Raw genomic sequence first — 55844 nt, forward strand, 5'->3', positions numbered from 1 at the left:
CTTCGTGCCGGCGATATCGACCAGTTCGAGCGAGCCGCCGCCGAGATCGCCGACGATGCCGTCTGGGTCGTGATAACCGCTGACGATGCCCATGGCGGAGAAATAGGCTTCCTCTTCGCCGGTCAGCACGCGGACCTTCTGGGCGAGAATGATCTCGGCACGCCGGATGAAGTCCGGCCCGTTCGAGGCGTCACGGGCGGCGGCGGTCGCCAGCACGAAAACCGTCGAGGCGCGCGCCTGCGTCGACAAGGCCCGGAACCGGTGCAGCGCCTTCAGCGCCCGCTCGACACTTTCAGCATCCATGCGGCCGGTCGCGTCGATGCCCTTGCCAAGGCCGCACATGACCTTTTCGTTGAACAGGATGGCCGGGGAGCGGCTTAGCCCTTCATAGATGACCAGTCGAATCGAGTTCGACCCGATATCCACAACCGAGACCGGGGCAATTCCAGGCAAACGCCCCTGGGCTTCAGATTCTACCATGCCATTCCGTTTTATCTTCCGCGGCCGCTGTTCCAGCCGGCAATTACCTTGGGCGTGCTGGATTTCAAGGCCTCGCCCCGCCCGGACAGGCTGGGATTGGTCATGAAGTAGACCTGCGCATTGAACGGTTCGGAATCCCGCGCCACTTCCATACGCCGCGACGTTCCGTCCGGCAGGATTTCGTAGCTCTGCTGGTTGTCGATAAGATTTCCCAGCATGATCTGCGACAAGACCTGTTCATGCACGGTCCGGTTGATGAGAGGCACCAGGGTCTCCACCCGCCGATCCAGATTGCGCGGCATCATGTCCGCGGAGCCGATATATACGAGCGCATGCTCGGATGGAAGCCCATGGCCGTTGCCGAAGCAGAAGATGCGCGAATGCTCGAGAAAGCGGCCGACGATCGACTTGACGCGGATATGATCAGACAACCCGGCCACCTGCGGCCGCAGGCAGCAGATGCCGCGCACCACCAGATCGATTTCCACGCCGGCCCGGCTGGCTCGGTAGAGCGCGTCGATGATTTCCGGATCGACCAGCGAATTCATCTTCATCCAGATAGAAGCCGGACGGCCGGCCTGCGCGTGGACGATTTCCTCGCCTATATGCTGGAGGATGCGTGGTCGCAGCGTGTGCGGTGATATGGCCAGCTTCATGCCCGCTTCCGGTTCGCCGTAGCCGGTGATGAAATTGAAGATATTGGCCATGTCATGGGCAATCTTCGGATTGCAGGTGAAGAACGACAGGTCGGTATAGATTTTCGCCGTCACCGGGTGATAGTTGCCGGTGCCGAGATGGCAGTAGGTCCGCAGCTTGCCCTCTTCGCGGCGCACGACCATCGACATTTTTGCGTGCGTCTTCAGTTCGATGAAGCCGAACACCACCTGCACGCCGGCGCGCTCGAGGTCGCGGGCCCAGCGGATATTGGCCTCTTCGTCGAAACGCGCCTTCAGCTCCACCAGCGCCGTCACCGACTTGCCGGCCTCGGCGGCATCGATCAGGGCGCGCACGATCGGGCTATCGTTCGAGGTTCGGTACAACGTCTGCTTTATCGCCAGGACGTCAGGATCGCGTGCAGCCTGCAGCAGGAACTGGACCACCACGTCGAAACTCTCATACGGATGGTGGACGACCATGTCCTTTTCGCGGATGGCGGCGAGGCAGTCGCCGGCATGTTCGCGGACACGTTCAGGAAATCGCGCATTGTAGGGCTCGAAGCGCAGATCGTCGCGCGGCGCCTTGGTGATCTCGGAGAGCGTGTTGAGAGCGAGAAGCCCGGGAAGGACTGCCACGCGGTTTTCCGGGACGTTGAGCTCCGAAACGACGAAATGGCGCAGTTCCAGCGGCATTTCCGAATCGATCTCGATGCGGATGACCGAACCGCGGCGGCGGCGCTTCAGGGCGGTTTCATAGAAGCGGACGAGATCTTCGGCCTCTTCCTCGACTTCGATATCACTGTCGCGGATGATGCGGAACGTACCAGAACCCTTGACCTCGTAACCGGGGAAGAGCCGCTCGATGAACAGGCTGACGGCGTCTTCCAGCGTGATGTAGCGGATTACCGACTTGGCGTCCGGCAGGCGGATGAAGCGGTCGAGCGCCACAGGCAGGCGCAACAGAGCCGTCATCGGCTCACGACCATGCTTGCTGACCAACTGCAGCCCCATGCTGAAGCCGAGATTGGGGATGAACGGGAACGGATGCGCTGGGTCGATCGACAGCGGCGTCAGGACCGGGAAGATCGCCTGATCGAATTCATTGGCGAGCCATGTCCGGTCCTGCGGCGATAGCGACACCGGGCGGACGATCAAAATATCTTCCTTGGCGAGATATTGCTGCAGGACGGCAAGCGAGGCCTGTTGCTCCATCTGCAGGTTGTCGATTTCTTTCAGGATGTCTTCCAGCTGTTCGGCCGGCGTCTTGCCATCCGGGCTGCGGACCACCACACCCTGGCGCACCTGGCCTTCGAGGCCAGCAACGCGCACCATGAAGAATTCGTCGAGATTGGCAGCCGAAATCGACAGGAAACGCACGCGCTCGAGCAGCGGGTGGGCCGTGTTCAGCGTTTCTTCCAGAACGCGCCGGTTGAACTGCAGCCAGGAAAATTCGCGATTGATGAAGCGTTCCGGGCTGGTCAGCAGGTCAATTTCGTCGGCCACCGGCATATTGGTGTTCGTTGCTGATGTGGCTGTATCCATTGTCCCCGACCCGCATTTCCTGCTTTTCTTGAAGCAGCTATCCCAGTTTGACGACGGAACTGTGACAGTCAATCGATTTCGCGTGTCTTTCCAATGCTGTTGAGCACTTCAAGGGCCAGTGCACGGTTGATGCGCGTGCCGCGTGCGAGCGCCAGGTGATCAAGGCGCTCGATGATCGTCTGGGCACTGTCGAGCGAACGCTCCATCCGCGCGACGATGTAGGCGATCAGGCGATCGTCCACCGCGAGTTGGCGGTCGGCGAGGAGCTTGACCAGAACCTGGGCCAGCAGTTCGTCATCCGGCTCGCCGATCTCGACGACCGTCGCCGCCTTGAGGCGGGAGCGCAGGTCCGGCAGCTCGACCGACCAGGACATCGGCCACAGCCGGCTGGTGATCAACAGGCTCTGGCCATTTTCGCGCACGCTGTTGATGACGTGAAAAAGCGCCCGGTCGTCGAACCCTTGGCGATCGGCATCCTCGAACAGGACCGGATGGGCCGCGGCGATCTCGGCGGCATTGCTGCCTGTGGTCGGATGAATGGCAACGGCGCCGCTGTGTTCCCGCCAGATCGAGGCCAGATGCGACTTTCCGGATCCGACCGGCCCGGCCAGAATAACGACGGGTGACGGCCAGCGCGGCCAGCTGTCGATGATGGACACGGCCGCCTTCAGCCGCTCCGACACGAGCAGGTCGTCACGCCCCGTCTGGGGCTCGTGCTCGAAAACGAGCGGCAGCTGTTCGAACTTGCGGACCATACGCTGTTACTCAGGATGCTTTTCCGGATATTTATGCTCCGGCTCGATCGTCAGGATGTGGCGGTGACCATGATAAAGCGTGCTGTCAAGGTAACGCCCGATACCGAAGCGGACAAGCACGCCGATCGCGGCGGCGGCCGGCACGGCGACCAGCAGCCCGACGAAACCGAACAGCGCGCCGAACGCCAGGAGGGCGAACATCAGCCAGACGGGATGCAGACCGACACTTTTGCCGACCAGCCGCGGCTGCAGAATATTGCCCTCGAGGAATTGTCCGGCAAAGAAGATCGCCGCCACGATGCCGATGTTGAGATAATCCGGCCAGAACTGGACAAGCGCCACGCCGACGGCAAGAACAAGGCCGACCATCGAACCGACATAGGGGACGAAACTGATCATGCCGGCGAACAGGCCGATCAGCAGGCCGAAGTTGAGACCAGCGAGCGTCAGGGAAATGCCGTAGAACAGGCCGAGGATGATGCAGAGCGAGCCCTGCCCGCGCACGAATCCGGCAATCGTCGTGTTCATGTCGCGAGATATCTGGCGGACAGTCGCAACGTGATCGCGCGGCACCCAGCTATCGACCCGGTCGACCATCCGGTCCCAATCGAGCAGCAAATAGAAGGCGACGACCGGCGTGACGATGAACAGCGAGAGGATGTCGAGCAGCGCCATGCCGGAATTCCACAATTGCTGGAACAGCGTGCCGAGGAACCCCGCGCCTTGCTCCAGGAGTTTGGCGGAGTTCTGCTTGATCGTGTCCATCTGGCCGGAAACCCAGTCGGGCAGCCAGGCGGTATCGGGGCTCGTCAGGAATGCCTGGAGCATGGAAACATAGCCCGGCATTTTCGCGATGAATTCCGACGCCTGGGTGAAGACGATCGGGATGATGACGACCAGCGACAGCGCGAAGACGACGACGAAGCCGATCAGGATGACCACCGTGGCCATCAGCCGGCTCAGACCCCGCCGCTCCAGCCAGTCGGCGACCGGATCGAGGAAATAGGCGAGCGCCATGCCGGCGATGAACGGCAGCAGGATGGTCGAGAAGACCATCAGGAAGGCGATGAAGCCGGCGAAGAAAAGCAGCCAGAAGATGATCTGGCGCTGCAACCCGCTGCCGCTCAGTTTGTTGACCATGCCGCCGTTCCGATATCCTGTCGCTTGCGCCGTGCCACGCAGCTTCCACCGCTGGAGATAGGATGTGCCACCGACCATGGTCAAGCCTGCGGCGGAAAAGGTCACGTGCAACAGGGCAAAACGGTGAAAAAGCGGGACTTATGGCGGCAATCGGCTTGCACTCGCCGCACCGCCATGCCAATCGCAATCCGAATATGACGAGCAGCGGAGAGCGAGCCATGAGCGAGCCTGGAAAGAATGGTCTGACCTACAGCGATGCGGGTGTGGATATCGATGCCGGAAACCTCATGGTCGAAAAGATCAAGCCGCATGTGCGCTCGACCCGGCGTCCCGGCGCCGACGGCGAGATCGGCGGTTTCGGTGGCCTGTTCGACCTGAAGGCCGCGGGTTTCACCGATCCGGTCCTGGTGGCCGCCAATGACGGTGTCGGCACCAAGCTCAAGATCGCCATCGACGCCGACAAGCATGACACGGTCGGCATCGACCTCGTCGCCATGTGCGTCAACGACCTCGTCGTGCAGGGCGCCGAGCCGCTGTTCTTCCTCGACTATTTTGCCACCGGCAAGCTCGATCCGGACCAGGGTGCGTCGATCGTCGCCGGCATTGCCGCCGGTTGCCGCGATGCCGGCTGCGCGCTCATCGGCGGCGAAACCGCCGAAATGCCGGGCATGTACGCGGGCGGGGATTACGACCTCGCGGGCTTCGCGGTCGGTGCTGCCGAACGCGGCCAGTTGCTGCCGGCGGGCGATATCGCCGAAGGCGACGTCATTCTTGGCCTTGCCTCTTCCGGCGTTCATTCAAACGGTTATTCGCTGGTCCGCAAGATCGTCGCCCTGTCGGGCCTGTCCTGGGATGCGCCCGCACCCTTCGGCGATGGCACGCTGGCCGATGTCCTGATGACGCCGACCAAGATATACGTGAAGCCGTTGCTGAAGGCGATCCGCGAAACGGGCAAGATCAAGGCGCTGGCCCATATTACCGGCGGCGGATTCCCGGAAAACATCCCGCGCGTCCTGCCGAAGCATCTCGCCGCCGAGATCGATCTCGACGCGATCAAGACGCCCGCCGTCTTCTCCTGGCTCGCCAAGACAGGCGGTGTCGCCGCCAACGAAATGCTGCGCACCTTCAACTGCGGCGTCGGCATGATCGCCGTCGTCAAAGCGGAAGACGCCGAAAAGGTCGCCGCCATCCTGACCGCCGAAGGCGAAACCGTCTTTACGCTCGGCCGCATGGTCGCGCGGGAAGAAGGTGCCGCCGGCACCATCTACAAGGGCGCGCTCGCCCTATGACCGCGACGGAAAATGCGGCTCGCAAGCGGGTCGTGGTGTTCATTTCCGGCGGCGGCTCCAACATGCTGGCGCTGGCGAAAGCCGCAGCCGAACCCGATTTTCCGGCCGAAATCGTCGCCGTCATGTCCGACAAGCCCGATGCCGGCGGCCTCGCCAAGGCGAAGGCGCTGGGGATCGAGACCTTCTCCTTTTTCCGCAAGGACTATGACAGCAAGGACGCCCATGAAGCGGCCATCCTGTCACAACTCGCCGAGCTTGCACCCGACCTGATCTGCCTTGCCGGCTACATGCGCCTGCTGAGCGCCACCTTCATCAATGCCTATGAAGGCCGGATCATCAACATCCACCCGTCCCTGTTGCCGCTGTTTCCGGGTCTGCACACCCACCAGCGCGCCATCGACGCCGGCGTGAAGTCTGCCGGATGCACGATCCATTTCGTTACAGAAGGCATGGACGAAGGTCCGGTCATCCTGCAGACGGAAGTGCCGGTGCTGGAGGGCGATACCGCCGAGACGCTGGCCGCGCGCGTCCTTATCGAGGAACACAAGTCCTATCCGGCCGCCCTGCGGCTGGTTGCCGAAGGCAAGGTGCGGATGGTGGATGGCCGGGCGGTTCACGGGGATAGCAGTTCTCGATAATTTCAGCGGTGGCCTACTACAATCGATCACTTGGCCAACCGGTTGACCAAGGTTTGGATCATGCATATCCTGCATAGAGGTCCAAGTCCCTTCTGCAGACGTGGAGGCACCCATGACAATAGAAGTAAAAGTAGCGCAAGCGAAGACCCACCTTTCCCAACTTCTCTCCAAGGTCGAGGCAGGCGAAGATGTCATTATCTCCCGTGGGAACGAGCCCATCGCCCGCCTCGTTCGCATTGATGGTCGCAGCGAACGAATTGCCGCAATCGAGGCACTCAGAATGGAAAGAAAGCGGCATAAGCCCGTAACGAGCGAGGAAATATTAGAGTTCCGCGACGAAGGCCGCCGCTGGAAATGAACTTCGTCGTTGACGCTTCGATCGTTGCTGCCTGGCTGCTCCCCGACGAAGAAAATGACCTGGCGGAAAAAGCACGATCTGCCATGATCGACAAAGATGCTCTTGCCCCGGATCTGCTCTGGCATGAGATACGCAATATTCTTGTCATTGCCGAAAGACGAAATCGGGTGGCGGAGGACGGTATTGCAAACCTGATCGTCAATCTCCGGCGAGTCCCATTGCGGATCGTCGACATGAATGACGATCTCAGGATCGTACAACTTGCAAGGGATCATCGGCTTTCCGGCTACGACGCCACTTATCTGGCACTTGCCATTACCGAAAATCTTCCGCTGGTAACCCTCGACAAAAAGCTCGTTAACGCAGCCCGTGCGGTCGGACTACCGCTTTTGGCTGAGGATCAAGTTATCGAGCCAGCTTTTCCCTGTTCAGCATCGCCCATTGCAGCAGCATGAGGGTCTTGCCGTCGCAGATCTCGCCGCGGCTGATCATTTCCATGGCTTCCTTGAGCGGCACCTCGATCACCTCGATATCCTCGTCCTCGTGCGCGGCACCGCCACCATCCTCGGCGCGCACCGTCACGTCAATGATTGCCGCAAAGAAATGGATTGTCTCGGTCACCGCACCCGGCGACATGAAGGCCTGGAACACCGGCTGGACGTCGGTCACCAGATAACCTGTCTCCTCCATCACCTCGCGCCGGATCGCCTCCGTCGGATGATCGCCATCCAGCAGGCCGGCCGGCGTTTCCAGCAACCAGCCGGAATGGCCGTTGAGATGCGCCGGCATGCGGAACTGCCGCACGAGAATGACGCTGTCGCGCCTGGCATCATAAAGCAGGATCGTTGCGCCATTGCCGCGATCATAGACCTCGCGCTTCAGCTTCTTCGTCACCCCATTCGAGCCGGTATAGTTGAAGGTGACGTTGCGCAGATGGTACCAGTTTTTCGAAAGCGTCTCGTCCTTCAGGACTTCGATTTTTGCATTCTCGAATTTCGTCATGCGTCTTTCAGTCCTTGCGCATCCATATGTGATTGTCGTGGAAGGCCGCGCCGCCATAGGGGGCAGCAGCGTCGGCGCCGGTGAGCACGTTGATGCCCTCGCCGTCCAGATGCGTGTCGTTCGGCCAGAGACCTTCGCAGATCACTACGCCGCGCCGCGCGCCGCCGCCGATCTTCGCATGCAGCCGGATTTCGCCGCGCTCATTGCCGATCCGGACGATATCGCCATCGGCAATGCCGGATACGGCCGCGTCATCGGCGTGGATCATCGCTTCGGGGCGGACTTCCTTCTGGATCGACGACGGGGTCTCGGCGAAGGTCGAGTTGAGGAACGACCGCGCCGGCGATGTCGCCAGACGGAACGGGTGCTTTTCGTCGGCGATCTCGATCAGATCGACATGATCGGGAAATTCGGGCAACTGTTCGTGCGGTCCGAAGACGCCAAGGGCTTTCGGCGGTTTGTTCGGGGCCGCCTGCCCGGTCCAGTCTGCCTTGAAATGGAATTTGCCGTCGGGATGGGCAAAGCCCTTGATAAAATGCGCGGTCTCGAAATCCGGCTGGATGTCCATCCACTTGTCGCGCTTCAGACCTTCGAAATCCGTGCCATGATTGACGAGGATGCGGTCGATATGCTCGCGTTCGCTGCGGCCGAAACCCGGCCGGTCGGCGACGCCGAGGCGCTTGGCCAGTTCCTCGATGACGAAGAGATTGGTGCGCACCGTCGATGGCGGCTCGACGACTTTGGGCCCAAGCAGGATATGCTGGTGGCCGCCACCGCGATAAAGATCGTCATGCTCGAGGAACATGGTGGCCGGCAGGACGATATCGGCGAGCTTGGCCGTATCGGTCATGAACTGCTCATGCACGGCGACAAAGAGATCGTCGCGCAGGAAGCCGCGCGTCACCAGCCGCTGTTCCGGCGCGACATTGACGGGATTGGTATTCTGGATGAGCATCGCCGTCACCGGCCCGCGGTAGCGCAGCGCCTCGGCATCGCCGGTCAATACGCGGCCGATCTGCGACTGGTCGAGCATGCGGATATCCGGATCGAGCATGGCCGTGCCCATCAGGTCACGCTTGTCGAACTTGAAGATATCGTTGTTCGAATGAAACGCCCCGCCTCCCTCATGCTTCCAGGAGCCGAGCACGGTCGAGACAGAAGCGGCCGCATGGATAGCGACGGCGCCGTTGCGCTGGCGGGTGAAGCCGTAGCCGAGGCGAAAATAGGTTTTCGGCGTCGTGCCGATCAGCTTGCCAAAGGCCTCGATCTCCTCGACCGGCAGGCCGGTGATGGCGGAGGCCCATTCCGGCGTGCGGGTCTTCAGGTGATTTTCCAAACCCTCCGGATCATCGGCGTATTGGGCCAGATAGGCGCGGTCGGCATAGCCGTCGCGAAAGGCGATATGCATGGCCGCGCAGGCCAGCGCCGCATCGGTGCCGGGCTTCAGCACCAGCCCCATATCAGCCTGCTTGACCGTCGCATTGTCGTAGATATCGATGACGACGATTTTCGCACCACGGTCCTTGCGGGCCTTCACAGCATGCGTCATCACATTGACCTGGGTGGCCACCGCATTGGTGCCCCAGATGACGACGCAATCGGACTTCGCCATTTCGCGCGGGTCCGGCCCCCGCAGACCGCCCGCTCCCATCGACATGCCGGTCCAGGCCAGGCTGGTACAGATCGAGCCGAGGAAACCGGAATAGCGCTTGGCATGCCGCAGCCGCTCGATGGAATCGCGCTGCACCTGTCCCATCGTACCGGCGTAGAAATAGGGCCAGACGGCTTCCGAGCCAAGTTGCTGCTCGGCCTTGACGAAGGCGTCGGCGATCTCGTCGAGTGCGTCCTCCCAAGTCACATCCTGCCAGCCGCCCTCGCCCTTGGCGCCCTTTCGGCGCTGTGGCACCATCAGCCGGCCGGGATGATAGATGCGCTCGGAGTAGCGAGCCACCTTGGCACAGATGACGCCGGACGTGTAGGTATTGGCGCTGGCCCCGCGCACCCGACCGATCCGGCCCTCCTGCGTCAGATCGATCTCGAGCGCGCAGGCGGAGGGACAGTCGTGCGGACAGACCGAATGGCCGACGGACTTTTCTGGCTTGATGGGGGTCGCAACGTTCATGGCTTTTCTATATTGCATCGCGGCAGGGTCTCAAAGTCCCCTCCATCATGCATTTCAAACTTTCATCGGGCCGATAAGGGACGCGAATGAATTACCGTCACATCTACCACGCCGGTAATTTTGCCGACGTCCTGAAGCACGCGGTGCTCGCCCGGCTGGTCGTTTACATGGCGCAGAAGGACAAGGCTTTTCGCGTCCTCGACACCCATGCCGGTATCGGCCTCTACGACCTGTCAAGCGAGGAAGCCCAGAAGACCGGCGAATGGCGCGACGGTATCGGTCGCATTCTCGGCACAGACATTCCGGCGAAGGCCAAGGCGATCCTGGAGCCTTATCTCACCGCCGTGCGCGATCTCAATCCGGACGGCGGCCTGACGCTCTATCCCGGCTCGCCGAAACTCACCCGCATGCTGATGCGGCCGCAGGATCGCCTCTCGGCGATGGAACTGCATCCGGACGATTACGAGACGCTGCACCGCCTGTTCGACGGCGATTTCCAAAGCCGGATCACCGAGCTGGACGGCTGGCTGGCGCTCGGCGCGCATTTGCCGCCAAAGGAGAAGCGCGGCATCGTCCTGGTCGATCCACCCTTCGAAATTGCAGGCGAATATGAGCGGCTGGTGGACGGGCTTGCCAAGGCCTGGCGCCGCTTTTCCGGCGGCACCTTCTGCCTGTGGTATCCACTGAAGCAGGGAGCGCCGATCAAGGAATTCCACGAGGCGCTGAAGGCGCTGGAAATTCCCAAAATGCTCTGCGCCGAACTGTCGGTGCGCAGCGAGCGCGATACGACAGGGCTTTCCGGAACGGGGCTGATCATCGTCAACCCGCCCTTCACGCTGAAGGAAGAGCTCGACGTCGTCCTGCCCTTCCTGAAGGACCGGCTGAAACAGGACCGCCACGCGTCGGCCCGCACCTTCTGGCTGCGCGGCGAGGAAACGATCGAGCGCGACTGACGGGGCTTGACGGTCCGCCTTCGTCAGACGCAATCTGCTGACGGTTCGGCCAAGGCACATTCGGGGAGACGATCATGACAGGAAGGCTCACACGATCGGCGCTTCTCTCCATCGCCCTCCTTGCATCCCCAATGGTGCCGACCACGGCCGCCGAGCAAGTCAGCGCGACAGGCGCCTATAGCGGCAGCGGTTGCGGCCATGCCGACGTGCTTGGGTTCATTCGCTCCAACTTCCAGTACAAGGCCGAAAATTACCTGAGGAGCGACATCACCATCGCCGATGTCTTCGACATCAGGCAGAAGCGGCTGGAGCTGCGCGACGAGACGCGGCCGGTCGAACGTGAATATTGCCGCGCGACAGTGCTCACCAGCGATGGGCGCAAACGCCCGCTCTGGTATCTGATCGAGCGTGGCTGGGGTTTTGCCGGTTTCGGCTCCAATATAGAATATTGCCTGAGCGGCCTCGATCCCTGGTACGTTCATGGCGCGCAATGCGCATCGGTTCGGTGATCCGCTTGCTGTTTCCCGCCATCCGCCGTCTCGTTCCGGTCCTCATCGGCCTTCTTGCTCTTGCGGCCTGCAGTGGCGAACAATCCGAAGAGAAGCCAACGCAGAAGAAGGCCGATACGCCTCTCACCACGACGCCGATCGCCGGCAATCCGACGGCGAAGACGTCGTCCAAGGCCAAACCGGTACCCATGGGCAACGGGTTCGATTTCTACGTTCTGTCGCTGTCCTGGTCGCCAACCTGGTGCCTGGAAAACGATCCCAAGGGGCGTTCGCAGCAATGTGCAGCCGAAAACAGCCACGGCTTCATCGTCCATGGGCTCTGGCCACAGAACGAGCGCGGCTATCCGGAATTCTGCCGCACCCGCGAACCGGACCGCGTGCCGGAAGCCTTGGGGCGCGGCCTGTTCGATATCATGCCGTCGATGGGACTGATCGGCCATCAATGGCGCAAGCACGGATCATGCTCGGGGCTGAGCCAGAAGGACTATTTCGCCGTTCTCAGGGCGGCGCGTGAACGAATCGATATCCCTGCATCGCTGCAAACCGTTCAGCAGCAACAACGCACAACACCTGCCGATATAGAAACCCGGCTGACCACCGCCAATCGCGGCTTGCAGACGAACGCGATCGCTGTCGAATGCGCGGGCGGGCGGGTCGAGGAAGTCCGGATCTGCTTCAACAAGGACCTGACCTTCCGCGCCTGCGGCGAGATTGACCGAGGCGGCTGCAAGATGAAAAACCTCAGCCTGCCCGCCACACCTTGAGCCCCTCGATTATCCAGAAAGAACAGCCAATGAAAATCCTCTACTCCCCCTCCTCGCCCTATTCCAACAAGGCGCGCATGGCCGCCCACCATGCCGGCCTGACGGTCGAGAGCGTACTGACCGACACCAATGCCAATCCGCCGGACCTGATCGGCAACAATCCGCTCGGCAAGATTCCGACGCTGATCACGGCGGATGGCAAGGCAATCTTCGATAGTCGCGTCATCATGCAGTTCATCGACCGCGAGACGAAGGGGAAGCTCTATCCACGCAATGCGCAGAAGCGTACCGAAGTGGAGATGCTGGAAGCGCTGTGCGACGGCATCTGTGATTCTCTGCTGGCGATCGTTTACGAGAAGCGCTTCCATCCGCCGGAAAAGATCCATCAGCCCTGGATCGACCGGCAGTGGGAAAAGGTTACCCGGGCGCTCGATCATCTCAACGCCAATATGCCGAAAACCGCCGCCAAACTGCATGCCGGCCATTTCGCCATGGCCGCGATGCTGCGCTATATCGAACTGCGCTTTACCGGCGAATGGCAGAAGGGCCGACCGAAGCTGAAGAACTGGATGCAGAAATTCGAGAAATTCTTCCCCGATCACGCCCAGTTCAAGCTCTGAGCGCCTGCCGAAGACCAGACAGCAAAAAGGCCGGATCGCGCCGGCCTTTTTGTCATTCGCGGGTCTGACGGGTCAGAACTTGACGCCCATGCCGACGCGGACGCTGTGTTCGTCATAACCCGACGAAACCTTGCCGCCATTCAGGCTGAAGTCCTTCGAACCGTAGTCCGAATAGCGGTATTCGACGCGCGCCGTGACATTGTCGGTCACGAAGGCTTCGGCACCGGCACCGGCCGTCCAGCCGAGCAGCGTCTTGGAGTCAGAGCTGCCGCCCTGTGCGGCCTTGACGTTAGAGGCGGCGACACCGGCCGTACCGTAGACGAGAACCGGGTTCAGATCGACGCCGACGCGACCGCGGACCGAACCGTTGGCGCGCTGGCTAAGGCCGACATTGCCGTTGCTGCTGTCGTTGTCGCCGTAGTTCACATCAGCTTCGGCACCGTAAACGATCTGGCCGCTCTGCATGTTGTAGCCGCCGTAGAGACCACCGCCAAAGCCAGCAGCCGAACGATCGCCGTTGGCGTCGAAATTGCCGTGCGCCCAGTTCGCTGTACCACCGACATAAGCGCCGGACCAGTTCTTGGCGGCCGGCTCGGTATATTCAGCAGCCGGAGCTGCCGGAACTTCGTCGATCGCGTCAGCGGCATGAACCGCCGAGAAAGCGATGAGGGATACAGCCGATGCCATGAGAGTGGTGGTGAGAATACGCATTAAAGTCTCCTTTCGAACCGATGTCCCGGACCCTTGCGGTCCCTGTTTGATACATCGGGCAAATTTCAATTAACCTCGCCCGGTTGACGGAGAAATTGGCGACCAAATGCGGATTCACAAGAGCCAAATTGTGAAATTTTAGTGGCGGCGACGCGGCCAAAATGCGATGTTGCTTTGTAGCCACAGGGTAATTATTAACCAAAAAATCAGATTAACTTAATATATACTATAACACTCGAAAACAATTCAATTTAGCGCGTTTCCATTAATTTTTCCGAAACGAATGCGTGTAGCCCGTTTCGCAATATAGGCCCTGCTCCTATATCCTTGCCGGACACACGAATTTCGAATCGCGGCAGGACACACATTTGCTGACCTCACTGAAAACAGCGCTGGTAACCGGTGGCGCCAAGCGCATCGGCAGGGCGATCGTCGAGGATCTGGCCGATCATGGTTTTGCCGTCGCCATTCACGCCGATACCTCGCGCGAGGAAGCCGAGGCGTTGGCCTCCGGCATTCGCTCCCAAGGCGGCAGGGCGGCTGTGGTCGTTGCCGATCTCACACAGACAGCCGCCATCTCGACAGTCGTGGACCAGGCAGTCGCCGCACTCGGGCCGATCGGCCTGCTCGTCAACAATGCCTCGCTGTTCAAGAAGGACAGCCTTGAGGACTTCGACGAAACGATCTGGGACCGGCACTTCGCGCTCCATGTCAAAGCGCCCTCCCTGCTTGCCCACGATTTTGCCGCGCAGTTGCCAGCCGAACATTCCGGTCTGATCGTCAACATCATCGATCAGCGCGTCTGGGCTCCCAATCCGAGATTTTATTCCTATATGTTGTCGAAGTCTGCTCTGCTGACCGCGACGAAGACGATGGCGCAGGCTTTGGCGCCGGCCATTCGCGTCAACGGTATCGGACCCGGCCCAACCCTGCCGAACGAACGGCAGAACAGGCATGACTTCGAAAAACAGGTGGATGCATTGATCTTGAATCAAGGACCGAAGCTCGACGAATTCGGGCGGACGATCCGTTTCCTGTTCGAGACGCCATCCGTCACCGGCCAGATGATCGCGCTTGATGGCGGCCAGCATCTTGCCTGGGAGACGCCTGATATTTTGGAGATTGTGGAATGAACGGGCGCGTGCCCAATGATGGCGGCATTCTCTACGACGAAAATGCTGGCGATGATGACGACCTGGTCGAGGTGCAGGATGCTGCAACGCCGGCACCCATCCTCGACTGGGCGGAAACCAGCGCCGTTCCCGACGGCGTGCGTGGTGCCGACCTGATCCAGGCCTTCGTCAAGCGCCTGCCCAACAGCCCCGGCGTCTACCGTATGTTCAACGAAGCCGGCGACGTGCTCTATGTCGGCAAGGCACGCAACCTGAAAAAGCGCGTGAGCAATTATGCGCAAGGTCGGCTGCATTCCAACCGCCTGACCAAGATGGTGCGGGAAACCGCCAATATGGAATTCGTCACCACGCGCACCGAGATCGAGGCACTGCTTCTCGAAGCCAACCTGATCAAGCGCTTGCGGCCGCGTTTCAACGTGCTTTTGCGCGACGACAAGTCGTTTCCCTATATCCTGGTGACAGGCGACAGCCGGGCGCCAGCGCTCTACAAGCATCGCGGCGCCCGTAGCCGCAAGGGCAGCTATTTCGGCCCCTTCGCCTCGGCCGGCGCCGTCGGGCGCACCATCAACTCGCTGCAGCGCGCCTTTCTCCTGCGCACCTGCACCGACAGCGTCTTTGAAAGCCGGACCCGCCCCTGCCTGCTGCATCAGATCAAGCGTTGCGCCGCCCCCTGCACCCATGAGGTCAGTGACGCCGACTATGCCGAATTGGTATCGGAAGCCAACGACTTCCTCTCCGGCAAGAGCCAGGCGGTGAAGGCGACGATCGCGACGGCCATGAGCGAGGCCTCCGAAAACCTCGATTTCGAGCGAGCCGCTCTTTACCGGGATCGTCTCGCGGCGCTGTCGCATGTGCAGAGCCATCAGGGCATCAACCCCTCCGGCGTCGAGGAAGCCGATGTGTTCGCCATCCATCACGAGGGTGGCGTCTCCTGTATCCAGGTCTTCTTCTTCCGCACCGGCCAGAATTGGGGCAACCGCGCCTATTTCCCGAAGGCAGATCCGACGCTCACTTCGGCGGAAGTGCTCAGCGCATTCCTTGCCCAGTTCTACGACGACAAGCCCTGTCCTCGACAGATCCTGCTCTGCGAAACCGTCGAGGAACAGGACCTGCTTGGCGAGGCGCTCACCGAGAAATCGGGCTACAAGGTCTCGATCCTGGTGCCGCAGCGTGGCGAGAAGAAGGATCTGATCGATCACGCCGTTGCCAATGCGCGTGAGGCGCACGGCCGCAAGCTCGCCGAGACCGCATCCCAGACCCGCCTGCTCGAAGGATTGGCAACGACCTTCAAGCTCGACCGTATCCCGCGCCGGATCGAGATTTACGACAACTCCCATATCATGGGCACCAATGCCGTCGGCGGCATGGTCGTGGCGGGGCCGGAAGGCTTCGTCAAAAGCCAGTACCGCAAGTTCAACATCAAATCGACCGACATCACGCCGGGCGACGACTTCGGCATGATGAAGGAAGTGATGACCCGCCGGTTCTCACGCCTGTTGAAGGAAGAAGGCAAGCCCGACCGCAGCATCGAGCCGACAGAGGACAGCGCCTTCCCTGCTTGGCCCGACGTCATCCTGATCGACGGTGGCCAGGGCCAGATGACCGCCGTTCGAGCGATCCTGAAGGAACTCGACGTCGAGGACTGCGTCACCGCCATAGGCGTCGCCAAGGGCGTTGACCGCGAGGCCGGCCGCGAACGCTTCTTTCCGCCCGGCGGCAGCCGCGACGGCTTCACCCTGCCGCCGCGCGATCCCGTCCTCTATTTCATCCAGCGCATGCGCGACGAGGCCCACCGCTTCGCCATCGGTTCGCACCGGGCGCGGCGCAAGAAGGAAATGGTCAAGAATCCGCTCGACGAGATCGGCGGCATCGGCCCGACGCGCAAGCGCGCCCTGCTCCACCACTTCGGCACGGCCAAGGCCGTCTCACGCGCCGGGATCAACGACCTGCGCGCCGTCGAGGGCATTTCGGAAGCCGTGGCGCGGCTGGTCTACGACCATTTCCATGAGGAAGGCGCGAAATAGCGATCGCGCCGACGCTGGCCCGCGCCACCTGGCTCAGGCCGCGACGCGTCCGAGGCCGGACAGGAGGTGCGTCAGTTCCGCCTGCCGCCGCGTGCCGGTCTTGAAAAAGATCCGCTTCAGGTAGGTGCGTACGGTTTCGATCGATAGGCCAAGTGTAACCGCCACGCTCTCGAGATTGGCTCCGGACGACAGTTCACGGGCGACGCGGGCCTCGCCGGGGGTCAGGTCGAACAGGCCGCTCAGCACCCGCAGATCGGGCGGGCCGGTGAGACCCACCGGCGTGGCTATGACCACGGCAAGCCCCCGTGAGAAGATATCCCGCGCATGGCGGCGCACCGGCAGCAGGTGCAGGATCAGCGCCGGGTGATCCTCGATAGCCGGAAGCGGGATCGACTGAACCTTGGCCGTCTCGGCCGTTCGCAACTGGTCGAGCGCGCTCAGCACCAGTGTGTTGATCGCAGGATTTTCCAGCGACAGCTTGTTTGCCGCGCCGGTGCGGATCCGTGGCGCCAGGCCTTCCATCCCCTCATTCATCACGAGCACCCGATTGTCCTCGCCGACGACCATTGCGGGGAGACCGAGCATTGCCATGGTGGAGCTGATATTTTCTGCCTGGCGGAACGTCAGGCGTGAGGAAATCAAGGCGGCGCGCGCGAGATCGCCCTTCATGCTGTTGAGACGATCGACACGCTCGGTCGAAAACGGCCCGTCGCTTTCCCGCCCGATAAAATCGAAGATCAGCGTATGGCCTGATGGTTCCTGAAACACCGCCCCCATGCTCCAGCCGAGCCCCATCGGTCGCAGAAACGCATTGTAAATCGGGTCATCAACGATCTCCTGCGCGGTCATCACGTCGATATCCCGCGAGAACGCTGATGGAGAAGAGACCAGCGAGCGCTCCGGCCGGACATTCTGGAAGCGCACGTCACTCCGGGAATAGCGCACCATGGCATCGTTGATGTTCGGCGAGCAGATCCATTCTATGCGCTGATCCGTGCCGATCGTCAGCAGGCAGGCCGAATACGCGTTCACCTCTGCCGCCAGACTGGTGCAGACGTCCGACCAAAGCTCCGGTATGACAGCGGCTTCGTAAATGCGATCGATCAGTGTGGACGCTTCGGTCATGCAAATAATCTGAGTTTGAACACTTTTATCAACGTACCATACATAACGAACGTTCCGTCGCACACAACCGGCGAACCCGATCAATTTAACGACAGACGCACGACGGCCGGTTCACCGTGCGTTCAGATGAATTCCGTCACAATCACGGCAGAATGATCAAAGACCGGTTGACGTCGCCGTCACAAAGTCATTCATCTGTAGCCAAGAACTCGCAGAGAAACCGAATCCATGTCCTCCACGCCTGCTGCCTACAATATCCCCAATCTCCTGACCTACGGCCGCATTCTGGCGGTTCCGATGATCGTTCTGTGCTTCTTTCTCGAGGGCAAACTTCAAAGTTCGGATTTTGCCCGGTGGGCGGCACTCGGCATTTTCGTGGTCGCATCGTTGACCGATTTTCTCGACGGCTATCTCGCCCGCATCTGGAATCAGACGTCCAATATCGGCCGGATGCTGGACCCCATCGCCGACAAGCTGCTGATCTCCGTCTGCCTGCTGCTGATGGCGGCAGATACCGAACAGACGATTGCCGGCTGGTCGCTGTGGGCGGCGATCATTATTCTTTGCCGCGAAATTCTCGTTTCCGGCCTGCGCGAATATCTGGCGGCGCTGAAGGTCAGCGTCCCGGTGACGCAAATCGCCAAATGGAAGACGACGGTGCAGATGCTTGCGCTCGGCTTTCTGCTCGCCGGTCCCGCCGGAGACAAGGTCTTGCCCTACACGACGCAGATCGGCATCAGCCTCCTTTGGGTCGCCGCCATCCTGACAATCTACACCGGCTACGACTATTTTCGCGCCGGCCTCAAGCACATGGTCGATTGATGGCCCCGGTCAATCTCGTCTATTTCGCCTGGGTGCGCGAGCGGATCGGCAAGGCGGAGGAGACACTCGACCTGCCGGACAACGTCGTCACGGCCGGCGATCTGCTGTCCCACTTGAAGACGCTGGGCGAGGAATACGCGATGGCGCTCGAACATGAGAATGTCATACGGGTGGCGATCAACCAGGAACATGTGGACCACCGCGAACCGATCGCGGGCGCGCGGGAGATCGCGCTTTTTCCGCCGATGACCGGAGGCTGAGGACGATGACCGGCGTGCCTGTCGTCGTTCGCGTCCAGCGCGATGATTTCGATCTTGCGCGCGAAGTGCGGGCGCTTTCGGCCGGTCGCCACGATATCGGCGCTATCGTCACTTTTTCCGGCCTCTGCCGCGACGAGGCGGGTACGCTGAGCGCGCTCGAGCTCGAGCACTATCCCGGCATGGCGCAAGCCGAAATCACCCGGATCTGCAACGAGGCCGTCAGCCGCTTCGGGCTGCAGGCGGTCGTTGCCATCCATCGCTACGGAACGATCGCGCCGGGCGAAAACATCGTGCTCGTCTGCGCCGCCTCGCCGCATCGGCAGGCCGCCTTTGACGGCGCCAATTTCATCATGGATTTCCTGAAGACCTCGGCTCCGTTCTGGAAGAAGGAACATGCAGCCGACGGCGCATCCCGCGACTGGGTCAGCGCCAAGGATGCCGACGATAGCGCCAAAGAGCGATGGGCGAAGGAATAGGACCGATCGGCAGTCGGTTCGGGCTGAGTCGAAAATGGTGATTTTCCGCGACCCGTAGCGCAGCGTACTTAAGGTACGTGAACACCGGAGGCGCGGAGAAGCGCCATTTGCAGGCCGGCCCGAACCGAATGCCGATCGGTCCTAAGGCTGGAACTGCTCCTTGCGGGTGAGTACCAGCAGCAGAACCAGGAACGAGAAGATCGCAAAATCCCGCCAGAGCATCGGGCCATAGGCACTCCATAGCGTTTCGCCGAGCCCCATGGCGGCAGCCCCGAGTGCTGCCAGCAGGGGCGCCGTCTGTCCGCCGATCGCCGCGATGACCAGCACCTTGACGCCGAAGACGATGCCGGCGCCGAAATCCATCGTGCCGTAATAGGCTGTCGCCAAAATGCCGGCGATGGCCGCGAGCAGCGCCGAGAATGCATAGGCGGCGATGAAGACGCGGCGGCCGTCGACGCCGCATAGGGCCGCAGCCCCTGCATCGTCCGATACCGCCCGCCAGGACCGCCCCCAGGCCGAACGTGCCAGAAACACTTGCCCGCCGATCACCAGCGCGACCATTAGGAGCGTATTGGCAAGCTGGATCAGCGTCAGCGTTACCGGGAATTGCGGATCCGGCCAGAGAATAACCGGCGTATTGAGAAACGGCGGCAGCCACAGGCTGCGGGTCTCGGCCGCCAGCCTCGACAATTCCATCAACACCAAAGCCACGCCGAGCGAGGCGACCACGACTGTATTGGCGGAATTGGTCGCCAATCGGCGCATGACCGAGCGGCCGATCAGCAGGCCGGCCCCGAACGTGTAGGCCAGGGCCATGACCGCTCCCAAGGCCAAGGCCAGCGGCAGGACCAGCCAGAGCCGGTTCCAGGCGAAATCCGAAAACAGCAGGAATATCTGACCGGAAAAGCCGAACAGCGCGCCATAGGTCAGATCGGCCCGCCGCGTCACCGAAAAGGCGATGGAATAGCCGAATGCCAGCAGCGCATAGAGGGCTGCGATCGGCAGGGCGCTGGCAAGCTGCTGAAGAAAATAGGCCATGGAAAATCCGCCTGGTGACAAAATCGTCCTAACTGGTAAAATACGGTTTACCAGTTAGGATTATGGCATGACTTTTTCCTGGACTCCACACCGATTTGCCGGCGGCACGCTCGCTCTCGACGTCGCCAATTCCGTGGTCCTGCGCTTTGATCCGGCGCGCCGGATCGACCGTTATGCCGATCCGGCCGGGCTTGCCGATTTCGCCGCGGCCGCCACGCGATTCTCGGCGGAAAAGATGCTGTTCGGACCGCTGGAACCGGTGGCACCGGAAAATCGCACCGCCTTCCTGCATCTGCGCGAGACCACCGACCGGCATTTTCGTGCCGAAGTGCTCGGCGATCCCTCTTCCCAGTGGCTCGCCGATCTGCTGGATGCCGCTTCATCGATCGTCCGACGTCATCCGCTGAAGGCGGCACCGATGGCGCTCGACGCCGCGACCGCGTGCTCCGCTTTGGCGCTTGTCACGTCGAGAGAGCCGAGACGCCTGAAAATCTGTCCCAATTGCCAATGGCTCTTCCTCGATCGCAGCCGTAACCGCAGCCGCACCTGGTGCGACATGACCGTTTGCGGCAACCGGGTGAAGGCCAGCCGGCACTACCACCGCCAGAAGAAGGAGTTGAGCGCATGACCGCTTTTCGTGTGAAGCGCCTCATGGCAGCCACCCTCATCGCCACCCTGCCCGCGCTTGTTGCCTGCCAGCGCGACACCGGGCCGGATCCGCTCGAACTCACGGGCAAGATGTTCGTCTTCAACTATCGCCTCGCCTACGCCACCTACATGATCACCCTGAAGAAGACGCAGCCCGTTCCGGAAGGGAGCACGGTTGTGGCTACATTCGAGAACCCCTCTGGCGGCGATCCGCTCCGGCTCGATCGCAAGCTGTTTGCCAAGCTGGACAAGGTGGTACTCGAAAGCCCCGACGTCACCTGCGTCAAGAAGCAGACGCCCTATGCCGTCACGATCGAGGTCAAAGGACCGGACGGCGCCCTCCTGCAGACGCTGAAAACGGATGTCGTTTCCAGCCTGGATCAGACCATCCTGCCGGCACAGGCCCTGGTCGTCGGACCGGCCTATGACAAGAACCCCGCCGTCTTCAAAGACGGCAAGGCGCCCGAGCATTTCGAAACGGCGACCTGCCCCGACTGAACAGGAATGGCTTGAGAGTTTCCAAACCGTATCGTGACACGCCATGACGGAAGAAGCCGGAGCGTTTCCGCCCCGGCTTCTTCAAACATTTCAATCTCTTCGGGCCGAAACCCTCACGAATTGATTCAGCCGACGATTTCGGTGTCGGAGAACCAGTACTTGATTTCCTGGGCAGCGGTTTCCGGAGCGTCCGAACCATGAACCGAGTTTTCGCCGATCGACAAAGCGTGGGTCTTGCGGATCGTGCCTTCGTCGGCGTTGGCCGGGTTGGTGGCGCCCATGATTTCGCGGTTCTTCAGGATGGCGTTTTCGCCTTCGAGCACCTGAACGACGGTCGGACCGGAGGTCATGCCTTCAACCAGTTCGCCGAAGAAGGGGCGTTCCTTGTGAACGGCGTAGAAGCCTTCGGCTTCGCGCTTGCTCATCCAGACGCGCTTGGAAGCGATGACGCTGAGGCCGGCGTCTTCGAGCATCTTGGTGATGGCGCCCGTCAGGTTGCGCTTGGTGGCGTCCGGCTTGATCATCGAAAAGGTGCGTTCAATCGCCATTGTCTCAATTCCCTTTGCTTACATAAATCGGGGTTTTTTCCGCGAATTTGGCGGTTCCATAGCCGCCAATGCCGCGCAAAACAAGGGGGAGAGGCGAAGTTTCACGCCGCTGTCACGGAGCGCCCGATCCCGTCATAAAGATCGAGGCAGCGCTCGAACCAGTCGGTCACCGGATCGCCCGCCGCCAGAATCGCCGTCGGCGAGGTGATGCGCGCCCATTGCAGCGGACCAAAGAGGATATAGTCGGAAAACAGCGGCGTCTCGCCGCCGATGAAAGGCTGGCGCTTCAGCGTCGCACGGATCGGCTCCAGCCGGGCGGCAAAGGCTTCCAGCTCCACCTGCGCATTCTTTTCCACGAAGGCCTCCAGTGTCGTGCCCAACCGGGCTTCACGCGATGCGCGGAAATAGGCCTGATCGACCGGCGCGAGGCGATCGTGAATGTCCAGCACCACGACCTTGACCAAGGCGGCGTGCAGTGTGAGTTGCGACCAGCTCTCGATGAACCGCGCCATCGCCTTGCCGCCCGGGCCGCCGAACAATGAGGGGCGATCCGGATAGCTGTCCTCCAGATAGACGGCGATATCGAAACTGTCGTTGATCAGGGTTTCGCCGTCGCGCAGCAATGGCACCATCTTCGTCGCGCCGTTCTCAATCGCCGGAATCTCGGTAAAGGCGACGGGCAGCGTTTCGTAATCCAGCCCCTTGTGGGCCAGCGACAGCGCCGTCTTCCAGACATGCGGAGAAAACGGGCGGCTGCGATCGGCGCCGCACAGCGCATAGAGTTTACGATTCATGTCCTGTCCTTGTCCGGATGTTTTGATGTGGAAGCCATTCAAAGCCAAGGCAGGCGTCACAATCAAATCAGTAAATTTCATGAATGACATCACCCACCGACATGCCTTTTCACACTAGACTGCGGCAAACGGGGGATTTTCCATGCTCGACCATTACCGGATGTTTGCCGATTACAATCGCTGGGCAAACCAGATGATCTACGCAGCCGCCGGCAATCTCGACGATGCGCAGTACCGCGAGAACAAGGGCGCCTTCTTCGGCTCGCTGCATGCGACGCTCAACCACATCCTCTCCGCCGACCGCATCTGGCTGAAACGCTTCAGCGGCACCGGCGAAGCACCCAAGTCGCTCGACACCATTCTCTACGAGACCTTCACCGACCTCTCGTCCGCCCGTGCCGCCGAGGACGAGCGCATCGTCACCTGGATCGGTTCCCTCACCGAGGAAGACCTCGCCGGCCGCTTCACTTACACCCCGATCACCAACCCCACCCCGGTCACCCAACGCCTCGCCCCGCCGCTGGCTCACTTCTTCAACCACCAGACCCATCACAGGGGTCAGTGCCATATGACGCTGACGGCGCTGGGTGGGCCGAGTCTGGGGCTGGATATGAGTTATTTTTTAAGGACTGCGGAGGGAAAAGTCTACGCGGATTGAAACAACCTACGGAAATCGCTTAACTTTCTCTCCGGTTCACCTAACGCAAGGCTGAAGCAAGTCAGATACTTCACCATCCGCTTCGATTTTAAAACACGGAGGACGACGCAGAATGGTTTGGTATCCGATCGAGGCTCTTGAGGCTGGAAAGCTTGCCGTCCTGCATTTCAAAAATCAGGACGAGCAACGCTGGGTCGGATATATTCATGGCGACGGCGTCTGCCATTGGCCGCAAAACGTTTCCGGCCAGAAACCGGATGGCTGGCAGGACCTGTCTTCCCTGTTCGTCGCATTGCCTCCCAGCGCCAAGCAGATCGTTTCGGCAGCTCTCTAAAGTATTGAGCGCCCCGCTCAGGCGGTGGCACCCCTTCCCGGCTTCAGCGCCAGATATTCCCAGACAGCAACGACGAGCAGGATCGCGGTGGCGGCAAGCTGGATGATGTAGTTGGCACTGAACGGCACCAGTGCCGTAAGAGCCACCAGAAGTCCGATGCCGGTCAGATGCGACACGGGAATCTGCCGGGCGACCGTCATCTTCACCCAGATATTGCCGGCCAGAAACAGCACTGGTCCGCCGATCATGGCGATGGCGTATTTCACCGAGCTTTCCTCGCGTGCATGCGACAGGCTGAAATCCTCGCCGACCGCCGTCAGGATAATGCCGGCGATGATCGGTAGATGGCCGTAAGTGAAGAGATTGTGCGCGACGCTTTCCGGCCGCGACGTCGTTTCCGCCTTGTCGGCCGCTTTTTCCTGCCCGTGATGGAAATAGATCCACCACATGACGCCGGTGCTGAGGAACGCGCCGCAGAAGACGGCGAAGGTCGTGCTGGAATTCATGTGTTCGGCGGTGTTCCGCCCCGTCGTCAGGATCGTTTCGCCCAGGCAAATGATGACGAACAGGGCACAGCGCTCGGCCATGTGTTCTCCGGAAATATCGAGCGTTTCCGGCGATGAGCGTCCAAGCCCCGGAACGGCATAGTGGAGCGCGGGCGAGAGGTAGTCGATCACGAGCGCGAGGCTCCAGCAGAGTATCCGGCCTTCCAGTTCCATCATCGCGCCGGCAATCCAGAAGACGGCGGAAGCGAGCGACCACAGTGTGATCCGCCCGAATGTCGTGAAGGCCGCATTATCCACGCCGCGAAACGCGTAGAGCGTGAACAACGACCGTCCGACCTGCATGGTGCAATAGATCAGCGCGAACATCAGCCCGTGTTCGGCAAAGGCTTCCGGCAGCGCCAAAGCGAGCAGCACGCCGCCGAACATCATCCCGAACAACATGAGCCGGACAGGCTCCCTGCCTGTATGAAGCAGATTGGTCATCCAGGTCGTGTTGATCCATACCCACCAGATGGCGAGCACCAGCAGAACCGATTCGAACGCCGCCGCCGAACTGAAATCCTCCGCCAGCGTATGGGAGAGTTGGACGAGCGCGAAAACGAAAACCAGATCAAAGAACAGTTCAGGAAAGCTGGCGCTGGTTTGGTCCGGTTCCTTGGTGCGAATCCAGGACCTAGCCGACACGGGGCCCTCCTCTCGCCCGAGCGTCTTTGCATTTCATGCTGCTGTCTCCGTTCATGCGGTCCGCCTCTGCGACATGCCGGGATATAGGGCACGAGATTGGACCGACAACGCCGCGATGGTCCGCTCTCCAGTCGCGCCACCTTGAAACCACGCTTTGACGGTCTTTTAATCCCAGTATGTTAAGTGCTGTCTCTTGCAACCGATCGCGCTTCAGGCGATTTCGTGGGGAATGCAATGGCGGAAAAATCTCGGAACGACGGCAATCATTCGCAAAATGCCGCGGTCCTGCTCAAGGTCGCGCAGACCATGGCAAAAACCGACGTCGCCGCCTTCCCGCGAAACTACGAACTTTTCTACGAAGCCCTGTCCGGCAACAATCCCAGGCTGACGCGCGATTTCGTCGCGCTCGGCGCGCATCCGGCGCAGAACCAGTTGGAGCAGATCGGCGTCAAGCATCACCTGCCGGGCTTTGCCGCGATCGAGGCGGAGACGATCCGCGCCGAAACGGCTCGCGCCATTTCCACGATCAGCCATTCCTTGAAAGACAGCATTGCCAAGAAGGATGCTTTCGCCGCGATGCTGCGCACGTTCATCGGCCGGCTCGAAAAAGACCCGGTCGCCGGCATGTCGGATTTTGCCGACGATGCCGCGCGCCTGCGCGATGCGGTCGCCGTCTTCGAACGCGAGGAACGGACCTTTGCCGCAGCCATGAACGAGGCGGTGACGCAGCTCGGCGGCATCGACAGCGATATCGAGGCCATGCGCAAGGCATCCACCCGCGATCCCGTCACCGGCCTGCCGAACCGTATCGCCTTTTCGGCCAGGCTCGGCGCGCTCTATGAAGACGACAAGGCGATCGGTCCGGCGGCGCTGGCGCTGGTCACTGTCGAGGGCCTGCGCGACATGGGCGCACGTCACGGCGCCGCCACTGTCGAGAAAGCCTTGAAAAAGCTTGCACCGGAATTCCGCAAGTCCGTCAAGAAGAACGATTTCGTCGCCCGCATCGGCGCCGACGAATTCGCCTTCGTCTTCCATGATGTCTCCGCCGAGAATGCCGAAGCGATCGCCCAGCGCATCAGCGCTTCGGTCGAGGGCGTGCAGGTGTCTTTGCCAAACCGGGCCTTCACCACGCAGACCCTGTCGCTGTCGACCGGTATCGCCATGGCCTTTACCGCATCTGGGGGCACCGACCTGTTCACGCAAGCGGAACTGGCGCTTCGGGCCGTTCGTGGCAGTGGCAAGCCCGGCACGCTGGTGTTTTCCGCCGCGATCGGCGGCCGCACGAAAAAAACCTACTCGCCGCACGCCGCCTGATCTGTTGCGCTGCCGCAAACCCTTGCCTTCTCGGCGGAGTTCGGCCAAAACGCGGCCATGATCACGATCAACAATCTCTCCGCGCGCATTGCCGGCCGCCTGCTCATCGACCAGGCGACGGTTTCGCTTCCCGCCGGCACCAAGGCCGGGCTCGTCGGCAAGAATGGCGCCGGCAAGTCGACGCTGTTTCGCATCATCACAGGCTTGATGGACAGCGAAAGCGGTTCCGTCTCGATCCCAAGGAACTCTCGCATCGGTCAAGTGGCGCAGGAAGCCCCCGGCACCGAGGAGCCGCTGATCGAGATCGTGCTGAAAGCCGACAAGGAGCGTGAGGCGCTGCTGACGGAGGCAGAGCACGCCAGCGATCCGCATCGTATCGCCGAAATCCAGACGCGGCTGACCGATATCCAAGCCCATTCGGCAGAATCGCGCGCGGCCAGCATCCTCGCCGGTCTCGGCTTCGATCACGAGGCACAGAAGCGCCCGGCCTCGTCCTTCTCGGGCGGCTGGCGTATGCGCGTGGCGCTGGCGGCCGTTCTCTTCTCCGAGCCGGACCTGCTGCTGCTCGACGAGCCGACCAACTATCTCGACCTCGAAGGCACGCTCTGGCTGGAAGACTATATCCGCCGCTATCCGCACACGGTCATCATCATCAGCCACGACCGCGACCTCTTGAACACGGCGGTCAACTCGATCATCCATCTCGACCAGCAGAAACTGACCTTCTATCGCGGCTCCTACGACCAGTTCCAGCGCCAGCGCGCCGAGGCGATCGAGCTGCAGCAGAAGGCCAAGATCAAGAACGAAGCAGCGCGAAAACACCTGCAATCCTTCATCGATCGCTTCAAGGCCAAGGCCACCAAGGCTCGCCAGGCGCAGAGCCGCGTCAAGGCACTGGAGCGCATGGGCACGGTCGCAGCCGTGATCGAGGACCACGTCCATCCGATCACCTTCCCCGAGCCGGAAAAGCAGCCGGCCTCGCCGATCATCGCCATACAAGGTGGCGCTGTGGGATACGCGCCTGGTAAACCGATCCTCAAGGGCCTGAACCTGCGCATCGACAATGACGATCGCATCGCCCTTCTCGGGTCGAACGGCAACGGCAAGTCGACCTTCGCCAAGTTTATCTCCGGGCGGCTGGAAGCGCAGGCGGGCGACATCAAGCTGGCGCCGAACCTGAAGATCGGCTTTTTCGCGCAACATCAGATCGATGATCTCCGGCCCGCCGAAAGCGCAGTCGAGCATGTGCGCCCGCTGATGCTGGATGCGCCGGAAGCCAAGGTGCGCTCCCGCGTGGCGCAGATGGGGCTGGCGACCGAGAAGATGGATACACCGGCAAAGGATCTTTCCGGCGGCGAAAAAGCCCGACTGCTGATGGGCCTTGCCGCCTTCGACGCGCCGAACATGCTGATCCTCGACGAGCCGACCAACCATCTGGATATCGACAGCCGCAATGCGTTGATCGAGGCCCTGAACGACTACGAAGGCGCCGTCATCCTGATTTCCCACGACCGCCACCTGATCGAGGCGACGGTGGACCGGCTCTGGCTGGTGCGCGACGGCACCGTGACCAATTATGACGGCGACCTCGAGGATTACCGCAGCATCATCGTTGCCGGCAGCAAGACGAAGGCCGCCAAGACCAAGCCGGTAGACGAGGCAGTCAACAAGGCCGACCAGCGCAAGGCGGCCGCCGAAAAGCGCGCGGCCTTCGCGCCGCTCAAGAAAAAGATCAATGAAATCGAATCCCTGACGGAAAAGCTTCAGAAGCAGATTCGGGCGCTTGATACGGAGCTTGAAAGCCAGGAACTCTACGAAAAATTCCCGGCAAAGGCGACGGCCAAGGTCAAGGAGCGAGCCGAGATCTTCGCCAGGCTCACCAAGGCCGAGGAGCAATGGATGGAGCTTTCCACAGAATATGAAGAGGCGATGGCCGGATAAACCGCTTCTGAAAGCGACTGCTAAAATCTTAAGAAATTCTTTAACGTGCCGTTCAAACGGACGTTTTAGCTTTTCCGGCATGACACACGAAACGCAAAACGTCTTCCGATTCCGGCGCGTGAAATGGGGCAATCCCCGGCACGCGATGAATGCTTTGCGCCTGAAAGAGCCGGTTTACGTCGAGGAAAACGCCGCCTCCGGCAGACTGTTCTGGATTCTCGTCGTGGCTCTGGTGATCAGCGTCTTCGCCAGCATCCTGATCATCGGCAATCAATACGACCTTCTCAACCGAATCTGATTCCGCGCGCCCTACCCTAGTTCGAATGTCGTGATGCCATAGATATTGGAAAGCGGCAGGTCCGGCACGGTACCGCGATACATGCGCGCCGTCTCGAACACCGGCTTCAGATTGTACCGATCGCACAGCGCGCGTGCCGCCGCATTCGGCTCGGGAATATCGAGAAAGACCTGACCGCCGCCAACGCTTGTCACCAGCTTGCGGAAAATGAGGTCGGCCGCAGTTTCGGTATCGGCAAACAGCGGCCCGATCCTGTGACCGTCCCGGCAGGCGCGGATGGTGCCGTAACCGGCGATCACGGCATTGCGGATCAATGCGATGCTCTGGCGCGTCTCCAGGGGCCTCAGCCATTCCCGCAGGAAAGCCTCGCGGCGAACCGGATTGAACGCCGCGTCATAGTCTATCAGCATCGGAATATGGACCGGAGAAACCGAGGTCAGTTCGGTCCCCGGAGGCTCCGAGCACTGGACCTCACCGCCGTAGCGGAAATTGGCATGGGCGTAGACGAAGCCGGACTTGCGGTAGTTGTCTTGCTGGGACACGACGCCGTCGAGCCCGATCGTGCGCGGCCCGGCATCCACGACGGCCGCATGCCAGAGAGCATGTCCGATACCCTGCCCGCGAAAATCCGGATGTGCCATGTAGAAACCAAGAAAGCCGTAGTTCTCTCCATACCGGACCATCGACAGGGCCGCCGCCATCCGGCCGTCCTCCTCCGCGACCCAATAGCCTTCCGGGTCTGCAAGCCAGAACGCCTGTGCATCATCAATCCCCGGATTCCATCCTTCGCGGGCGGCCCATTCGATCATGGTATCGAGATCGGCGCGGGTGGCTTTTCGAATGACGGGGGGCATGAAGGCTCCGGTTTTGAAAAATCGAGACTATCCAAATAGCGCGACTTGACTATTGTCCACCTTCGGCGTTGACGATTGTTCATGCGCCCAATCCGGACATGACGGCAAGGCGCTTGTCCGTCTATCGCTTTCTGCTACAAAGCCCACCATAAAGTCATACAAATCGAGCGAACACCCATGAGCCCCATCAATATCTCGATCGTCGGCGTCGGCAAGATCGTCCGCGACCAGCATCTTCCCTCCATCGCCAAGAATGCGGACTACAAGCTGATTGCCGCAGCCAGCCGTCACGGCGTCGTTGATGGCATCGACAATTTCAAGTCGATCGAGGAGATGCTCGCCGCCGTCCCGGCGATCGACGCCGTTTCGCTCTGCATGCCGCCCCAGTTCCGCTACGCGGCCGCTCGCACCGCGCTCGAAGCGGGCAAGCATGTGTTCCTCGAAAAGCCGCCGGGCGCGACGCTGAGCGAAGTCGCCGACCTGCAGTCGCTGGCCGATTCCAAGGGCCTTTCGCTGTTTGCCAGCTGGCATTCGCGCTACGCGCCGGGCGTCGAGGCCGCAAAGGCCTTCCTCGCTTCCACCAAGATCAACGATGTCAAGGTGATCTGGAAGGAAGACGTGCGCCACTGGCATCCGAACCAGGACTGGATCTGGGCCGCAGGCGGCCTCGGCGTGTTCGATCCGGGCATCAACGCCCTGTCGATCGTCACCCATATCCTGCCGAATCCGCTGTTCATTACCGCGGCAACGCTGGAATTCCCGGAAAATCGTGACGCGCCGATCGCCGCCTCGATCACTTTTACCGATGCCAACAAGCTGCCGGTCTCGGCCGAATTCGACTGGCGCCAGACCGGCCACCAGAGCTGGGATATCGTCGCTGAAACCGATGCCGGCCTGATGGTGATCGCCGAAGGCGGTGCAAAACTGTCGATCGACGGCAAGCTGGTCCACGACGAGCCGGAACAGGAATATCCGGCGCTCTACGCCCGCTTTGCCGAGATCATCAAGGCAAAGACTTCCGACGTCGATCTTGCGCCGCTGCGCCACGTCGCCGACGCCTTCATGCTCGGACGGCGCAAGTTCGTGGATGCGTTTCACGACTGAGGCAAGCCCGACAATGTCGTGACAATCGTGGCGATTTCTGCTAGAAACCGAACGATTGGAGATATTCACAATGCGCAACAGTGTTCGCTCGGAAAAGCTCGACTTGCGATTGACCGCCGAAGCCAAGCGAACCTTGGCCGCGGCGGCGCGTGCCACGCGCCGAAGCGTTAGTGAATTCGTCCTTGAAAGCGCCTTGGCGAAGGCGGAGGAATCATTGCCGGACCGCCAACAGTTCGGCCTCGATGCGGAACGCTGGCAGGCTTTCCTGGCTGCGCTCGATACGCCCCACAAATCCCATCCGCGGCTGAAGCGCATGTTGACGACACCCAGCGTTTTCGAACGGGACGCGGACGGCTAGACGGTGACCCTGCGGATCGAGAAGCTGCGCCGCGACCATGCCGTCGACGCCTTCGATTGCGGACGGGGCGGCCTCAATCGATTCCTCATCCGCTTTGCTTTTCAGGCGCAACTGGCCGGCGGCTCGCAAACCTATCTCGCACTGAATGACGATGCCGTCGTCGGCTACCATACGCTCGTCTTCGGGGATGTAAGCTTCGAGGACGCGCCCGAGCGTTTGACGAAAGGCATGGCGCATCATCCGATTCCGCTGATGATCCTCGCGCGGCTTGCCGTTTCCTCCCAATGGCAGGGAAAAGGCCTCGGCTCCGGCCTCCTCAAGGATGCCATGCTTCGCACAGTGGCTGCGGCCGATATTGCCGGCCTTCGTGCGCTCGCCGTTCACGCGAAGGACGACACCGCACGGTCCTTCTATCGTCATTTCGGCTTCATCGAATCGCCGAGCGATCCGATGCACCTGTTCGTCCTCATAAAGGACGTCCGAGCCCTGCTGTCGGCGCACGGCTGACCTTCAAGCCTTCTTCACCCAGCGCCCGTCCTGGTTCTGCTGCCAGTAGGTCAGCGTGTGCCCCTCGCCCTTCAGCACCTTCCAGTGCGCTCGCGCCGCTTCCAGCTGGCTCTGGTCGTAACCATCGAACATGAAGACGACGCGCTCGTAGCCGGCGACCGGCGGCGGTACCGCGCCGTCGACGAGGAAGCGGACGGTGGCATTGTTGCCATTGCCCTCGCCCGCCGTCAGCAGCACCGGCTGGTCCTCGGCGAATTCCATCGCGTCGGTGCCGTGCGGCAGGAAGCTGTCCTCGCGATAGGTCCACAGATGATTGTCGAGCATGTCGCGGCGCTCCTCGTCCGCCGTCTGGACGACGACCCGCCAGCCGCGCTCGACGCTCTTGTCGAGAAGCGGCGGAAGAGCGTCCTCGAGCTTGGACTCGGTCAGGTGATAGAACAGGATTTCCGTCACGGGACCGATCAACCCTCGTAATTGGCGCGGGTCAGTTCATCCAGCAGACGCACGCCGAAACCCGACGCCCAGGACTGGTTAATCTCGTCCGTCGGCGAGCCCATCGCCGTGCCTGCAATGTCGAGATGCGCCCAGGGCGTATCCTTGACGAAGCGCTTGAGGAACTGCGCGGCGGTGATCGAGCCGGCATAGCGGCCGCCGGTATTCTTCATGTCGGCGAACTTGCTGTCGATCATCTTGTCGTATTCCTTGCCGAGCGGCAGCCGCCACAGGCGCTCCTGCGTTGTCAACCCGGCGGCCGTCAGTTGCCCGGCAAGGCGATCGTCATTGCTGAATAGCCCGGCATGATGGCTGCCGAGCGCGACCATCACGGCACCGGTCAGCGTCGCCAGGTTGACCATGAACTGCGGCTTGAAGCGATCATTGCAATACCAGAGCGCGTCGCACAGAACGAGCCGGCCCTCGGCGTCGGTGTTGATGATCTCGATGGTCTGGCCGGACATGGAGGTGACGATATCGCCGGGGCGCTGAGCGTTGCCATCGGGCATGTTTTCCACAAGTCCGATGATGCCGACAACGTTCGCCTTCGCCTTGCGGCTTGCCAGCACATGCATCAGGCCGGTCACGGCGGCAGCACCGCCCATGTCCCCCTTCATGTCTTCCATGCCGGCGCCGGGCTTGATCGAGATACCGCCCGAATCGAAGACGACGCCTTTGCCGATAAAGGCCACCGGACGATCCTTCGGCTTGCCGCCCTTCCACTGCATGATCGCCAGCCGAGGCGGCCGCACCGAGCCTTGCGCCACGCCGAGCAGAGCGCCCATGCCAAGCTTCTTCATCTCGCGTTCGGTCAGGATCTCGACTTCGACGCCGAGCTGTTCCAGGTCCTTGGCCTTGGCCGCGAATTCGACCGGACCCAGCACATTGGCCGGCTCGTTGACCAGGTTGCGGGCGAGGAAAACCCCTTCGGCAATTGCCTTCGAGTCGACCGCCTCCCTTTTCGCGGCCGCGGCAGCATCGGTGACGATCGTCACCTTGACCGGCTTCGATGGCCCCTTCTGGTCGTCATCGTCTTTCTTCGTCGTCTTGTATGTATCGAAACTATAGGCGTTCATTTCCATGCCGAGCGCGAAATCGGCGGCAGCCTTGCCCGAGACTTCGACGCCGGGCGCGTCGAGAAACACCGTGACCTTGTCGGCGCCGCGGATTTTGGATGCGGCCGCACCTCCGGCCTTCAGCCAATCGTGCGAGGACAGGCCGGCGCCATCGCCAAGGCCTAAAACCAGGATGCGGTCGGCTTCCGATCCATGCGGCGCGACGATATCGAGGGTGCTCAGCGACTTCGCCTTGAACTTGGCGATCCGCGCCGCCTTGGCAATCACAGCTTCCGGATCCACCTCCGCCGCGCCGGCTGCCTCTTTTCCGTCAAGAGTCTTGAGCAGAATCGCCAGACCACCGGACAGGCGTGCTGATTTGCTGAAACCGATTTCGAATTTCAATGACATCAAGAGACTCCAGAATGGCCCCGGCAAAAACGCCGATATGTTACATGGCGGTTACAGTGGCAAACATTCGCCATCAACCGCAAGCCCGGAAACAGGTCCGTGCACCCTTGTTGGTTTTGATGGCCTTGGCAAGACGCGGCCGTATGTTTACATGCTGTTAACCATCATTCTTTGCCGACCTTTAGCCCTGCCCTTTTACAATTTGGTTATCGTGAAAAACTTGCAAACCGGTTCATTCAGCGCGATAGGAACACGCCGTCCGACAGGATTTGCGCGGATCGCCATGGGCTGTGCACGAGACGGAAAGACAGGCCAGGACCAGGCATGAAACTCATCGAGCGTTATATCCTGAAGCGGGCGACAGGCATGTTCCTCGCCACGCTTCTGCCGCTGATGGCCATCGTCTGGACGACGCAGGCTCTGGCGAGCGTCAACCTCGTCACGGACAGCGGCCAGTCGATTCTTGCCTTCCTGCGGCTGGCGACGCTCATCCTGCCGTCGATCATTCCGCTTATTCTGCCCTTCGCCCTGGTGATCGGCGTTGCCCAGACGCTGACCGCGATGAATTCCGATTCGGAACTGACGGTCCTCAATGCGGCCGGCGCATCCCGCATGACGATCATCAAGCCCGTGCTCTATCTCGGCGTGGCGCTCAGCATCCTGTCCTTCACCGTGGACAATTTCGTCGAGCCCTATTCCCGCATGGCGGTGCGCAAGATGATCGCCACCGCGCATGCCGATCTCCTGTCCTCTGTCGTGCAGGAAAACACCTTCCGCAAGGTCGCCGACGGGCTTTATGTCCAGGTCGCATCGCGGCGCAACGGCGGCGTGCTGCACGGCATCTTCGTCGCCGATTCGCGCGACCCGGCCTATGAGCTCGTCTACTACGCCCGCGAAGGCGCGGTGGACGAAAACGGCTCGGCGCTGGTGATGAAGGACGGCGAAGTTCACCGCAAGCTGCCTGATGGCAATGTCTCGATCATCAAGTTCGACAGTTACGCCTTCGACCTCACCGACATGACCAAGTCGGCCGGTGAAGCCACGATCCGTGCGAAGGATCGGGATCTGCCCTTCCTTTTCAATCCCGACCCGAAAGACCCGGTCTACGAGCGCAATCCGATGTCCTTCGAGGCGGAGCTTCATCGCCGGCTGACCGAATGGACCTACCCGCTGCTGTTCGCATTGATAGCCCTCGTCGTCAGCAGTGACGCGCGCTCGCACCGCGAGGCACGCATGCATCCGATGATCACGGCTCTCCTGACCTGTCTCTTCATTCGCTGGATGACATTCTACGCCGCCAACAGCGCCGAGGAATCGCGGGCTTTCATCCCGATCATGTACCTGATCCCGATTTTGACCGGATATTTCTCCATTCGCCAACTGGTGGGCAACAAGCGGCTGGAAATCCCGCTGACATGGGAGCAGAAGGTCAAAGAGATCCTGGTCCGCCTGCGCCTGACCAAGCCCGCTTCCGCATCCGACGGGAACCCGGCCCCATGATCTTCACGACGCTCGGACGCTATTTTTTCAAGCGCTATGCAATCACGACCTTCTGGTTTCTCGCGGGCATCTTCGCGCTGATCTTCATCATCGATTTCAGCGAACTTTCCAACCGGATGTCGCAGCTGCCGCACTATTCGGTCAGCGGTGCCTTGGTGATGACGACATTCCGCATTCCCATGATCCTGCAGCAGACCGTGCCCTTCGTCGCGCTGTTTTCCGGCATGGCGTCACTGATCTCGCTGAACCGCCGTTACGAACTGGTCGTGACCCGCGCCGCCGGCATTTCGGCCTGGCAATTCCTGCAGCCCTTCGTCGTCGGCGCGTTCCTCTTCGGGGTACTCGCTGTCGCGGCGCTCAATCCCCTCGCCGCATGGGGCACCAAGCAGGCCGAAGCGCTTGAGGCATCCTGGGGGAGCTCGTCTTCCGCGACAACGGCAATTTCCATTCCATGGCTGCGCCAGATCTACGGAAACGACGATACGATCATCGGCGCGCGGTCCGTCCAGGACGAGGGTCGGACGTTGGTCAACGTGACCGTGATCCATTTCGATCCGCTTGGCACGATCGTTTCGAGACAGGATGCCGCGACGGCAAAACTCGAAGATGGTTACTGGCTGCTTAACGGCGTGACGGAAACGCGCAACGGGCAACTGCCACAGCGTCTCGAAACGGCACGGCTGCCGACGCATCTGAAGCCGGAATTCGTGCAGGAAACATTGTCAAAGGCTGATTCCATTCAGTTTTTCGACCTGCGCCGGAAGATCGAAGTGGCAAAATCCTTCGGCTTTCCAACCAATGGAATGGAAACCCAATTCCACTCCATGCTTTCGCTTCCACTGCTTCTGGTCGCAATGACCCTGATCGCTGCAAGCGTGTCTTTGAAATTTAGCCGGTTTAACCAATCGCGGCCGGTAATTCTCGGTGGAATCCTGTCAGGCTTCGTGCTTTATGTCGTCACCGTGCTTGTAAAAGCATTCGGGAGCAGCGGCATTGTGCCTCCGTTCGTTGCAGCCTGGTTGCCAGTTGTTGTAGCGATGGCGCTGGGCTCGACGATTCTATTGCATGAGGAGGATGGCTAGTGGCGGCAGGCAACCGCAAATATATCAGGCTGCTGACGGCCATTCTGCTTTCAGGCGTTGCGTATCAGACGTTTACTCCGCTCACGTCCGCATGGGCGCAGGATACCAGTATCGAGTCGTTCAATCCGAAGCTCCCCGAAGACGCCAAGATGCTTCTGTCGGCCAATGAGCTCGTCTACAACAAGGACGCGGAGCGCGTGATCGTGCGCGGCGCGGTCCAGATCAATTATGGCGGCTATCAGATGGTCGCCCAGCAGGTCGAATACAGCCAGAAGACTGGGCGCATCATCGCGACCGGCGAAATCGAGCTGATCGAACCCGGCGGCAACCGCGTCTACGCCGACCAGATGGACGTGACGGACAATTTCGCCAACGGTTTCATCGAGACCATGCGGCTTGAAACGACGGACCTGACCAAGCTGGCAGCCGTCACCGCCGAGCGGCGCAACGGCGAGGAGATGATTCTCAACCAGGCCGTCTACACCGCCTGCACGCCCTGCGCCACCAATCCGGATCACCGTTCGCTGTGGCACGTCAAGGCGCAACGCATCGTCCAGAACGGCAGGACTCATACGGTTCGCATGGAGAACGCCAAGTTCGAGCTGTTCGGCAAGCCGATCCTCTATCTGCCCGTCCTCGAAGTTCCCGACCAGACGGTGAAGCGCAAGAGCGGCTTCCTGTTCCCGAAATTTCGATACGCGCAGAAGCTCGGCGCCGGCGTCAGCATCCCCTACTATTGGGCGATTTCGCCCTACATGGACGCGACCGTCACCGCCACGGGCCTGACGCGGCAGGGCTTCCTGCTCGAGGGCGAGTTCCGCCAGCGTTTCGAAAACGGCGAACATGTGCTGAGCATGGCCGGCATCAGCCAGATGAACCGTGACGGATTCACAAGCGGTACCGTCGATGCCGAGGAAACGGTTCGCGGCATGGTGGCTTCGCGCGCCAAGTTCGAGATCAATCCGCGCTGGACATTCGGCTGGGATGTTCTCGTGCAGAGCGACAACAACTTCGCCAAGACCTATGAACTGTCGACCTTCGACGGCACGACGCTGACAAACCAGGTTTACCTGACCGGTCTCGGCAAGCGGAATTATTTCGACGCCCGCGCCTTCTACTTCGACATCCAGGATGCCGACCCGGGCAGCCTGGCCGAAAACAAGCAGCCGGTCGCCCAGGTTCTCGATTATTCCTACACGCATCCGGAGCCGGTGCTCGGTGGCGAACTGACCGCGAACATCAACCTGACCAACGTCAACCGTAACCGTGAAGACGAGTTCCGCATTAGCGTGCCGGGTCCCGACGTCTTCCGCTATCGCGGCCTGGAAGGCACCTATCACCGTCTGAGCGCGGACCTTGAATGGAAGCGCAATTTCATCGTTCCGGGCGGCTTGTCGCTCACGCCGATCTTCGCCGCACGCGGCGATGCGATCGGCACGTCCATGAACGATCCCAACAACTATACCGGCAACTACTACGACGACGATGCCGCGACCCGTACCATGCTGACGGCAGGGATCGACGCACGCTATCCGATCCTGCTGACAACTGAATATAGCAGCCATATTCTCGAACCGATCGCACAGGTCTTTACCCGTCCGGACGAGGACTATGCGGGGGCGCTACCGAACGAAGACGCACAGAGCTTCGTGTTCGACGCGACAAACCTGTTCGATCGTGACAAGTTCTCGGGCTACGATCGCATCGAGGGCGGCACGCGGGCCAATCTGGGCTTCCGTTATACCGGCGCGCTCGGCAACGGTTATTCGCTGCGCGCCGTTGCGGGCCAGTCCTTCCATCTTGGCGGATTGAATTCTTTCGCGACGGACGACTTGGTCAAGGCCGGTGCAAATTCCGGTCTGGAAACCGATCGTTCCGATTATGTGGCGATGGTTGGCATCGACGCACCGTCGGGCCTGACTGCCAGCCTAAGCGGCCGCCTCGATGAAAGCAATTTCGACCTGCGCCGTGCCGATGCAACGGTTGGCTACCAGGGGATCTTCTGGCAGACGGCCGTCACCTATACCAGCATTCAGGCGCAGCCGCTCTACGGCTCGACCAGCGACCAGGACGAAGTGCAGACGGCAGCGGCCTACAAATTCGCCGACTACTGGTCGGTGTTCGGGTCGATTACCTACGACCTGAACAGCAATGTCGTCACCCGCAACGGCATCGGCATCACCTATGACGATCGGGACACGATTTTCTCGCTTGTCTACAAGGAAGAGCGCGACACCGATCAGTCTATCGCGAATGACTGGTCGATCGGCGCACGCATCAGCTTCCGTACACTCGGCGATATCGATGTCGGCGATACGGAGTTCGACGGGCTGAACTGATCTATCCGCATCGGAAAACCGGTGCCGCCGGCGTCCGTTTCGTCAAAAAGCGGTTCTTTGCGGCGGTCGGCGGGTCTTGTCATTGTTCGGCCGCATGTATTATGCATCCTGCACGGAGATGTGCTGGTTTATTGTGCTTGGCATGAAGACCATGGCCTGCGGACCACTGCGTTCGCGGCGAATGAAAAGGGATACGGAATGGGCGGGAAACTCTTGATCACGCGTGCTGTTGCGGCAATGGTTCTTGCCTGCGGCCTGGCCTTGTCCTCGGCGCCTGCCGTTTCGGCGGCCAGCAAGGTCGTCGCTGTTGTCAACGGTACGCCCATCACCTCGGGTGACGTCGCGAAGCGAACCGCTTTCATGCGCCTGCAACGACAGAACGGTGGCGCAGCCGCGGCTCGCGACCAGTTGGTCGATGAAGTGCTGAAGCGTGAAGAGATTCTCCGGGTTGGCGCTTCCGTCAGCACGGCAGATGTCGATGCAGCTGTCGGCCGTTTTGCCAGCGGCAACAAGATGTCGGTTGCTCAGCTCTCCCAGGTCCTCGACCGCGCAGGTGTCGGTCTTGATCACTTCAAGAGCTATGTCGCGATTGCCATGAGCTGGCCGCGCCTCGTCAACGGTCGCTACGGCAGTGGCGGCGGCGGTGGACGCCTCTCGAACGAGGAGCTTGTCCGGCGCATGCAAGAAAACGGCGGCACCAAGCCGGTGACGACGGAATATTTCCTGCAGCAGGTCATCTTTGTCGTGCCCGCCTCCAAGCGCAACGCGATCATTGGCAAGCGCCAGGCGGAAGCCAATGCCTCGCGTTCGAAATATCCCGGTTGCGAGCAGGCAAAGGTCTTTGCCGCTACGATGCGCGACGTGTCCATCCGTAATCTTGGCCGCATGATGGCACAAGAACTTCCCGCCGACTGGAAACCGCTGATCGAGAAGGCCGGCGACGGCAATACCACTGCTACGCGCGTCACCGAGCGCGGCGTCGAATATCTCGCTATTTGCAAGAAGCGGGAGGTTTCTGACGATGTGGCGGCTGAAATCGTCTTTCGCGCCGAGGATCTTGGCAAGAAGCAGGAGGGGGAAGATGCCAACAGCAAGCGTTACATGGAAGACTTGCGGAAGCGGGCGCAGATCATCCAAAAGTAATCGTTTGTCATGACCCCTACATGCAACAGGCCGCTCGCCCTGACCATGGGCGATCCGGCTGGGATAGGCCTCGACATCAGCCTCGACGCGTGGATCAACAGGCATGCCTGGCAAGTGCCGCCCTTCCTTTTCCTCGGCGATCCTGCGGTCCTTTCCGATCGTGCGCGGCTGCTCGGCCACGATGTTCCCATCCGCGAAACCGGCTGTGATCAAGCTTCCGCAGCTTTTAAGGATTCGCTGCCCGTCCTGCCGATCCCCTGTGCGGCCGGCGTGATGGCGGGACAGCCGGACCCGGCCAATGCGAATGCCATCACTGGCGCCATCGAGACGGCAGTCAGGCTGACGATGGAGGGCGAAACATCCGCCGTTGTCACCAATCCGATTGCTAAGTCCGTCCTTTACGACGCCGGCTTCCAGTTTCCCGGCCATACCGAATTCCTCGCCGACATCGGCGAACGGGCAACCGGCATGCAATTGCTGCCCGTGATGATGCTGGCCGGTCCCAAGCTGATGGCCGTGCCGGTCACCATCCATATCCCCCTGAAGGACGTTCCCGAGCAACTGACATCCGATCTCATCTACCGGACCTGTGCGATCACCGTTGCCGATTTGAAGGCGCGGTTCGGCCTGCCGTCTCCCCGCGTCGCCGTTGCCGGCCTCAATCCGCATGCGGGTGAAGGTGGCGCGCTCGGTCTGGAAGACGATGCGATCATCCGACCGGTCATCGAACGGCTGAAGTCCGAAGGCGTCGACATCAGCGGCCCCCTGCCCGCCGATACGATGTTCCATGACCGCGCCCGCGCAACCTATGACGTCGCCGTCTGCATGTATCACGATCAGGCCCTGATCCCCGCCAAGGCGCTTGGTTTCGACGACAGCGTCAATGTCACGCTCGGCCTGCCCTTCATCCGCACGTCTCCCGATCACGGTACGGCGTTCAGCCTGGCCGGCAAGGGTATTGCTCGTGCCGACAGCCTTTTGGCGGCGCTACGGATGGCACGCCAACTCGCGGACAACGCAGAAAGGGATGCAGACTGATGGCGGCGATCGACGGACTGCCGCCGCTGCGGGAGGTGATCTCCCGGCACGGCCTCGATGCTAAAAAGGCGCTCGGCCAGAACTTCCTGCTGGACCTCAACCTCACCCAGAAGATCGCCCGCACCGCCGGGCCGCTGGAAGATGTGACGGTGATCGAGGTCGGTCCTGGTCCGGGCGGCCTCACCCGCGCCATCCTCTCCCTCGGAGCCAAGAAGGTCATCGCGGTGGAGCGCGATTCCCGTTGCCTGCCGGCGCTGGCCGAGATCAGTGACTTCTATCCCGGCCGTCTGGATGTGATCGAAGGGGATGCGTTGAAGACGCCGTTCGAGGATCTTGGTATCGACGGCCCGGTCAAGATCATCGCCAACCTGCCGTATAATGTCGGCACGCAGTTGCTGGTCAACTGGCTGCTGCCGAAGGCCTGGCCGCCGTTCTACCAGTCGATGACGCTGATGTTCCAACGCGAGGTCGGACTGCGGATCGTCGCACAGGAAGACGACAATCACTACGGCCGCCTCGGTGTGCTCTGCGGCTGGCGGACGGACGCGCGCATGGCATTCGACGTACCGCCGCAGGCCTTTTCACCGCCGCCGAAGGTGACGTCATCCGTGGTGCATCTGGAGCCGATCGAAAACCCGATCCCCTGCTCCGCCGAAAACCTGGAAAAGGTGACGATGGCCGCCTTCGGCCAGCGCCGCAAGATGCTGCGCCAGAGCGTCAAATCGATCGGCGGCGAGGCCCTGCTCGCCAAGGCGGACATCGACCCGCAGCGTCGCGCCGAGACATTGTCGGTGGAAGAATTCTGCCGTCTGGCCAATTGCCTGTAAACGGTGGATCGCTCGAAGACTATGTTTCGAGCGATAGCTGTCTCAAAGCTTCGGCGTCTCCGTCAAAAGGCCGTTGACGAATTCGAACAGGCCCGGACGGCGGTCGCGGCGCAGACGTTCGGCCTCGACGATCGCCTGAACGGAGGCGAAGGCGCTGTCGAGGTCTTCGTTGACGACGATATAGTCGTATTCCAGCCAGTGCTCGATTTCCGAGCGTGAATTGGCAAGCCGGGTGGCGATGACTTCTTCGGTATCCTCGGCGCGACGGTGCAGGCGCGACTGCAGTTCCGCCATGGTCGGCGGCAGGATGAAGATCGACACGACATCGCCGCCCATCTTTTCCTGCAACTGCTGGGCGCCCTGCCAGTCGATGTCGAACAGCATATCCTGACCTTCGGACATGGCCGCCTCAACCGCGTCCCGCGGCGTGCCGTAGAAATTGCCATGCACTTCCGCCCATTCGAGCAGGGCGTCCGTCTGGCGCAGGCCTTCGAACTCACGGGTCGACTTGAAGAAATAGTGCCGCCCTTCGATCTCGCTCGGGCGACGCTTGCGCGTCGTTACGCTGACGGAGATGCTCATATGCGGGTCGGATTCAAGCAAGTTGCGGGCAATCGTCGACTTGCCGGCGCCCGAGGGCGAGGAAATCACCAGCATCAGGCCGCGGCGCTGGATGGCTTTGATGGAGGTGGTGCTGGCGGGGCTCATGGTCACTCCAGATTTTGGACCTGTTCACGGAACTGGTCTATGACGACCTTCAGCTCGATGCCGGCGGCGGTGACCGACGCGGCATTCGACTTGGAACAGATCGTATTCGATTCGCGGTTAAATTCCTGGGACAGGAAATCCAGCTTGCGCCCGACTGGCCCGCCTTTGCTCAGGAGATCACGCGCAGCCGTCACATGCGTGCGCAGCCGGTCGAGTTCCTCGCGGATATCGGCCTTGGCGGCAAGCAGCGCCACTTCGCTGTACAGGCGATCCTGATCGACGCTCGACGCGGATCCTTCCAGAACAAGCGCGACCTGGCCGGCTAGGCGGGCGCTGATCGATTGGACGCTACGCGAGGGATCGGCCTCGATCTGGCGCGTCAGCATCTCGATCGTTTCGATCTGCTCGAGCAGGACACGGCGCAGCGCCTCGCCTTCGGTCTGGCGCATGGATGTCATGTCCGAAAGAGCGAGATGCAGGCCGGACAGGAGATCGGCGTCACGTGCGGCACGCTCGCCCTCCTGCTCTTCCGGCTCGCGGAAGTCGACAATGCCGCGGATTGACAGCAGCGTATCGAGACGCAGCGGCGCCGGATCGATGACATCGCGCAACTGTTCGCGCAACGACAGGACGGCGGCAAGGGCGCCCTGGTTGACGACGGTCTCGACGCCCGCCTCGCTCGTGCTGACACTGAGATTGACCTGCATGTTGCCGCGCGAGAAATTTTCCGCGATCAGCCGGCGCACGTCCGTCTCCAGATGTTCAGTACCCGTCGGCAGGCGCAGGCGCAGGTCGAGCCCCTTGCCGTTGACCGAACGCAGCTCCCACGCCCAGCGATAACGCCCGGACGTCCCCTCGCGGCGGGCAAATCCTGTCATGGATTGCAACGGCATTGTTTCTCCCTGGATCTGGCAGACGGCGCGTTGAAAAACGCAGGTCACCCGCAGAACTTTGAATTCGTGCATGAATGTGTACGGCTCCGGTGCGGTTGACCGCAAGGGTCAAGCGCACCGGAGCCGTATCATCCACAAGCCTGCTGCATAATTCCTTAAATCGGAATCGATTTAAGGCTAAAATTATGCGGCATCCTTAAAGTGTTACAGCGACCTTTGCGCGTCATATTCGACGCGCGGAGCTGTAGGCGAATTTATTCCTGGGCAGGTGCCGTTTCGGTCGCCTTGGCAGCCGCTGCAGCCTTCTCGGCCTCAAGCTTGCGCCAGCGCCTGACATTGTTGTTGTGCTCGTCGAGGCTGGCTGCAAACACATGGCCACCAGTTCCATCGGCCACGAAATAAAGATCGGACGTCCGCGAGGGATTGGCGACGGCTTCCAGCGCCGCACGGCCCGGATTGGCGATCGGCGTCGGCGGCAGGCCCTTGATGACGTAGGTGTTGTAGGGCGTCTGCTTGTCGAGGTCCGATTTCAGGATCGGCCGATTGGCCGGCTTTCCGTCGCCGCCGAAAATCCCATAGATGATCGTCGGATCGGACTGCAGACGCATTCCCTTTTCCAGCCGGTTGATAAAGACGGAGGCGACACGCGAGCGCTCGTCGGCCAGACCCGTTTCCTTCTCGACGATCGAGGCGAGCGTGACGAATTCCTCGCGGCTCGAAATCGGCAGATCCGGATCGCGCTTGTCCCAAATCTGATCCACCAGAGCCTTTTGCGCCTGCGCCATCTGCGCAACGATTTCCGCACGCTTGGTGCCACGCGAGAACTTGTAGGTGTCGGGACGCAACGTGCCTTCGGCCGGAAGCGTCGCCGGCAGGTCCCCCTCCAGGACCGGATCGAGGCTCAGCTTGGTGAACATCTGCTTGACCGTCAGGCCTTCGGGAAGGGAGGCGGAATAGAGAATCGACTTGCCGGATTTCAGGAGTTGCATGATCTCCTGCATCGAGGCGCCGGCCTTGATCTCGTATTCGCCGGCCTTCAGCGTGTCATTGTCTTCCAGATAGGCTTCCGACATGAAGCGGAACACCCGACCGTCCGAGACGATATTGTTGCGCTCGAGGCTGCTGGCGATTTCCTGGATACCGGCGCCGTTGCGCACGATGAAATTGGTGTTGGCGGCCAGCGGTCCTTTGTTCTCGTAGGCTGTCATGGCGTAATAGACCGTACCAGCGGCCGCGATCGTCAGGCAGACGATGACGGTCATGACGAAATTCAGGAAAATGACGACCTGGCTTTTTGCCTTGCGGGATCGCTTCGGCGGCTGCGGTACCTTTTCCGGGCGAAGGGCTTCGCTCGCCGATTTCGGGATAATCGGGCCGCCGGCCTCGTTGCGGCCGAATGGCACTGCGCTGTTGTCGTTTACGTCGTTCACGATCGTCCTGATTCTGGAGTTCGCATCATGCACGCCTCGATCCCTGATGCGAACTCCAGAAGAGAAACGGGAAAGAGAATCATTTCATAGCGACGATAGCAATCCTGCCCGCCCGGCCTTGTGTCAGCGTGGATCATTTATCCACGCTGCCGCATCGTGGCTTGAGGTCGCACTCGTCCTTCCAGCACGTTTGAACCGAGCAATGCGGCAAAAGCTGGATAGCTGCCGCAAATTTCATCCGCGAGATGCCTATGGATGCGAAAGGACCGCCTGAAGACAGGGCCACGCCGCAGCATCAGGCATAGCGGCGCAGAACGAGGGAGGCGTTCGTGCCGCCGAAGCCAAAGGAATTCGACAGGGCCACATCAATCTGGCGCTTACGCGCCACGTGCGGAACCAGATCGACCTTGGTTTCCGCCGAAGGATTGTCCAGGTTGAGGGTCGGCGGGGCGACATTGTCGCGGATCGCCAGCGCGCAGAAGATCGCCTCGACAGCGCCGGCAGCCCCCAGAAGATGGCCGATCGCCGACTTGGTCGATGACATCGACACCTTTTCGGCGTGCTCGCCCAGCACCCGCTCGACCGCGCCGAGTTCGATCGTGTCGGCCATGGTCGAGGTGCCATGGGCGTTGACATAGTCGATATCGGCGGCGGAGAGACCGGCGCGCTTCAGCGCCATCTGCATGCAGCGATAGGCGCCGTCGCCATCTTCGGCGGGAGCGGTAATGTGGAAAGCATCACCCGACATACCATAGCCGACGACTTCAGCGTAAATCTTGGCGCCGCGTGCCAGGGCGTGTTCCAGCTCTTCCAGAACGACGACGCCGGCGCCCTCGCCCATGACGAAGCCGTCACGATCCTTGTCATAGGGTCGCGATGCCCTGGTCGGATCGTCGTTGTGCTGCGTCGACAGCGCCTTGCAGGCGGCAAAGCCGGCGAGCGCGATGCGGGAAATCGGCGATTCCGTGCCGCCGGCGACCATGACGTCGGCATCACCGAGCGCGATCAGCCGGCTTGCGTCGCCGATGGCGTGGGCACCGGTCGAACAGGCGGTAACGACCGAATGGTTGGGGCCGCGCAGCTTGTGGCGGATCGATACCTGACCGGAGGCAAGATTGATCAAACGGCCGGGAATGAAGAAGGGAGACACGCGGCGGGGACCGCGGTCGCGCAGCGTGATGCCACCCTCGACAATGCCTTCGAGACCACCGATGCCAGAACCGATCATGACGCCCGTCGCGATCTGGTCTTCATCGGATTTCGGATGCCAGTCTGCATCGGCCAGGGCCATGTCGGCAGCTGCCACCGCGTAGATGATGAAGGGATCGACCTTGCGCTGTTCCTTCAGTTCCATCCAACTGTCGGGGCTGTAGGTACCGTTCGTGCCATCGCCGAATGGAATGCGGCAAGCGATCTTCGCGGGAAGGTCTTCGACTTCGAACTCGGTCACCTTGCGGGCGGCGTTTTCGCCAGCGATCAGGCGCGACCAGGAAACCTCGGTTCCGCAACCCAAGGGAGATACCATGCCGGTACCGGTGATAACGACACGTCTCATAACCCGTGATCCACCTTGCCAGTTAGTTCAGAACTGGGCCGGACCTCGTGCAAAAATCGGATCCGTACATCCATTTCCGTGATGCGAATACCGCGTGATCTCAGGTACGGAAGCCCTGGCGGACTTTCCTTGTCACGCTTTGCTTTCCAAGGGAAAGCGTGTCCCGCAACGGGGACGAAAGAGGCGGGTCGCGAAGCGCCCCGCCCTGCACCGCCTGATATCAGGCCTGTGCCTTTTCGATGAACTTGACAGCGTCGCCGACCGTCAGGATCGAGTCTGCTGCATCGTCGGGGATCTCGACGCCGAACTCTTCTTCGAATGCCATGACCAGTTCGACGGTGTCGAGCGAGTCCGCGCCCAGGTCGTCGATGAAGCTTGCGCCTTCCGAAACCTTTTCGGCATCGACGCCAAGATGATCAATAACAATTTTCTTTACGCGTTCTGCTACGTCGCTCATGTCGGATTCCTCGACCTTTGTTTTTCTCAACGATGCCGTTCTGACATCGGTACCCTATTAACGCCTGAAAGATCAAGACGACCCAGCAGGCAATTCCTTCAATCGGAAGAGCGGTAAACCACGCGCGGAAAGCTGGCGTGAACCTCATATCATCCGATCGACTGCGCACAGTCATGGCCCGCTTAACACGGTTTAAGTCTGCCGCAAAGTCCGAAAATGGCCGGGAATGGCTTGGTCAACACGCAATTCCCGGTATTTGCGCCCCGCCCCTTGGATTGACCCGGAATCGCGGCGGCGCAGGCGTTTGACGCCCCATCCCAAGTCTCAATGATAGGACCCTTTGATCCATCATTGAGACTTGGGATTAGATCATCGCCATGCCGCCATTGACGTGAATGGTCTGGCCCGTGACATACCCGGCTTCGTTAGAGACCAGATAAGCGACCGCTGAAGCCACCTCACCGCCCGTCCCCATCCGCTTCATCGGGATGGCGCCCATGATGGCGTCCTTCTGCTTGTCGTTCAGCTTGCCGGTCATCGCGCTTTCGATGAAGCCCGGAGCAACGCAGTTGACCGTGACGTTGCGGGTGGCGATCTCCTGCGCCAGCGACTTCGAGAAGCCGATCATGCCCGCCTTGGAGGCGCAGTAATTGGCCTGGCCCGGATTGCCGGTGACGCCGACGATCGAGGTGATGTTGATGATGCGGCCATGGCGGCGGCGCATCATCGGATGGGTGAGTTCGCGCGTCAGCCGGAAGACGGAGGTGAGGTTGACTTCCAAGACGGCATCCCAGTCCTCGTCGCTCATGCGAACGAACAGGCCGTCCTTTGTGATGCCGGCATTGTTGACGAGAATGTCGACTCCGCCGAGATCGGCTTCCGCCTTTTCACCGAGCGCCTTGACGGCGGCGCGATCGGACAGGTTCGCCGGGAACAGGTGAACACGTTCACCGAGCGAATTGCCGAGTTCCTCAAGCTTTTCGACGCGGGTGCCGTGCAGGCCGACGATGGCGCCCTGCGCGTGCAGGATGCGGGCGATTTCCTCGCCGATACCACCGGAGGCACCGGTAACGAGAGCCTTGCGGCCGGACAGATCGAACATGGTTGTTTCCTCTTCTTAGAGCGAATAGGGAATAGGGAGTAGCGAATAGAGAAAGAGCAATCGTAGCGGCAGCTTTCTATTCGCTATTCGCTATTCGCCATAAATTCAGGCAAGCAGTGTCTGGAGCGCCGCGTCGATATCGGCGGGCGAATTGATCGCGATGCCGCTCACCGTCTTGTCGATGCGGCGGGCCAGCCCGGTCAGAACCTTGCCGGAGCCGACTTCATAGAGCGTCGTCACGTTGTTGGCGGCGAACCATTCGACGGTTTCGCGCCAGCGGACCTGGCCGGTGACCTGCTCGACGAGCAGGCTTGCGATCTCGCCTGCATCGGTGACCGGCGCGGCGCGCACATTGGCGATCAGCGGAACGACGGGATTGTTCTTCGACACGGTCGAAAGCGCTGCCCGCATGGCATCGGCCGCTGGCGCCATCAGCGACGAATGGAAGGGCGCGGAGACCGGCAGCAGGATGGCGCGCTTGGCGCCCTTTTCGGTGGCAAGGGCAGCCGCCTTTTCAACCGCCGCCTTTTCGCCGGAAATGACCAGCTGGCCGCCACCATTGTCATTGGCGATCTGGCAGGCGCCGAGCGCTTGAGCTTCCTTGCAGACGGCATCGACATCTGAGTGCTCAAGCCCGATGATCGCCGCCATCGCGCCCTTTCCGACCGGAACCGCCGCCTGCATGGCATTGCCGCGGGTGCGCAGGAGGCGCGCCGTATCGGCAAGCGAGAATGTACCGGCAGCGCAGAGTGCCGAATATTCACCGAGTGAATGGCCGGCGACATAGGCGACCTTGGATTTCAGGTCGAGACCCTTGGCTTCCAGAACGCGGAGCGCCGCGATCGACACGGCCATGAGCGCCGGCTGGGCATTGGCCGTCAGCGTCAGCGTTTCCTCCGGGCCGTTCCACATGATGTCGGAGAGCTTTTCCCCGAGCGCGTCGTCCACCTCGGCGAAAACGGCGGCTGCTTCGGGGAAGGCATCGGCCAAATCCTTGCCCATGCCGAGCGCCTGGCTACCCTGTCCTGGAAATGTGAAAGCGATGGCCATGAGGTTTGTCCCTCTCGTCATGCGCGGCAGGCGCGCAGTTTGAATATCTGGGGCTCCGCCTGAAGGCAGGCCGCATTTTCCTTTCCATTCACATTCCTGTGTCTCAAGTCAAGGCTTGAGCCCCGCCGCACATTCTTTGTGAACCACGGCATGCTTTCCTCTTGCGCCGCAGCAAGCAGCCCTTACATTCGCCGCCGAACCAATTTGAGGCACATGACATGAAATACAAGACACTCGGCCGCACCGGCATCCAGGTTTCCGAAATCTGCCTGGGAACCATGACCTGGGGAACGCAGAACTCCGAAGCGGAAGCCCATGAGCAGATGAGCTATGCCGTGGAACAGGGCGTCAACTTCTTCGACACCGCCGAGCTCTATCCCGTGACGCCCGCCGGTCCTGAAACGCGCGGTCTGACGGAAGATTATATCGGCACTTGGCTGAAAGCGAGCGGCAAGCGGGACGATATCGTCGTCGCCACCAAGGTCTCCGGCCCCGGCCGCCCCTATATTCGCAACGGCACGCCGGCAAGCCCGAAGACGATGCGCGAGGCGCTCGAAACCAGCCTGAAGCGCCTGCAGACCGACTATGTCGATCTCTACCAGATGCATTGGCCCAACCGCGGACATTACGGCTTTCGCAACTCCTGGACCTACGATCCGTCCGGACAGGACAGGAAGGCCGTGCCGGAGGAACTGCTGGCCATTCTCGAGGCGCTGGGCGATTTCGTCAAGGAAGGCAAGGTCCGCGCCATCGGCCTGTCCAACGACACGGCGTGGGGCGTCATGACGATGCTGTCGATCGCCGAGAAACATGGTCTCCCGCGTCTCGCCTCGATTCAAAACGAATATAACTTCCTCTACCGCCAGTTCGATCTCGACCTGTCGGAAATCGCCCACCATGAGCATGTCGGTCTGCTCGCCTATTCGCCGCTCGCCGCCGGCCTGATGACCGGGAAGTACCTGAACGGTGCAAAACCCGAAGGATCACGCCTGAGCATCAACGGTGATCTCGGCGGCCGTTACACCGAATATCAGGAACCAGCCGTCGCCGCCTATGCGAAGCTTGCCAAGGCGCACGGCCTCGACCTTGCCCAGATGCAGATCGCCTTCAGCCTGACGCGGCCATTCATGACCTCGGTCATCATCGGTGCCACTAACATGCAACAGTTGAAGACGAATATCGGCGCCAAGGACGTGAAGCTCTCGGCAGAGGTGCTGGCCGGCATCGCCAATCTGCACAAGATGTATCCGGCACCGATCTGACCAGTCGGCACGGGTCACGCTGACACGAATGGTAAAAGGCCACGATCTCTTCGGACCGTGGCCTTTTACTTTTGGAGCTGCTGCTGCCTGATCAGGACAGCTTGCGGATCATGCCATAGACGATAGTGCCGTTGGCGCCGAACTCGACGCTTGCCGAGAACTTGTCCTTCGGAGCGCTGGCATGGATGATGTTCCACATGTCGGCTTCGGAGCGCAAAAGCAGGGCCCAGTTCATGAACGTCTCCATGTAGCCGTCGTCGGGCACCTCGCGGGAGAAGTTGGCGAACAGGAAGGAGCCGTTCGGCTTCAGCATGTCCAGGCAAGTCTGCGTCAGCTTGATCGCCACCTTGTCGGCCAGATAGTCATAAAGACCGGCCGCATAGATGAAGTCGAACGTGCCGACCTTATGCGACTTGGTCAGCAGACCACGCACGGAACCATCGATCGCCTCGATGCAGGTGCCCTGAAAATCGCGGGTCATCGAGCCGACGCTCTGCGGATCCTGGTCCAGCGCCACCCAGCGCTTGATACCGCCGTTCTTCAGCGCGATGGAGCGATCGGCTTCGCGCAGATGGCCGGCGGCCACCGTCAGGATTTCCGTACCCGGCCCCTTCTCGGCCGCGATGGCATCGACATGCTTGGTCAGCAGGTCACGGCGCTCGCGGACCGCGACCGGCGATGGCGAATTGCGGGTATATTCAAAAAGCGTGCGGCCGAGCGGCGAGGCATTGGCGACTTCTTCTGCGACGCTTGCATGGCCGTAGATGAAGTCGATCAGATGCGCGTCGCCGGAATAGCCGCGCGGCTTGACGAAGGACCAGCGCGTGAAGGGGTCCTGATGAAAATAATCGGCGACCGGATGGTTCTGAACGATCGGGATCAGTTCCTGCCAGACATTGGGATGGTACTTGGCGCGGGTGGCGTTCAGCGAGGCGATCAGCCGATGGATGATCTTTGCCGGCTCCAAGTCTTCCTGGATCTGCTGCTGGGCGATCTTGAGAATGATAGCCAGTTCCGCCCTGCCCGTGGCGACCTGATCATAATGCAGGTCGGCCCGTGCCGACGCCAGTTCACTGTTGATAGCCTTGGGGGTGATCAGGCTTTCGCCGTCGAAAACAATCTGAGCTTGGGTCAATGCTGAAACCATCCGTTAAAACACACTTAACAATATGCTTAAAATTGTAATGATCTCCAACACGAAATCGCGACTATCGCGCGATATGGTTAATTGCGCTTGAAACCATCGGTTTATTTGGGACACAGGTAATCGCGAGTAGCCCCGAATTCAGACAAACTTAATGCACTTCCCTTAATCTGCTCTGGAATGCTGCGCTTTCCTGATAGGCAGAACGCCCGATCAGGTACGCGCCTTCGCGCATGGGCAACGCCAACCTGGAAGTGACCTCAAGCTCGAAAGAACCATCAAGCAATGGATTTGGTGCATGAAGCACACATTGGCTGACGTCGTAGAGATCGATCTTCATAACGAGCCGCAGCGCCTCCCGTCGGAGGAACTGCGCCGGCTCTACGCTGAGGAGGGTGAGGTCGCGCGCCGGCAGGATACGCGTCGTGGGTTGTGGATTTCGGTCACGATCTATCTGTTGTTCTCGCTGACGGACATTCTGCTGATCCGCGACGTTGCCGCTTACACGGTCGCAGCCCGCTTCATCATTTCCGCGATCATGCTCTCGGTGATGGAATGGCAGATTTATCGGGACGCCGGCGCCGACGCGATTGACCGAACCTGCGCGGTAGCGCTGGTTTTCGCCTATGGCGGCTGGCTGCCTGCCGCGCTGATGACAGCGGACACGCTGACCATGTCCTATTACATGGTCTTCGGCGCGATCTTCATGCTGAGCGTCAACCTGTTCTTCAGCTTCAAGTTCCGTCTGTCGGTCATCGCGTCCGGCATCATCGTGGTGCTGTTCCTGGCCGCGCTGCAGACCTTCCCTCAGGAAGCTCTGTTCTACAAGATGACCTTCAGCGCGTTCTGCATTTCCTGCTTCCTGTTCAGTTCCTATATCAACTGGAAGCTCAACCGTGAACGCTACAATGTCTTCCTCAACGCGCTCGAAGCCCGTTACCAGCAGAAAGAGGCGTCGGATCGGGGTGACGCTTTGCTGCGGCTTTCCAACACAGATCCGCTGACCGGTCTCGACAACCGCCGTGCCGTCGACCAGCGCCTGCGTGACTATTGGAACGACTGGCAGAAATCGGGCAGCAATTTCGCCGCCATCCTGATCGATGTCGATTTCTTCAAGCGATACAATGACTGCTACGGCCATCAGGAAGGCGATCGCTGCCTCGTCCTCGTCTCGAACGCACTGAAAAAGGCCATCCAGCCCTATAACGGTTCGATCGGGCGCTTTGGCGGCGAAGAATTCATCGTCATCGCCCAGCTCGACTCGCATGACCAAGTGTCAGCGCTTGCCAACCTGATCTGCCGGACCGTCTTCGACATGGAACTGGTGCACGAACAGCGCCGGGATGGCGTCTCGATCGTCACCGTCAGCGTCGGCGCAGCCTATACCCGCAGCAATGCCGGCTCCAAGCTCGAGAAGATCATTCACGACGCCGACCGCGCGCTCTACAGCGCCAAGGCCAGTGGCAGGAACTGCGCCAAGCTGTTCGATCCGAACGATCCACAGACCAGCGACGAGAGCGAAAATGTCGCGGCGCTCCTGAAGATCGCCATTGCCCAGAACCTTGTGTCGCTCGTCTACCAGCCCATCCAGAACGCAGCGACCGGAAAGCTCGAGGCCTTCGAGGCGCTGATGCGCCTGCGTATGCTTGACGGCACGCCGGTGACGCCGGGCATGTTCATTCCAATCGCGGAGCGCACCGGCGCGATCCTCGAACTCGGCCGCTGGGCGATCCGCACCGCCTGCCGCGAACTCCTGCTCGACAGCGAGGTCAAGGTCGTCAGCGTCAATGTTTCGCCGATCCAGCTGAAGACGCCTGGTTTTGCCGCATCGGTCGCCGCCATCCTCGGCGAGACGCAGGTGGCCGGCAACCGGCTCGCCTTCGAAATCACCGAAGGCCTCGAAATGGAGATGCATTCGGACATCCTGCGCTGCATCAGCGACCTGAAGACACTCGGCATCCGCATCTGGCTCGATGATTTCGGCACGGGCTTTGCCGGCCTGTCCTGGCTGCGCCTGATCGATTTCGACACCGTCAAGATCGACCGCTCCTTCCTGCACGATACCAGCAGCCCGCGCGGCAAGGCCATGCTGCGGGACATTATCGGCCTGGTGCGCAACCGTGGCCACAAGATCCTGGTCGAGGGCGTCGAGACCGACGAACAGCTGAAACTGATGCGCGAATTCGGCATCGACCAGGTCCAGGGCTTCCATGTCGGCCGCCCTGCCCCCGCCGACACGTTCCGCGCCACCTCGGTCAACGATACGCGCCCGAACCGTCTCGTCCGGCCGGCATGAGAACCGGACGGACGGTCGCCACGCCGGGCGGCTTTCCACCTAAATTTCCCGATCACCCTTGCTTCCAAGCCGAAAATGCGTATAAGCGCGCTGTTCGCAACACCCGGTCTTCTGGCTGGTGGCTGAACGGAGGGCCGGTTTCCCTTAAGAGACCTGTCCGGACCTAAAGGGGTCCAGCCTCCCGTGTCTCCGCTCTCGACCGTCTCGAAACAACACTTTCTTGCCCGCTCGCATGAGCCAATAGAACAGTCGTTGAGGCTTAGCCGCCGGATATCGGGTGACGATTAACGCAAGAAAGGCAAAGCCTCATGGCTCTTTATGAACATGTATTCCTTGCCCGGCAGGATATCTCCGCTCAGCAGGTCGACGCTCTCGTCGAACAGTACAAGGGTGTGCTGGAAGCTAACGGCGGTAAGGTCGGGCGCGTCGAAAACTGGGGCCTCAAGTCCCTGACGTACCGCATCAACAAGAACCGCAAGGCTCACTACGTTCTGATGGACATCGATGCTCCGGCACCGGCCGTTCACGAAGTCGAGCGTCAGATGCGCATCAACGAAGACGTGCTTCGTTACATGACCATCGCTGTCGAGAAGCATGAAGACGGCCCGTCCGCCATGATGCAGAAGCGCGACCGCGACGACCGTCCGCGCCGCGATGGCGACGACCGTGGCCCGCGCCGCGAATTCGGCGACCGCCCGCCGCGTGGTGACCGTGAAGACCGTCCGCGCCGTCCGCGCGAAGACCGGGCATAAGGAGAAAAGACCATGGCTGATACTCTGTCCGCTCCGGCACGCCGCCCGTTCCACCGCCGTCGCAAGACCTGCCCCTTCTCCGGCGCCAACGCTCCGAAGATCGACTACAAGGACATCCGTCTGCTGCAGCGCTACATTTCCGAGCGCGGCAAGATCGTCCCTTCGCGTATCACGGCAGTTTCCCAGAAGAAGCAGCGCGAACTGGCCCAGGCCATCAAGCGTGCCCGCTTCCTCGGCCTCCTGCCCTACGTCATGTCCTAATTGCATGTCCCCTTGGAGCCCGCTCCAAGGAAAGGCATATGCAATCTGGAATACATGACTCTACGCAGGTCAGCTGACTCTGCGTAGGCTGACTCAGGGTGAGGCGAATGCAACGGCGTCGCCTCACCTGCTCCCTTCCGCGTTGGGCGTGGATCGGAAACACCGGCGCAGATGCGCTAAAACCCATGTTGGGGCCTGGTTCTTGATTCAAGAAGCGCCTCTAACTGCTTGATAAGCAGGACAGCGACCGTGACGACACTGAATGCAACATCGCTGCTGACCGGCGCCCTCGCCGGCGTGACCGCCGCCCTGCTCTCGCTGGGCGCGAATACGCAGTCGTTGTTTGCGATCGTGCTCTACGCCGCCTCCGCTCTTCCCATTCTCATCGCCGGCCTCGGCTGGGGGAATGCCGCAACAATCGTTTCCGTCGTGGTCGCAAGCCTCATCGGCGCCGTCATCGTCTCTCCCTGGTTCGCGCTGCTGATTGCCGTCATCACGCTGATCCCCGCTGCGTGGATCAGCCACCTCGCCAATCTGGCGCGACCCGCGTCGGAACTCGGCGGACCGGAAGGCGCGCTTGCCTGGTATCCGCTCTCGGACATCCTCACGCATCTCGCCATCCTGGTGACGATCGGCATGATCATCATCGGCGTTATCATCGGTTACGACACCACCATGTCCGACACGATGATCGACATGGTGCTGCAGGCCTTCAAGGCGCGGGATCCGCTCTACAATCCGGATCCGGCGTCGGTCGCCCAGTTCAAGGCGCTGTTCACCATCGGCCTGCCGCTGGCGCAGGGCGCCGTCTGGGTGCTGATGCTGTTTGCCGCCTATTATATCGCGACACGCATCGTCCAGACCTCGGGCAAGAACCTGCGTCCGCGCGAGGACATGCCCTCGACGCTGCGCATGCATCGCCTGTCGATCTTCGCCTTTCTCGGCGGCCTGCTGCTCGCCTTCATGGGCGGCCTGCCGGCGATCGTCGGCGCGCTCGTTTGCGGCACGTTCGGCGCAGGGTTCCTGCTGGCCGGCTTTGCTGTTTTTCACTTTCGCACACGCGGGAAGGCCTGGCGGCTTCCGGTGCTGTGGCTTGGCTATATGTCGGTTCTGATCTTCACGATCCCGGCATTCTTCTTTCTCCTGTCGGGTCTGATGGACACGCGGCGCGCTATCGCGCTGTCATCGACAGGGAAAACACCTGAGACTGAAACAAAAGACCTCTGAACTGACACCTGAAAGGATCAAACCAATGCAAGTCATTCTTCTCGAACGCGTTGCCAAGCTCGGCCAGATGGGCGAAACCGTCAAGGTTCGTGACGGCTTTGCCCGCAACTACCTGCTGCCGCTCGGCAAGGCCCTGCGCGCCAACGACGCCAACAAGAAGCGTTTCGAATCCGAGCGCGCAACGCTCGAAGCCCGCAACCTCGAGCGCAAGTCCGAAGCCCAGTCCGTTGCTGACAAGCTCGACGGCAAGTCCTTCATCGTCGTCCGTTCGGCTGGCGAAACCGGTCAGCTCTACGGTTCGGTCGCGGCCCGCGACATCGTTGAAGTTCTGGCTGCCGAAGGCTTCAACATCGGCCG

General features: G+C 60.9%; 59 protein-coding genes (2 of these 59 running past the window's edge). 36 read left to right on the plus strand and 23 right to left on the minus strand.

The window, feature by feature from the left end:
- The 4 genes from ppx to ACST81_RS16420 form a co-directional block, all read right to left on the minus strand.
- A protein-coding gene (gene ppx, locus ACST81_RS16405; RefSeq protein WP_438749221.1) for an exopolyphosphatase crosses the window boundary here: on the minus strand, nucleotides 1-480 show its 5' end (the start). Its footprint begins 1044 nt before the window's first position; the window shows 480 of its 1524 coding nt (coding positions 1-480); the start codon lies at nucleotides 478-480; its stop codon lies beyond the left edge, outside the window.
- Between the two features lie 11 nt (nucleotides 481-491).
- Nucleotides 492-2678 (minus strand): RNA degradosome polyphosphate kinase, encoded by a 2187-nt coding sequence (locus ACST81_RS16410; RefSeq protein WP_438749222.1) that lies wholly within the window; start codon nucleotides 2676-2678, stop codon nucleotides 492-494.
- 68 nt (nucleotides 2679-2746) lie between these two features.
- Entirely contained in the window at nucleotides 2747-3433 is a 687-nt protein-coding gene (gene hdaA / locus ACST81_RS16415; protein WP_438749223.1) for a DnaA regulatory inactivator HdaA, read from the minus strand.
- Between the two features lie 6 nt (nucleotides 3434-3439).
- A complete protein-coding gene (locus ACST81_RS16420; RefSeq protein ID WP_438749224.1) occupies nucleotides 3440-4573 on the minus strand; it encodes an AI-2E family transporter in 1134 nt (377 codons plus the stop codon).
- Between the two features lie 218 nt (nucleotides 4574-4791).
- On the opposite strand from ACST81_RS16420, the gene purM reads away from it, so the two are divergent.
- From purM to ACST81_RS16440, 4 genes are all read left to right on the plus strand, one after another.
- On the plus strand, nucleotides 4792-5862 hold the full coding sequence (purM, locus tag ACST81_RS16425) for a phosphoribosylformylglycinamidine cyclo-ligase (protein ID WP_438749225.1): 1071 nt from the start codon (nucleotides 4792-4794) through the stop codon (nucleotides 5860-5862).
- A complete protein-coding gene (purN, locus tag ACST81_RS16430) occupies nucleotides 5859-6500 on the plus strand; it encodes a phosphoribosylglycinamide formyltransferase (RefSeq protein ID WP_438749226.1) in 642 nt (213 codons plus the stop codon). The genes purM and purN overlap by 4 nt, the downstream gene beginning before the upstream one ends.
- Nucleotides 6501-6612: 112 nt before the next feature.
- Nucleotides 6613-6858, plus strand: a complete 246-nt coding sequence (locus ACST81_RS16435) for a type II toxin-antitoxin system Phd/YefM family antitoxin (protein ID WP_438749227.1) — start codon at nucleotides 6613-6615, stop codon at nucleotides 6856-6858.
- A complete protein-coding gene (locus ACST81_RS16440; RefSeq protein ID WP_438749228.1) occupies nucleotides 6855-7313 on the plus strand; it encodes a type II toxin-antitoxin system VapC family toxin in 459 nt (152 codons plus the stop codon). Before ACST81_RS16435 ends, ACST81_RS16440 begins: the two co-directional genes overlap by 4 nt.
- Here the strand turns inward: ACST81_RS16440 and ACST81_RS16445 are convergent.
- Both ACST81_RS16445 and ACST81_RS16450 read right to left on the minus strand, forming a co-directional pair.
- Complete coding sequence (locus tag ACST81_RS16445; RefSeq protein WP_438749229.1) at nucleotides 7264-7860, minus strand: NUDIX domain-containing protein; 597 nt, start codon at nucleotides 7858-7860, stop codon at nucleotides 7264-7266. The genes ACST81_RS16440 and ACST81_RS16445 overlap by 50 nt on opposite strands.
- Before the next feature lie 7 nt (nucleotides 7861-7867).
- Nucleotides 7868-10000 carry a molybdopterin oxidoreductase family protein gene (locus tag ACST81_RS16450; RefSeq protein WP_438749230.1) on the minus strand — a complete coding sequence of 711 codons (2133 nt, stop codon included), beginning with the start codon at nucleotides 9998-10000 and terminating at the stop codon, nucleotides 7868-7870.
- Nucleotides 10001-10068: 68 nt separating this feature from the next.
- On the opposite strand from ACST81_RS16450, the gene ACST81_RS16455 reads away from it, so the two are divergent.
- The 4 genes from ACST81_RS16455 to ACST81_RS16470 all read left to right on the plus strand — a co-directional run bounded on the left by ACST81_RS16455 (nucleotide 10069) and on the right by ACST81_RS16470 (nucleotide 12828).
- Nucleotides 10069-10935, plus strand: a complete 867-nt coding sequence (locus ACST81_RS16455; protein ID WP_438749231.1) for a 23S rRNA (adenine(2030)-N(6))-methyltransferase RlmJ — start codon at nucleotides 10069-10071, stop codon at nucleotides 10933-10935.
- 74 nt (nucleotides 10936-11009) lie between these two features.
- Nucleotides 11010-11444 (plus strand): hypothetical protein, encoded by a 435-nt coding sequence (locus tag ACST81_RS16460; protein WP_438749232.1) that lies wholly within the window; start codon nucleotides 11010-11012, stop codon nucleotides 11442-11444.
- The gene (locus ACST81_RS16465) at nucleotides 11426-12208 is read left to right on the plus strand and encodes a ribonuclease T2 family protein (protein WP_438749233.1); all 783 of its coding nucleotides are present in this window, start codon (nucleotides 11426-11428) and stop codon (nucleotides 12206-12208) included. Before ACST81_RS16460 ends, ACST81_RS16465 begins: the two co-directional genes overlap by 19 nt.
- Nucleotides 12209-12237: 29 nt before the next feature.
- Nucleotides 12238-12828 (plus strand): glutathione S-transferase, encoded by a 591-nt coding sequence (locus tag ACST81_RS16470; RefSeq protein WP_438749234.1) that lies wholly within the window; start codon nucleotides 12238-12240, stop codon nucleotides 12826-12828.
- Nucleotides 12829-12900: 72 nt separating this feature from the next.
- Here the strand turns inward: ACST81_RS16470 and ACST81_RS16475 are convergent, their stop codons facing one another.
- Nucleotides 12901-13539, minus strand: a complete 639-nt coding sequence (locus ACST81_RS16475) for an outer membrane protein (protein WP_438749235.1) — start codon at nucleotides 13537-13539, stop codon at nucleotides 12901-12903.
- A 368-nt stretch (nucleotides 13540-13907) separates the two neighbouring features.
- Between ACST81_RS16475 and ACST81_RS16480 the strand changes: the two genes are divergently transcribed.
- Together ACST81_RS16480 and uvrC are read left to right on the plus strand one after the other, a co-directional pair.
- A complete protein-coding gene (locus ACST81_RS16480) occupies nucleotides 13908-14672 on the plus strand; it encodes an SDR family oxidoreductase (protein ID WP_438749236.1) in 765 nt (254 codons plus the stop codon).
- On the plus strand, nucleotides 14669-16696 hold the full coding sequence (uvrC, locus tag ACST81_RS16485; protein ID WP_438749237.1) for an excinuclease ABC subunit UvrC: 2028 nt from the start codon (nucleotides 14669-14671) through the stop codon (nucleotides 16694-16696). The genes ACST81_RS16480 and uvrC overlap by 4 nt, the downstream gene beginning before the upstream one ends.
- 33 nt (nucleotides 16697-16729) lie before the next feature.
- Here the strand turns inward: uvrC and ACST81_RS16490 are convergent, their stop codons facing one another.
- Nucleotides 16730-17821, minus strand: coding sequence for a helix-turn-helix transcriptional regulator (locus tag ACST81_RS16490; protein WP_438749238.1), 1092 nt, complete (start codon nucleotides 17819-17821; stop codon nucleotides 16730-16732).
- 228 nt (nucleotides 17822-18049) lie between these two features.
- Between ACST81_RS16490 and pgsA the strand changes: the two genes are divergently transcribed.
- From pgsA to ACST81_RS16505, 3 genes are read left to right on the plus strand one after another with little or no spacing between them, the layout of a single operon-like run.
- Complete coding sequence (gene pgsA / locus ACST81_RS16495) at nucleotides 18050-18643, plus strand: CDP-diacylglycerol--glycerol-3-phosphate 3-phosphatidyltransferase (RefSeq protein ID WP_438749239.1); 594 nt, start codon at nucleotides 18050-18052, stop codon at nucleotides 18641-18643.
- A complete protein-coding gene (moaD, locus tag ACST81_RS16500; protein ID WP_438749240.1) occupies nucleotides 18643-18903 on the plus strand; it encodes a molybdopterin converting factor subunit 1 in 261 nt (86 codons plus the stop codon). Before pgsA ends, moaD begins: the two co-directional genes overlap by 1 nt.
- Before the next feature lie 5 nt (nucleotides 18904-18908).
- The gene (locus ACST81_RS16505) at nucleotides 18909-19379 is read left to right on the plus strand and encodes a molybdenum cofactor biosynthesis protein MoaE (RefSeq protein WP_438749241.1); all 471 of its coding nucleotides are present in this window, start codon (nucleotides 18909-18911) and stop codon (nucleotides 19377-19379) included.
- A 141-nt stretch (nucleotides 19380-19520) separates the two neighbouring features.
- On the opposite strand, the gene ACST81_RS16510 is transcribed toward ACST81_RS16505, so the two are convergent.
- On the minus strand, nucleotides 19521-20417 hold the full coding sequence (locus ACST81_RS16510) for a branched-chain amino acid ABC transporter permease (protein WP_438749242.1): 897 nt from the start codon (nucleotides 20415-20417) through the stop codon (nucleotides 19521-19523).
- Nucleotides 20418-20484: 67 nt separating this feature from the next.
- Between ACST81_RS16510 and ACST81_RS16515 the strand changes: the two genes are divergently transcribed.
- Both ACST81_RS16515 and ACST81_RS16520 read left to right on the plus strand, forming a co-directional pair.
- Nucleotides 20485-21045, plus strand: a complete 561-nt coding sequence (locus ACST81_RS16515) for a CGNR zinc finger domain-containing protein (RefSeq protein ID WP_438749243.1) — start codon at nucleotides 20485-20487, stop codon at nucleotides 21043-21045.
- 23 nt (nucleotides 21046-21068) lie between these two features.
- A complete protein-coding gene (locus ACST81_RS16520; protein ID WP_438753616.1) occupies nucleotides 21069-21563 on the plus strand; it encodes a hypothetical protein in 495 nt (164 codons plus the stop codon).
- 125 nt (nucleotides 21564-21688) lie between these two features.
- Here ACST81_RS16520 and ndk read toward each other — a convergent pair whose 3' ends face one another.
- Complete coding sequence (ndk, locus tag ACST81_RS16525) at nucleotides 21689-22111, minus strand: nucleoside-diphosphate kinase (RefSeq protein WP_438749244.1); 423 nt, start codon at nucleotides 22109-22111, stop codon at nucleotides 21689-21691.
- Nucleotides 22112-22212: 101 nt separating this feature from the next.
- Nucleotides 22213-22905: a glutathione S-transferase family protein gene (locus ACST81_RS16530; RefSeq protein WP_438749245.1), complete on the minus strand. Its 693-nt coding sequence runs from the start codon at nucleotides 22903-22905 to the stop codon at nucleotides 22213-22215.
- A gap of 142 nt (nucleotides 22906-23047) precedes the next feature.
- Between ACST81_RS16530 and ACST81_RS16535 the strand changes: the two genes are divergently transcribed.
- Nucleotides 23048-23563, plus strand: a complete 516-nt coding sequence (locus ACST81_RS16535) for a DinB family protein (protein ID WP_438749246.1) — start codon at nucleotides 23048-23050, stop codon at nucleotides 23561-23563.
- Between the two features lie 112 nt (nucleotides 23564-23675).
- Nucleotides 23676-23897, plus strand: coding sequence for a hypothetical protein (locus tag ACST81_RS16540; protein ID WP_438749247.1), 222 nt, complete (start codon nucleotides 23676-23678; stop codon nucleotides 23895-23897).
- 17 nt (nucleotides 23898-23914) lie between these two features.
- On the opposite strand, the gene ACST81_RS16545 is transcribed toward ACST81_RS16540, so the two are convergent.
- Nucleotides 23915-25087: a low temperature requirement protein A gene (locus ACST81_RS16545; protein WP_438749248.1), complete on the minus strand. Its 1173-nt coding sequence runs from the start codon at nucleotides 25085-25087 to the stop codon at nucleotides 23915-23917.
- A 234-nt stretch (nucleotides 25088-25321) separates the two neighbouring features.
- Between ACST81_RS16545 and ACST81_RS16550 the strand changes: the two genes are divergently transcribed.
- The 3 genes from ACST81_RS16550 (at nucleotide 25322) to ACST81_RS16560 (ending at nucleotide 28640) form a co-directional block, all read left to right on the plus strand.
- Nucleotides 25322-26401 carry a GGDEF domain-containing protein gene (locus ACST81_RS16550; RefSeq protein WP_438749249.1) on the plus strand — a complete coding sequence of 360 codons (1080 nt, stop codon included), beginning with the start codon at nucleotides 25322-25324 and terminating at the stop codon, nucleotides 26399-26401.
- A 57-nt stretch (nucleotides 26402-26458) separates the two neighbouring features.
- Nucleotides 26459-28342, plus strand: coding sequence for an ABC-F family ATP-binding cassette domain-containing protein (locus ACST81_RS16555; protein ID WP_438749250.1), 1884 nt, complete (start codon nucleotides 26459-26461; stop codon nucleotides 28340-28342).
- A gap of 79 nt (nucleotides 28343-28421) precedes the next feature.
- Entirely contained in the window at nucleotides 28422-28640 is a 219-nt protein-coding gene (locus ACST81_RS16560; protein WP_438749251.1) for a hypothetical protein, read from the plus strand.
- Between the two features lie 11 nt (nucleotides 28641-28651).
- Here ACST81_RS16560 and ACST81_RS16565 read toward each other — a convergent pair whose 3' ends face one another.
- The gene (locus ACST81_RS16565) at nucleotides 28652-29494 is read right to left on the minus strand and encodes a GNAT family N-acetyltransferase (protein WP_438749252.1); all 843 of its coding nucleotides are present in this window, start codon (nucleotides 29492-29494) and stop codon (nucleotides 28652-28654) included.
- 177 nt (nucleotides 29495-29671) lie between these two features.
- On the opposite strand from ACST81_RS16565, the gene ACST81_RS16570 reads away from it, so the two are divergent.
- The 3 genes from ACST81_RS16570 (at nucleotide 29672) to ACST81_RS16580 (ending at nucleotide 31463) form a co-directional block, all read left to right on the plus strand.
- Nucleotides 29672-30598, plus strand: a complete 927-nt coding sequence (locus tag ACST81_RS16570; protein ID WP_438749253.1) for a Gfo/Idh/MocA family protein — start codon at nucleotides 29672-29674, stop codon at nucleotides 30596-30598.
- A 70-nt stretch (nucleotides 30599-30668) separates the two neighbouring features.
- The gene (locus ACST81_RS16575) at nucleotides 30669-30956 is read left to right on the plus strand and encodes a DUF1778 domain-containing protein (protein ID WP_438749254.1); all 288 of its coding nucleotides are present in this window, start codon (nucleotides 30669-30671) and stop codon (nucleotides 30954-30956) included.
- A gap of 3 nt (nucleotides 30957-30959) precedes the next feature.
- Nucleotides 30960-31463, plus strand: a complete 504-nt coding sequence (locus tag ACST81_RS16580; protein WP_438749255.1) for a GNAT family N-acetyltransferase — start codon at nucleotides 30960-30962, stop codon at nucleotides 31461-31463.
- Nucleotides 31464-31466: 3 nt separating this feature from the next.
- Here ACST81_RS16580 and ACST81_RS16585 read toward each other — a convergent pair whose 3' ends face one another.
- Nucleotides 31467-31916 carry a DNA polymerase III subunit chi gene (locus ACST81_RS16585; protein ID WP_438749256.1) on the minus strand — a complete coding sequence of 150 codons (450 nt, stop codon included), beginning with the start codon at nucleotides 31914-31916 and terminating at the stop codon, nucleotides 31467-31469.
- Nucleotides 31917-31924: 8 nt separating this feature from the next.
- Nucleotides 31925-33421 (minus strand): leucyl aminopeptidase, encoded by a 1497-nt coding sequence (locus tag ACST81_RS16590; protein ID WP_438749257.1) that lies wholly within the window; start codon nucleotides 33419-33421, stop codon nucleotides 31925-31927.
- Between ACST81_RS16590 and ACST81_RS16595 the strand changes: the two genes are divergently transcribed.
- The 7 genes from ACST81_RS16595 to rsmA all read left to right on the plus strand — a co-directional run bounded on the left by ACST81_RS16595 (nucleotide 33390) and on the right by rsmA (nucleotide 41350).
- Nucleotides 33390-33749: a hypothetical protein gene (locus ACST81_RS16595; protein ID WP_438749258.1), complete on the plus strand. Its 360-nt coding sequence runs from the start codon at nucleotides 33390-33392 to the stop codon at nucleotides 33747-33749. The two genes, ACST81_RS16590 and ACST81_RS16595, sit on opposite strands and share 32 nt — an antisense overlap.
- The gene (gene lptF / locus ACST81_RS16600; protein ID WP_438749259.1) at nucleotides 33746-34921 is read left to right on the plus strand and encodes an LPS export ABC transporter permease LptF; all 1176 of its coding nucleotides are present in this window, start codon (nucleotides 33746-33748) and stop codon (nucleotides 34919-34921) included. Before ACST81_RS16595 ends, lptF begins: the two co-directional genes overlap by 4 nt.
- On the plus strand, nucleotides 34918-36003 hold the full coding sequence (gene lptG, locus ACST81_RS16605) for an LPS export ABC transporter permease LptG (protein WP_438749260.1): 1086 nt from the start codon (nucleotides 34918-34920) through the stop codon (nucleotides 36001-36003). The genes lptF and lptG overlap by 4 nt, the downstream gene beginning before the upstream one ends.
- Nucleotides 36003-38342 (plus strand): LPS-assembly protein LptD, encoded by a 2340-nt coding sequence (locus ACST81_RS16610; RefSeq protein WP_438749261.1) that lies wholly within the window; start codon nucleotides 36003-36005, stop codon nucleotides 38340-38342. Before lptG ends, ACST81_RS16610 begins: the two co-directional genes overlap by 1 nt.
- Nucleotides 38343-38540: 198 nt before the next feature.
- Entirely contained in the window at nucleotides 38541-39485 is a 945-nt protein-coding gene (locus ACST81_RS16615) for a peptidylprolyl isomerase (RefSeq protein ID WP_438749262.1), read from the plus strand.
- A 9-nt stretch (nucleotides 39486-39494) separates the two neighbouring features.
- Nucleotides 39495-40523 carry a 4-hydroxythreonine-4-phosphate dehydrogenase PdxA gene (pdxA, locus tag ACST81_RS16620; RefSeq protein WP_438749263.1) on the plus strand — a complete coding sequence of 343 codons (1029 nt, stop codon included), beginning with the start codon at nucleotides 39495-39497 and terminating at the stop codon, nucleotides 40521-40523.
- Nucleotides 40523-41350 (plus strand): 16S rRNA (adenine(1518)-N(6)/adenine(1519)-N(6))-dimethyltransferase RsmA, encoded by an 828-nt coding sequence (gene rsmA, locus ACST81_RS16625; RefSeq protein WP_438749264.1) that lies wholly within the window; start codon nucleotides 40523-40525, stop codon nucleotides 41348-41350. The genes pdxA and rsmA overlap by 1 nt, the downstream gene beginning before the upstream one ends.
- A 42-nt stretch (nucleotides 41351-41392) precedes the next feature.
- On the opposite strand, the gene gmk is transcribed toward rsmA, so the two are convergent.
- The 7 genes from gmk to fabD all read right to left on the minus strand — a co-directional run bounded on the left by gmk (nucleotide 41393) and on the right by fabD (nucleotide 48545).
- Nucleotides 41393-42058: a guanylate kinase gene (gene gmk / locus ACST81_RS16630; protein ID WP_438749265.1), complete on the minus strand. Its 666-nt coding sequence runs from the start codon at nucleotides 42056-42058 to the stop codon at nucleotides 41393-41395.
- A 2-nt stretch (nucleotides 42059-42060) separates the two neighbouring features.
- Nucleotides 42061-42951, minus strand: a complete 891-nt coding sequence (locus ACST81_RS16635; protein WP_438749266.1) for a YicC/YloC family endoribonuclease — start codon at nucleotides 42949-42951, stop codon at nucleotides 42061-42063.
- A gap of 254 nt (nucleotides 42952-43205) precedes the next feature.
- A complete protein-coding gene (mltG, locus tag ACST81_RS16640) occupies nucleotides 43206-44381 on the minus strand; it encodes an endolytic transglycosylase MltG (protein WP_438749267.1) in 1176 nt (391 codons plus the stop codon).
- A gap of 295 nt (nucleotides 44382-44676) precedes the next feature.
- Nucleotides 44677-45936, minus strand: coding sequence for a beta-ketoacyl-ACP synthase II (gene fabF / locus ACST81_RS16645; protein ID WP_438749268.1), 1260 nt, complete (start codon nucleotides 45934-45936; stop codon nucleotides 44677-44679).
- Between the two features lie 220 nt (nucleotides 45937-46156).
- Nucleotides 46157-46393 (minus strand): acyl carrier protein, encoded by a 237-nt coding sequence (locus tag ACST81_RS16650; RefSeq protein ID WP_018327362.1) that lies wholly within the window; start codon nucleotides 46391-46393, stop codon nucleotides 46157-46159.
- Nucleotides 46394-46757: 364 nt separating this feature from the next.
- Nucleotides 46758-47495, minus strand: coding sequence for a 3-oxoacyl-[acyl-carrier-protein] reductase (gene fabG / locus ACST81_RS16655; protein ID WP_438749269.1), 738 nt, complete (start codon nucleotides 47493-47495; stop codon nucleotides 46758-46760).
- 105 nt (nucleotides 47496-47600) lie between these two features.
- Nucleotides 47601-48545 (minus strand): ACP S-malonyltransferase, encoded by a 945-nt coding sequence (gene fabD, locus ACST81_RS16660; RefSeq protein ID WP_438749270.1) that lies wholly within the window; start codon nucleotides 48543-48545, stop codon nucleotides 47601-47603.
- A 218-nt stretch (nucleotides 48546-48763) separates the two neighbouring features.
- Here fabD and ACST81_RS16665 point away from each other — a divergent pair, with 218 nt between their 5' ends.
- Nucleotides 48764-49807 (plus strand): aldo/keto reductase, encoded by a 1044-nt coding sequence (locus ACST81_RS16665; protein WP_438749271.1) that lies wholly within the window; start codon nucleotides 48764-48766, stop codon nucleotides 49805-49807.
- 91 nt (nucleotides 49808-49898) lie between these two features.
- Here the strand turns inward: ACST81_RS16665 and ACST81_RS16670 are convergent, their stop codons facing one another.
- Nucleotides 49899-50942 (minus strand): class I SAM-dependent methyltransferase, encoded by a 1044-nt coding sequence (locus tag ACST81_RS16670; protein ID WP_438749272.1) that lies wholly within the window; start codon nucleotides 50940-50942, stop codon nucleotides 49899-49901.
- Between the two features lie 307 nt (nucleotides 50943-51249).
- Between ACST81_RS16670 and ACST81_RS16675 the strand changes: the two genes are divergently transcribed.
- The 5 genes from ACST81_RS16675 to rplI all read left to right on the plus strand — a co-directional run.
- Nucleotides 51250-53247, plus strand: a complete 1998-nt coding sequence (locus ACST81_RS16675) for a putative bifunctional diguanylate cyclase/phosphodiesterase (RefSeq protein WP_438749273.1) — start codon at nucleotides 51250-51252, stop codon at nucleotides 53245-53247.
- 308 nt (nucleotides 53248-53555) lie between these two features.
- Entirely contained in the window at nucleotides 53556-53999 is a 444-nt protein-coding gene (gene rpsF / locus ACST81_RS16680; protein WP_438749274.1) for a 30S ribosomal protein S6, read from the plus strand.
- Between the two features lie 12 nt (nucleotides 54000-54011).
- Complete coding sequence (gene rpsR, locus ACST81_RS16685) at nucleotides 54012-54260, plus strand: 30S ribosomal protein S18 (protein ID WP_037107250.1); 249 nt, start codon at nucleotides 54012-54014, stop codon at nucleotides 54258-54260.
- Between the two features lie 249 nt (nucleotides 54261-54509).
- Nucleotides 54510-55487, plus strand: a complete 978-nt coding sequence (locus ACST81_RS16690) for a DUF2232 domain-containing protein (protein WP_438749275.1) — start codon at nucleotides 54510-54512, stop codon at nucleotides 55485-55487.
- A gap of 25 nt (nucleotides 55488-55512) precedes the next feature.
- A protein-coding gene (gene rplI / locus ACST81_RS16695) for a 50S ribosomal protein L9 (protein ID WP_438749276.1) crosses the window boundary here: on the plus strand, nucleotides 55513-55844 show its 5' portion. Its footprint extends 244 nt past the window's final position; the window shows 332 of its 576 coding nt (coding positions 1-332); its start codon is at nucleotides 55513-55515; the stop codon falls past the right edge of the window.

This window comes from Pararhizobium sp. O133 (assembly GCF_051669845.1).
Lineage (GTDB): Bacteria > Pseudomonadota > Alphaproteobacteria > Rhizobiales > Rhizobiaceae > Pararhizobium.

Bases quoted from the DNA above. Each gene is read 5' to 3' on its own strand.
- ACST81_RS16410 (WP_438749222.1), bottom strand. From the start codon at position 2,678: ATGGATACAGCCACATCAGCAACGAACACCAATATGCCGGTGGCCGAC.
- hdaA (WP_438749223.1), bottom strand. From the start codon at position 3,433: ATGGTCCGCAAGTTCGAACAGCTGCCGCTCGTTTTCGAGCACGAGCCC.
- ACST81_RS16420 (WP_438749224.1), bottom strand. From the start codon at position 4,573: ATGGTCAACAAACTGAGCGGCAGCGGGTTGCAGCGCCAGATCATCTTC.
- purM (WP_438749225.1), top strand. From the start codon at position 4,792: ATGAGCGAGCCTGGAAAGAATGGTCTGACCTACAGCGATGCGGGTGTG.
- purN (WP_438749226.1), top strand. From the start codon at position 5,859: ATGACCGCGACGGAAAATGCGGCTCGCAAGCGGGTCGTGGTGTTCATT.
- ACST81_RS16435 (WP_438749227.1), top strand. From the start codon at position 6,613: ATGACAATAGAAGTAAAAGTAGCGCAAGCGAAGACCCACCTTTCCCAA.
- ACST81_RS16440 (WP_438749228.1), top strand. From the start codon at position 6,855: ATGAACTTCGTCGTTGACGCTTCGATCGTTGCTGCCTGGCTGCTCCCC.
- ACST81_RS16445 (WP_438749229.1), bottom strand. From the start codon at position 7,860: ATGACGAAATTCGAGAATGCAAAAATCGAAGTCCTGAAGGACGAGACG.
- ACST81_RS16450 (WP_438749230.1), bottom strand. From the start codon at position 10,000: ATGCAATATAGAAAAGCCATGAACGTTGCGACCCCCATCAAGCCAGAA.
- ACST81_RS16455 (WP_438749231.1), top strand. From the start codon at position 10,069: ATGAATTACCGTCACATCTACCACGCCGGTAATTTTGCCGACGTCCTG.
- ACST81_RS16460 (WP_438749232.1), top strand. From the start codon at position 11,010: ATGACAGGAAGGCTCACACGATCGGCGCTTCTCTCCATCGCCCTCCTT.
- ACST81_RS16465 (WP_438749233.1), top strand. From the start codon at position 11,426: ATGCGCATCGGTTCGGTGATCCGCTTGCTGTTTCCCGCCATCCGCCGT.
- ACST81_RS16470 (WP_438749234.1), top strand. From the start codon at position 12,238: ATGAAAATCCTCTACTCCCCCTCCTCGCCCTATTCCAACAAGGCGCGC.
- ACST81_RS16475 (WP_438749235.1), bottom strand. From the start codon at position 13,539: ATGCGTATTCTCACCACCACTCTCATGGCATCGGCTGTATCCCTCATC.
- uvrC (WP_438749237.1), top strand. From the start codon at position 14,669: ATGAACGGGCGCGTGCCCAATGATGGCGGCATTCTCTACGACGAAAAT.
- ACST81_RS16490 (WP_438749238.1), bottom strand. From the start codon at position 17,821: ATGACCGAAGCGTCCACACTGATCGATCGCATTTACGAAGCCGCTGTC.
- pgsA (WP_438749239.1), top strand. From the start codon at position 18,050: ATGTCCTCCACGCCTGCTGCCTACAATATCCCCAATCTCCTGACCTAC.
- moaD (WP_438749240.1), top strand. From the start codon at position 18,643: ATGGCCCCGGTCAATCTCGTCTATTTCGCCTGGGTGCGCGAGCGGATC.
- ACST81_RS16505 (WP_438749241.1), top strand. From the start codon at position 18,909: ATGACCGGCGTGCCTGTCGTCGTTCGCGTCCAGCGCGATGATTTCGAT.
- ACST81_RS16510 (WP_438749242.1), bottom strand. From the start codon at position 20,417: ATGGCCTATTTTCTTCAGCAGCTTGCCAGCGCCCTGCCGATCGCAGCC.
- ACST81_RS16515 (WP_438749243.1), top strand. From the start codon at position 20,485: ATGACTTTTTCCTGGACTCCACACCGATTTGCCGGCGGCACGCTCGCT.
- ACST81_RS16520 (WP_438753616.1), top strand. From the start codon at position 21,069: ATGGCAGCCACCCTCATCGCCACCCTGCCCGCGCTTGTTGCCTGCCAG.
- ndk (WP_438749244.1), bottom strand. From the start codon at position 22,111: ATGGCGATTGAACGCACCTTTTCGATGATCAAGCCGGACGCCACCAAG.
- ACST81_RS16530 (WP_438749245.1), bottom strand. From the start codon at position 22,905: ATGAATCGTAAACTCTATGCGCTGTGCGGCGCCGATCGCAGCCGCCCG.
- ACST81_RS16535 (WP_438749246.1), top strand. From the start codon at position 23,048: ATGCTCGACCATTACCGGATGTTTGCCGATTACAATCGCTGGGCAAAC.
- ACST81_RS16540 (WP_438749247.1), top strand. From the start codon at position 23,676: ATGGTTTGGTATCCGATCGAGGCTCTTGAGGCTGGAAAGCTTGCCGTC.
- ACST81_RS16550 (WP_438749249.1), top strand. From the start codon at position 25,322: ATGGCGGAAAAATCTCGGAACGACGGCAATCATTCGCAAAATGCCGCG.
- ACST81_RS16555 (WP_438749250.1), top strand. From the start codon at position 26,459: ATGATCACGATCAACAATCTCTCCGCGCGCATTGCCGGCCGCCTGCTC.
- ACST81_RS16560 (WP_438749251.1), top strand. From the start codon at position 28,422: ATGACACACGAAACGCAAAACGTCTTCCGATTCCGGCGCGTGAAATGG.
- ACST81_RS16565 (WP_438749252.1), bottom strand. From the start codon at position 29,494: ATGCCCCCCGTCATTCGAAAAGCCACCCGCGCCGATCTCGATACCATG.
- ACST81_RS16570 (WP_438749253.1), top strand. From the start codon at position 29,672: ATGAGCCCCATCAATATCTCGATCGTCGGCGTCGGCAAGATCGTCCGC.
- ACST81_RS16575 (WP_438749254.1), top strand. From the start codon at position 30,669: ATGCGCAACAGTGTTCGCTCGGAAAAGCTCGACTTGCGATTGACCGCC.
- ACST81_RS16590 (WP_438749257.1), bottom strand. From the start codon at position 33,421: ATGTCATTGAAATTCGAAATCGGTTTCAGCAAATCAGCACGCCTGTCC.
- lptF (WP_438749259.1), top strand. From the start codon at position 33,746: ATGAAACTCATCGAGCGTTATATCCTGAAGCGGGCGACAGGCATGTTC.
- lptG (WP_438749260.1), top strand. From the start codon at position 34,918: ATGATCTTCACGACGCTCGGACGCTATTTTTTCAAGCGCTATGCAATC.
- ACST81_RS16615 (WP_438749262.1), top strand. From the start codon at position 38,541: ATGGGCGGGAAACTCTTGATCACGCGTGCTGTTGCGGCAATGGTTCTT.
- pdxA (WP_438749263.1), top strand. From the start codon at position 39,495: ATGACCCCTACATGCAACAGGCCGCTCGCCCTGACCATGGGCGATCCG.
- rsmA (WP_438749264.1), top strand. From the start codon at position 40,523: ATGGCGGCGATCGACGGACTGCCGCCGCTGCGGGAGGTGATCTCCCGG.
- gmk (WP_438749265.1), bottom strand. From the start codon at position 42,058: ATGAGCCCCGCCAGCACCACCTCCATCAAAGCCATCCAGCGCCGCGGC.
- ACST81_RS16635 (WP_438749266.1), bottom strand. From the start codon at position 42,951: ATGCCGTTGCAATCCATGACAGGATTTGCCCGCCGCGAGGGGACGTCC.
- fabF (WP_438749268.1), bottom strand. From the start codon at position 45,936: ATGAGACGTGTCGTTATCACCGGTACCGGCATGGTATCTCCCTTGGGT.
- ACST81_RS16650 (WP_018327362.1), bottom strand. From the start codon at position 46,393: ATGAGCGACGTAGCAGAACGCGTAAAGAAAATTGTTATTGATCATCTT.
- fabG (WP_438749269.1), bottom strand. From the start codon at position 47,495: ATGTTCGATCTGTCCGGCCGCAAGGCTCTCGTTACCGGTGCCTCCGGT.
- fabD (WP_438749270.1), bottom strand. From the start codon at position 48,545: ATGGCCATCGCTTTCACATTTCCAGGACAGGGTAGCCAGGCGCTCGGC.
- ACST81_RS16665 (WP_438749271.1), top strand. From the start codon at position 48,764: ATGAAATACAAGACACTCGGCCGCACCGGCATCCAGGTTTCCGAAATC.
- ACST81_RS16675 (WP_438749273.1), top strand. From the start codon at position 51,250: ATGAAGCACACATTGGCTGACGTCGTAGAGATCGATCTTCATAACGAG.
- rpsF (WP_438749274.1), top strand. From the start codon at position 53,556: ATGGCTCTTTATGAACATGTATTCCTTGCCCGGCAGGATATCTCCGCT.
- rpsR (WP_037107250.1), top strand. From the start codon at position 54,012: ATGGCTGATACTCTGTCCGCTCCGGCACGCCGCCCGTTCCACCGCCGT.